Consider the following 41,833-nt stretch of genomic DNA (forward strand, 5'->3'; position numbering starts at 1 on the left):
GGTTTGGTTTTTCTTGATAAGTTGCGGTTCAAAGGTGCCGTCACGGTCACGAGGCGTCTCAATTTCTATCTCACCTTCATCACAAATGACGGTCTTAGATGTGTAACCGTTACGTGCATTTTTACCTTTTCTAGGCTGATGTTTTTCATAACCAAGATGGTCGGTCAGTTCACCATTTAACGCAGCCTCGACGGTGATTTTCTTGAGCATCCGTGAAAATTGATTGAGGTCTTCTGGTGTTTTTAGGTTTTTGGCAAATTCCGCTGCCAAGGCGTGAAGTTGTTTTTCGTTCATAATAAAATACCTGTGTCTGAATGTATTATCTCAGAAACAGGTATTTACACAAATTGTGGGAGAGGCTCAAACAAGCATTTTTTTTAACAATAGAAACTATTATTTGTCTTTGGTAGCAGTTGCACCAATAACTCCTTTCCAATTATTTTGAGGGGTATTTGGTCTTGAATCCTCATTTTTCGCTTCTCCTAATAAAATTTCGCCACTTTTGCCATATAAACCACCTTTAAATTCCCCTGCGGGTGTTCGTTTATCTTTCAAATATAAACGAGTGAAAATAGAACCATTTTCACTAACATTTGTTTGATTAGTAGTTAAATCGTTTCCATTCACACCATAAATACTAATTAAAATTGATTTATTCGTATGTCTATAGGTTGCTGTAACATCAGCCTCTTTAGCTTGTTCAGGAGCAGCGTTGAGAGCATAGTACATTTTTCCTTGATAAGATAAATCGTGAGTTGGACGAGTTTTGGCATCTTCTCTCGCGGTCACTTCTAGTAAAGCCATATATTTGCGTTCAACATCTTGCTCATCAGGCTTATATGGATTTGGTTTTGTTTTACTTAATGTCGCATAACCATAATATCCAACCAAATTTCCATCGGCATCTCGTAACGTATTCATTTTACTATTATTTGAATTGCTACCATTGACTGGAGCTAGCTTGATTTCTTTGCCTTCAAGGGTAATACTCACCCAATTGCTCGCATCGTAATAACCACCATTTTTCGAGAAGCCCTGCCAAATATCTCGATCACTCAAATTTTGAGAGGGAGGCTCTATTTTTTCCTTAGATTGCTTACCAACAATTGGCTCTTTTATTTGCTTATCCTCTTTTGCTTCGGGAGCTTTGCTAGCATTATTTTTATCCAAAGATTGGGGGTTATTTTCACTTACTTGTTGATTAGTAATAGGATTTTCTGTTTTATCTACAGCTTGCTGATGACCACCACTTGAACCACCACCACAAGCTACTAAGATGCAACTAGCAAGTAATGTAATACTAAGTTTTTTTATTTTGTTCATATTTGTCTCCTCATCGATTTTAGTTAGTCTGCAACATCAATATCAGGTGACATTCCACCTAAATTATACGCTTCTAATTTCACAGGGCTATTTGGCTCAAAATTAAAAATCGTTACAGTACCTTGTGTTGCAGGTAGTAAGTGATTTGCAGAAAGTGAAACGAAGCTATGGCAAGCGGCTCGAATAACACCACTATGTACAACTGCTAGAACATCTCCATTACTCTCTTTCACCCATTTTATCAGTGTTTCTGATGCTCTTTGACAAAATTGATGCCAATTTTCTCCGCCTTTAGGTGTGTAATCACCTCTTCTCCAAGCGTGGTACAGTTCAGGATTTTCGTCAATTAACTCTTGCTTTTTACGTCCAGACCATTCACCCATATTGAGTTCTCGTAATCCTTTATCTTTAATAGGATCTTGAAAACCAATGATTTCCGCTGTTTGTACTGCTCTACCTAAGTCTGAAGAAATCACCGTTTTCGGAGATAATTGTTGAATTAACGGTTTTATTGCATTTGCTTGAGATATTCCTCGTTTTGATAAAGGGGAATTATAATGTCCTTGCAAGCGTTTTTCAATATTCCATAACGTTTCGCCGTGGCGTAGTAAAATCAATCGCATATCAAACTCCTTATAACCCATAACCAAGCACTTGGAACCAAGTAAATACAGAAATTGAGATAACTACAGCACTAATAAAACAGGTTATCAGTCCGTATTTCATTTGATCTATTACGCTAAAATACCCCGTAGCAAAATAAATCGTGTTTACTTTTGAATGTGGTGGTAATGTCACGGTATAAGTTAAGGTAAATGATGCTGCAAGAGCCAATGTCACAGGATCCATTCCCAAAGTTTTTGCAAGTGCAATAATTGACGGAATTAAAATTGTCGTTCTTACAGTTTTACTGGTAAAAATTAAGTGTCTGTACATACAGACGAAGATGACTACAACATAAACCAATGAATGGTTCATCTTTTCTAATCCTAAACCTTCCACGACATTTCCCATAATCCATTGAGCCCCTTTAGTGCTTTCCAGAGTATTTCCTGCCGCATAAGCTCCAGCAGCAAAAAGCATTAAGTCCCATTTAATTTTTGCTTCATTCCAAGTCAATAAGTCAACTTTTGGTAGCAAGCAAAGTACTGCAGCAATTACCGCTGTCATATAAACACTGACTTCAAAACCAAACCAACCCTTTTGATAATCTTCCGTAGCCCATAGGAACACCGCAGTAAAGAAAATCGCCATTGCTTTTTTCTCATCAAGAGTGAGTTTGCCAAGTTTAGAATACTCTGTTTGTAAACGTCCTAAGGCTTCACTAAAATTACTCTCTTTTTTCATTGAAAATAATTTAAAACCAATCAGATAAGCCAAGAACATACTCAGCAGTGCAGTCGGAAAAGAAGCAATAAGCCAGTCAATATAACCAATATCTGCTCCTGTTTGATTATTAATAAAACCAACAGCAATAATATTTGCCGCAGTTCCTGTCATTACCCCTGATGTTGCAATAGCATCGGCTTGCACACCTTGTAACATCATCAACTTACCAAAATTACTTTCACCTGGGATTACTCGATAGATTTCAAGCAAAATCATACAGATCGGCACCATTAAGGTTGCTCGAGTAGTGGTTGATGGCACAAAGAAAACAAGCACAAAGTTGATTAAAATAAGTACGAACAATGCTTTTTTCGATGTTTGCCCAAAATGAGTAATCATCCATAACGCAAACCGTCTTGCGATATTGGATTTAATCATTGCTGACGTTAGGACAAATGCAGATACCATTAACCAAATTACATCGTACCCAAGAGTAGCAAAAACTGCTTTTTCTTTCGCTACGGTATGTGTTAAAGGTAATAAAATGATGACTATTAACGAAGTGAGATAAATAGGTAATGAACCACAAACCCATAAAACCAAAGCACTGCAGAAAATAGCAATCGCTTTTTGCCCTTCAATAGTTAGCCCTTCAGGGGTAGGCATAAACATCAATCCAAACAACACAATTAGAGCAAGAAGAATACCGATTTTTTTCAGAACTCCTTCTTTGTTTTTTGTATTAGAAGTATTCATAACTTTCTCCCAAATGAATGAATTTATTTTCGACACATTATAGGGATTTGAAACTATTTTAATAATTGTGTTATTATATAAAAATCATAAAAATTATTTATGGAGAAGCCTATGAACTTACAACAACTAAAAGCCTTCGTGGTGTTGTCTGAATGTTTGAGTGTCACTGAAACTGCAGAAAGACTATTTTGTACTCAACCCTCAGTGAGTATTAAGATAAAAAATCTTGAACAATCATTAGATACGGTTCTTTTTGAGCGGATCAATAACCGCCTTTTTTTAACCGAACAAGGCAAGATATTTCGCCAATATGCGTTGAAAATTCTTCAATTACTTGAAACTGCTCAAGAACATATTCATCAATATGATGATCCAAATTACGGTAAAATTACCTTTGGTGCTAGCCATTTTGTTGGAGCCTATTTGTTGCCAAAAGTCATTGCAAGATACAAGCAAATCGCTCCAAATGTCGAAATTCGAATGGATATTCTCCCTTCTCAACAGCTTATCCAACGTTTAGAAAACCACGAGTTAGAATTTGCAATTATGTCTGACCAAGTTTGCTTTGAGAATAAAGAAAAAGAGTATGTTAGTGAAAGTTTTTTCGATGACGAAATGGTATTAATTGCTTCATCAACACACCCATTTTCTCAGTACAATAACGTTGATTTTAATGCTATTTTAGAAGAAACCCTGATTATCAAACCAAGTCAATCAGAAACAAGTAAATTTTTACTGAAACATTTAGATGAAAGTGCAATAAAAAAATTAAAAACTTTAGAAATCAATAATTTAGAAGGAATTAAACATTGTGTTCTTAATCAGCTCGGCATTGCTATTATTTCAAAATTAGCTGTAGAGCAAGAGCTTAAAAGAGGAGAGCTGAAAGAGATCAAGCTCAGTAGCCATCAATTTATTCGAGGGATTAATTATATTCACCATAAATCTCGCATACTCTCGCCTGCGACACATAATTTTTTACAAACTTTATTTCAACTTAAATACTAAGAGTTCTCGATGAAAATATTGTTAGTAAAATATGGTAAAATGAAAAGCATTATATTTGAATAACTAGCGGTCGGTTCAGATAAAAAATTTGCAAATTTTTATGATCAAGTGACCGCTTATTTTCGCATAAGAGATCGCACTTCAATGCAACTTGCCACCCATTCCACCACAGAAACAGAGCTTCTCGCTAAAGCCCAATGGCTCGCAGGCTTTACCCTAGGGGAAATTGCCGAACAGTTGAATATGGTTGTACCGCCTGATTTACGTCGAGATAAAGGGTGGGTAGGTATGCTTATTGAAACGGCGTTAGGGGCAAAGGCTGGCAGCAAGCCTGAACAAGATTTTGCCCATTTAGGCATTGAGTTGAAAACCATTCCTGTCAATGAAAAAGGATTGCCGTTAGAAACTACCTTTGTCAGCCTTGCACCTTTAACGGACAATCACGGTATTGTATGGCAAACGTCACATGTTAAACATAAATTGCAACGGGTTTTGTGGATCCCAGTCGAAGGTAAGCGGTCAATTCCCCTTGAAAAAAGGCATATCGGACAGCCGATTTTATGGTCGCCGTCACCCCAACAAGAACAGCAGTTACAACAAGACTGGGAAGAGTTAATGGAACTGATTGTGCTTGGACGTTTAAATGAGATCAATGCTCGTTTAGGAGAAGTGCTTCATTTGCGTCCAAAAGGGCGAAATAATAAGGCGTTAGCAGGGGCCGTAAATCAATACGGTGAAAAAATTCAATCATTGCCACTAGGGTTTTACTTGCGTAAACAATTTACCGCAGAGATTTTACAAAATTTTTTGCATGCGCCCCTTTAATTTTGCCACAGCTCTCTATATGATGTGCAACTTTTAGTTCGGCAATTTTTGCCGATGTTATGTCTAATTTTATCAAGGATCTTTCTATGTTTGAGTGGATTGCCAGCCCAGAAGCGTGGGTTGCTCTCTTTACCTTAGCAGCGTTAGAAATCGTGCTAGGTATTGATAACATTATTTTAATCAGTATTTTAGTTTCTCGTTTACCTGAAAAACAACGCCAGTCAGCGCGTATTATCGGCTTGGGCTTAGCGATGGCAACTCGTATTCTTCTCTTGCTTTCATTAGCGTGGATGATGCGATTAGTCGATCCGCTCTTTACGATTATGGATAAGCCGATTTCAGGACGTGACCTGATTTTATTCTTCGGGGGCTTATTCCTAGTCGTTAAAAGTGCAATGGAACTGATTGAAGCGGTTAAGGGCGAAGCACACGATACTGAAGGCAATACAAGTAAGAAAGCGAATTACTTTATGATCCTTATCCAGATCGCTGTTTTAGATATCGTATTCTCGCTAGACTCCGTTATCACTGCAGTTGGTATGGCAGATGATATTCCTGTTATGGTGATTGCAATTATGATTGCTGTGGGCGTGATGATGTTTGCCGCAAAACCAATCGGGGATTTCGTTGATCATAACCCAACCATTAAGAATTTAGCACTTGCATTCTTAATCTTAATCGGTATCGCATTAATGGGTGAAGGCTTTAATATCCCTATTTCAAAATCAGCGATTTACACCGCAATGGGCTTCTCGGTGATTGTGGAATTTATCAACATTAAAATGCGTAAAAACCAAGAAAGATATCGGAAATAAATCATAAAAGCTCTCCAGATTAGGGGAGCTTTTGTATTATTAATATATGCACTTCCTATAAGTAGGTATACATTAATTGCAAGAAAATAAAAGAATTAAACTATGTTAATTAAATTATTACGCTTTATCATAGCAATTACAATACTATTTTTACTACTTTACTTGGGTAAGGTGCTCAGCCCATTAATACCGATTCGTATTCCTGAAAGCATTCTAGGAATGTTAATGTTATTTATTTTGTTTGGAACCAAAATAATCAAAGTGAGCAGTATCAATACCGAGATGTACAATGTTGAATACAATTAATGAGATACACACGTGATTTATATAAATGTTGAATTTGATTACCCTGAAATGCCAATGCAGTTTCAACTCAATGTAAAAAAAGGGGAACGCATTGCGGTGATTGGTGAAAGTGGTGCAGGCAAAAGCACTTTGCTTAATCTGATAGCAGGTTTTGAAAAAGCGGATCGTGGTGAGATTTTACTCAATGGGGAAAATCATTTTGCTACTGAACCAGCCCAACGCCCTGTGTCGATGTTATTTCAAGATAATAACCTTTTTCCACATTTAACGGTTGCTCAAAATATTGGTTTAGGGCTAGTTTCTCGTTTGCATTTTGATGCTACACAGATGCAACAGATTACACAAATTGCAAAGCAGATGGGCATTGCTGAACTCTTAGAACGCCGTTCGGATTTATTATCGGGCGGACAAAAACAGCGTGTGGCGTTGGCTAGAACCCTACTTAGGGATAAACCGATTTTGTTGTTAGATGAACCCTTTTCTGCCCTTGATCCGCAAAAGAGAATAGAAATGCAACAACTTGTGGTGGAATTATGCCAACAGAAACAGCTCACGTTACTAATGGTCACACATCAGCTGGAAGATGTAAGTAAGTTGTGTGATCAGGTGGTCGAAGTGAAACAAGGGCGTTTGATTTACTAGTCAAAATCTAATTTTTTCAGTAAGATTAAAGATTATTTTATATCGGATTTAAAAGAGGTTATTGTGCCAAATCGTGATTATGCTGTTCGCTCTAAAGCCAAAAAAGGTGGAAATACTGCACTGATCTTAGCAGTGATTATTTTATTATTGATGGGAAGTGGGTTTGTTCTCTGGTTTTTAAAAGAAAGCAACCCAACCACGCCTGTAATGCCGACACAAATGGCACCATCACAGCAACCTAAAAGTACATTGCCGACCCCACCGCAGGAGGTATATAGCTACATTCGAGATTTAGAAACCAGAGAAGTTCCTGTGGATAAAAATTCTAAATTAGCACAATTAACCAAAGAGCAAGAACTGGCAATTCAGAAACAAAAAGAAGAGCAGCAGTTAAGCCAAACAGCAACATCTGATCCAGTCGCAAATACCTCGATAGCAACAGAACAAAAACAAGAGCAACAACAAGAAGTTAGTGAAGCAAAACCAAAACAAGAAGCACTCCAAAAAACACAAGAACAGGCAAAAAATATTACAACGGCAAAGCCTGCTTTAGAGCAACCTAAGAATGTCGGAAAATTTGGTTTACAATGTGGTGCATTTAAAAATAAAGCTCAAGCAGAAAATATGCAGGCCCGTTTAGCTATGGCTGGTTACAATGCTCGTATTAATAGCAATGGTGAATGGAACCGCGTTGTTGTTGGTCCAGTTGGAGATAGAGCTAAAGCAGCGGCAGCATTATCTAATGCTCGCAGTGTAGCGGAATGTGTTATTATTGGTATGTAGTTAAAAAGGAAACAAAATGCAATTTAAAGATTATTTAGCGACATTCCCTAGCATTGAACATTTGTCAGGCTTATCTATATTGGATAGACAAGGGAATATCATTCACCATATTCCTGCTATTGAAGGTAAATTAGGTTCATTAAAACTGTATAATGCACTTGCAGAAAGATTTAGTCAGCAGCTGAATGTTAAATCTGCTCAGCAAGGAATTATTTGGTTTGCTGAGCATGTTGAAGATGCAACTCAACATCCAGGGAAACACCCGAATATTGACTTATTATTTAATATTGTTGAACAAAAATTAGAGTTGACATTAAAACCTATTACTAATGGATAAAAACTTATCATTTATGAGTTACTTAACTTTACAGCTCTTATTTTCATAAAGTCGTAGCAGGTATAGTAGACAAGCATTATTGCACAGAAAACTTCACCGGCACCGTTAGCGATGTAGGGAAACCTGCTGGAGGAGGCGAGTGCATTTTTGTGCTTTGAGCCGCTTTCATTGCTGCCGCATCCAAGTTGCTATTCCCTGACGAATTAATCACTTGAACATTGATCACTTGCCCTGATGACGATAACTGGAATGACAAGGTTACTGTCCCTGTTTTTCGCATCATTTTCTCTCTTTGAGGATAAGCATTGTTAGCTCTTTGCTGCAACGTCCGTTGTAATTGGGCTTTATAAGCGTTAATTTCCCCACCACTTGCTGAGCCACTATTTACAGTGCCACTACCTTTTGGTGAGCCAGTCACAATACCCTCTTGATTTTTTGCACCTTGCACCGCACTCGGAGTTGCTTTTGCTACAACACCTTGTTTAGCTTCAGCACCTTTTTCAATAGCTTTTACTGGAGGTTTCTCTTTCGGTTTTGGCTTTTCTTTTGGTTTTTCCTTTGGCTTTGGTGGCTCTGGAACAGGTTCAGGAATAGGCTCAGGCTCTATGACAGGCTCAGGTTTCTTAACTTCTTCCTCAACGGGTTCTTCCGCTGCCACAGCCACTTGTTCTTGCTCTAAACGTGCCGCCAACATTTCCATTGAGATACTGGAAACTTCCTCTGTTGCAGGTAATGGTTTTTGAGTATGGATAATCCCAAACACCGTCGCAAATAGCGTACCGTGTAAGGTGAGAGAACCGATTAATCCGATACGGGAGTGACGTTTTTTCATTACTTACTATTCTCTTTTTTCGTCACAATTGCTACATTTTTGATTTCATTTGCAGCCAGAAGGTCGGTTAGTTCAACAAATTTTTCAAAAGCAACGGTCGCATCTACTTTCAAGGTCACCTTTTGGCTTTTATCCCAAGTTGCTATTTCTGCGTTCAGTTCTTCTTTAGTGATCGGTTTATCATTGTAGAAAAATTCATTATTTTCAGTAATAGTGAGCAGTTTTGCCAATTCATCAGCCTTCATTGCTTGTGTAGTAGAGGCTTTCGGCACATTTACTTGAATTTTACCTTGCGAGATAAAAGAGGCAGTAACCAATACAATCGCCAATAACACCAACATAATGTCGATGAATGGGATAATGTTTATTTCGTCAAATTTTTTCATTATATCCTCGTCGCTTGTCAAATTTTGGCAGAAAGTGACCGCTTAGGCTTTAGCTTTGCGAGCTTCAAGGGCTTGCCATTTTAATTTGTTTTCTTCGACTTTACGTCCAAAGCCGTTATAAAACATCATTGCAGGAATGGCGACTAAGATACCGACAGCAGTTGCTTTGAGGGCTAAAGAGAGATGCACCATAATAGAGGCAGCATCAATATCCCCGCCAGAATGACCGAGTTCATAGAATGTTAATAAGATACCGACAACAGTACCAAGTAGTCCGATATAAGGGGCGTTTGAGCCGATAGTTGAGATAGTGGTGAGGTTAGCAGTGAGATCGATTTCTAACTCTTGCAATGTTTCGTAATCTTTGACTTCTACTTTCTTATAGAATAGAACTCGCTCAATGATTTTAGCGAACAAAATAACACTCATAATCGCTAATAAACCTAAGATAATATAGTCGATGTAGCTTTGTAAAAATTGAAATAGTTGATCCATTGAAAATTCCTATCATATAAAGAAAGAAAATGCGTATAGAAGCATACGCATTTGATAATAGTTCCTATTATATAAAAGTGAGTTGAAATTTCAACTGCTGTAATAGCTTATTGTTTATTTACAATTTTGTGTTTAATGCTATATTCTTCCGACTTTTTAATGAAGGAAAGAATATGGAAGAAACATTTACAGAAATTACCCCACAACAGGCGTGGGAAATGATGCAAAATGAAGACGCTGTTTTAGTGGATATTCGTGATATGGTAAGGTTTAGTCATAGTCGTCCTCAAGGTGCATTTCACTTAACAAATCATAGTTACGGCAAGTTTTTAGATGAATATGATTATGACGAACCTGTGATTGTGAGTTGCTATCACGGGGTGAGTAGTCGTAATACAGCTCAATACCTTGTCGAGCAAGGTTTTGAGCGTGTATATAGTGTCAAAGGTGGTTTTGAGGGCTGGGTTAGAGCTGAATTACCGATTGAATTAGGCTACTAGGCTAACAAGCGCTTGGATTAGATGGGAAGAATTAAACATATTTCATAAGAGAGAACAAATTATGTGGAAAGAAATCTTACTTAATTACGGTATCTTTTTGCTGGAGTTATTGACGGTCTTTGGCATTGTTGCCGTTGTGATAATGCTGATTTTAGAAAGTCGTAAACAGCCAGAATCAGGCTCAATTACGCTGACTAATTTAACTGAGAAATACCAAGAACAAGAAAAAGCACTTGCAAGTGCCTTTTTAAGTGAAGCTGAGTTAAAACATAAAGAAAAACAAGAGAAAAAAGCAGAAAAAGAGAAAGCGAAAGCAGAAAAGAAACGCTTAAAAGAGGGCGGAGAAAACCCTGAGGCAGAGAAATCCCGTTTGTTTGTCTTGAACTTTCAAGGGGATATTCAGGCGAGCGGTGTATCTGCTTTACGCAAAGAAGTTGATGCCGTACTTGCTTTGGCAAAACCAGAGAAAGATCAGGTTTTGTTAAAGCTAGAAAGTCCAGGAGGCGTGGTTCACGGTTATGGTTTAGCGGCTTCCCAATTACAACGTTTGAAAGATAAATCCATTCCTTTGACTGTGGCGGTAGATAAAGTGGCTGCAAGCGGTGGGTATATGATGGCGTGTGTCGCTAACAAGATTGTATCTGCCCCTTTTGCTGTAATTGGCTCTGTTGGCGTGGTAGCTCAAGTACCTAATATTCACCGTCTATTGAAAAAACACGATATTGATGTTGATGTGATGACAGCAGGTGAATACAAGCGAACAGTGACATTTGTGGGTGAAAATACCGAAAAAGGCAAACAGAAATTCCAGCAAGAATTGGAGGAAACTCACCGCTTGTTTAAACAATTTGTTGCTCAACATCGTCCTCAGTTAGACATAGAAAAAATTGCGACAGGTGAACATTGGTTTGGGCAACAAGCAGTTGAATTTAACCTTGTTGATGAACTCTCTACTAGTGATGATCTCATTTTAGATGCGGTAAAATCGCAAGACGTGATTGAAGTGAAATATCAACAAAAGAAAAAATTATCGCAACGTGTGGGAGAGCAAATTGAGTCGAGCATTGAGAATGTAGTGATGAAATGGGCGAATAAATCTCGTTCACCACTTTTATAGATAACAATTGTTTGATTAATTTTAAATTTTCATTAAATTGTCGAATAAATAGACTTCCCAAATGGCGAAAAAATGCGTATTATACGCGTCCCTGAGTTAGTAGGCGATAATGATGCTGAACACTGAATAAAGGTTGTGAAGTACGGTTTTACACCGTACTTTTTATTTGGATATCGTTTAGGTTAAATTTGTACTAAAAATAATCAATGGATAAGTCGATGCGAATTGGTCAATATGAAATAAAAAACCGTATTTTCCTCGCGCCGATGGCAGGGATTACAGATCAACCTTTTAGAAGACTGTGTAGCCAATTAGGTGCAGGTTTAACTTTCTCAGAAATGATGTCCACAAACCCTGATGTATGGCATACCGAAAAATCGAAATTGCGTTTATCGCATCATCACGAAATCGGTATTAATGCTGTACAGATTGCGGGATGTGATCCCACTGAAATGGCAGAAGCAGCAAAAATCAATGTCGCTTACGGAGCTGAAATTATTGACATCAATATGGGATGCCCAGCGAAAAAGGTGAACAAAAAAATGGCAGGCTCTGCCCTTTTACGCGAACCTGATTTAGTTGCCCGTATTTTAGATGCGGTCGTTAATGCTGTTGATGTGCCTGTAACGCTAAAAATTAGAACAGGTTGGGATCCTGAGAACCGAAATTGCCTAGAAATTGCCAATATAGCTGAACAAGCGGGTATCTCAGCTTTAACTATTCACGGACGCACTAGAAGTTGTCTATTTGAAGGTGAAGCAGAATACGACAGCATAAAGGCAGTTAAACAAGCGGTTTCGATTCCTATTATTGCCAATGGTGATATTACCTCTGCGGAAAAAGCAAAACAGGTTCTTGACTATACACAAGCTGATGCTGTGATGATCGGTCGAGGCAGTTTAGGTCGCCCTTGGTTATTTTCGGAAATCGGCAAGTTTTTCGAGAAAGGAGATCTCGTTTCGACATTATCACTTAATGATAAGTGCCAATTAATGTTACAGCATATTGAAAACCTACATCAGTTTTATGGTGAAGAAAAAGGTTATCGAATTGCGCGTAAACACGTTGGCTGGTATGTCGAACAGCTTAAACCAAATGCAAATTTTAGACGTACTTTTAATGCCCTTGATTCGACGAAAGAACAGTTAAAGGCGTTGGAAGATTTTGTAAAATCGATTCGTGAAGAATCTTAATAAGTTGGATAAAAGGACAATGTTAGAACAACAACCGACACAAAACCCATTAACAGTATCAATGTTAAATGCACAAGCTCAACAAGTAGATAGACCACTTCGTGAAAATGTAAAACAAGCGGTTCGTAACTACTTAAGAAATTTAGATGGTCAAGATCCAACTGAATTATATGAGTTAGTTTTATCTGAAATTGAACACCCAATGTTAGATATGGTTATGCAACATACTCGCGGTAACCAAACTCGTGCAGCCACAATGCTTGGTATTAACCGTGGTACATTGCGTAAAAAATTAAAAAAATACGGTATGGGTTAATTTTTTTGTAAACTAAATCATATCATTGAATCTGCACTTTAATCGTTAGGTTTAGTCTCTAACATAATAAAGTGCAGATTTTTTATTTATAGAGTGTGAGATTAAGTCGATATCCTTCTTTGCGCTATTTTTGCTTGATTTCATTAATAAAGTGAAATATATAGAATAATGTTATTACTACTAAGGCAGAAAAGGATTAACATTAATATACTGCGAAATGGTAAGTTCGTAATTTTTTAGCAAAAAATTAAGGAAATCTCACCGCTTTTTTGATATGGTACGCCTTAATTTTTTCTCATGAGAACGAAACAATGAACGACGCTCAACAATCTCAACAACCACAATCAGAAACCACCTATTTTGGATTTAAAACCGTTGCCAAAGAAGAAAAACAGCAGTTAGTCGCCAATGTGTTCCATAGCGTTGCAGGCAAATATGATTTAATGAATGATCTGCTCTCTTTTGGTATCCACCGCGTGTGGAAGCGTTTTACCATTGATTGCAGTGGCGTGCGAAAGGGACAGAAAGTGTTGGATTTAGCAGGGGGAACAGGGGATTTCACCGCTAAATTCTCTCGTATTGTTGGCGAAACAGGCGAAGTTGTCCTTGCTGATATTAACAGTTCAATGTTGGAAGTAGGGCGTGAGAAATTGCGGAATTTGGGCGTTGTCGGCAATGTGAATTATGTGCAAGCGAATGCAGAGTGCTTGCCGTTTGCGGATAACACCTTTGATTGCATTGTGATTAGCTTCGGTTTGCGTAATGTTACTGATAAAGATAAGGCGTTACGTTCGATGTTCCGTGTGTTGAAACCGGGCGGACGTTTGCTGGTGTTGGAATTTTCTAAGCCGATTATCGATCCGATTAGCCAAGTTTATAATTTCTATTCATTTAATATTTTGCCGAAAGTGGGCGAAGTGGTTGTCAATGATGCCGATAGCTATCGCTACCTTGCCGAATCTATTCGTATGCACCCGAAACAAGACGAGTTAAAGGGAATGATGGAAAATGCAGGGTTTGAAAATGTCGGTTATTACAATTTAAGTGCTGGGATTGTAGCATTACATCGTGGGTACAAATTTTAAAAATGAAAACGTTATTACAACAGTTGATGTTACCGCAATTTGCGTTAGGGGCATTGGAAACGGCGTTTAATCATTTGATTGAACGTTCACCCCAAACATCGCCTATGTTACGCAAACTTGCAGGGAAAATTCTTAAAATTCAGTTAAATCAACCGAATATTATACTTTTTGTAATTTTCAGTGAAAACCGTGCGGATTGGCTGGCGAATTATGAGGGTGAAGTGGATTGTGCCGTGAGCCTTGATGCGACAGCTCTTCCAAAACTGGCGGATAAAAGTAAACTGAGTGAGTTGATTAATAATAAAACACTGATTTTGACGGGTGATATTCAAGTATTACAGCATTTTTCACAGTTACTTGACGAGTTGGAAAAAGATCCTGCGGAATTGCTCTCACGTTTTATCGGTGATGTACCAGCTCAGGCTTCAACGGATTTCGCCAAGGGTATTTTTACCAAGGTGAAAAATCAGTTTGTGCAAGACAGTCAGCACCTTGTCGATAACTTGACGAACGAACGCCCTGTGTTTGTTCATCGTTTGCAAGTGGTTGATTTTTGCGATCAGGTAAAAGAGTTGGAACAGCAAGCGGTACGGTTAGAGCAAAAATTTGTAAAATTGGGAATATAATGAACATCAAAAACCTGCGTCGTCTTTATCACATTATCCACACCTTTCTTCGCTATGGTATTGATGAGGTTATTCCAGATATTCCGCTAACACGGGGGATCCGTTGTGGGCGGAAGTCGTTATTTTGGGTAAAAAATCAATATCCGAATGAGCCTTTCGGCGTGCGTTTACGCCTTGCGTTGCAAGAGCTTGGACCTGTATGGATTAAGCTGGGGCAGATGCTTTCGACTCGTCGAGATCTGTTTGAACCTGAGTTGGCAGATCAGCTTGCGTTGCTACAAGATTCTGTTGAAGCTTTTGACGGAAAACTGGCTCGTCGTTTAATTGAAGAGGCTCTAGCCGATAAGTTGGAAAAGTGGTTTGATGATTTCGATGAAACCGCTTTGGCTTCTGCGTCTATTGCTCAAGTGCATACGGCAAAATTTAATCAAAACCAACCGCTTGCAGGTAAAGAGGTGGTATTAAAAGTCCTTCGCCCAGAGATTGATTGTGTGATTAAGGACGATTTAGCCTTGATGTACCGCTTGGCGAGTTGGATTCCACGTTTAAATAAAGAAGGCAGACGTTTACGCCCTGTGGAAGTGGTGCGTGAGTATGAAAAAACGTTGTTGGACGAACTCGATCTTCGCAAAGAAATGGCGAATGCTATCCGCTTGAGTAATAATTTTGAAAACAGTGAAATGCTCTATGTACCTGAAATGTATCAAGATTTTTGCCATAAAAATGTGATTGTGATGGAACGGATTTATGGTATTCCTGTGGCAAATATTGATGAACTCAAAGCCAACGGCACAGATATGAAACTGCTTGCAGAACGTGGTGTGCAAGTGTTTTTTACGCAGGTTTTCCGTGATAGCTTTTTTCACGCCGATATGCACCCAGGTAACATTTTTGTGAACCCAAATCACCCTGAAAATCCACAATATATCGGGATTGATTGCGGTATTGTCGGCACTTTAAATCAGAACGATAAACGCTACCTTGCCGAAAGTTTTGTTGCTTTTTTCAATCGTGATTATCGCCGAGTTGCGTTGATGCACGTTGAGTCAGGTTGGACACCGTCGGATACCGATATTGATGCTTTTGAGGAAGCCTTTCGAGAAGTCTGTGAGCCGATTTTTGCTAAACCCCTTTCGGAAATTTCGTTTGGACACGTTTTATTGAATTTGTTTACTGTTGCTCGTAAATTCAATATGGAAGTACAGCCACAATTGGTGTTATTGCAAAAAACATTGCTTTATATTGAAGGATTAGGCAGACAGGTTTATCCGCAGTTAGATTTATGGCAAACCGCTAAGCCGTTTTTGCAAGATTGGTTGAATGAACAAGTGGGCTTTAAGGCTATGTGGCGAGATCTAAAACAGCGAGCTCCGCAATTTAGGGAGCATTTTGCCGAGTTCCCTGAAGCGATGTTTCAAGCCTTGCAACAACAAAAACAGATTAATTTCCGTTTAAATGAAATCAATCAAAGCCTGAAAGCACAGCGTAATAACACGGGCTTTTCCCGTTTGATGATTTTAGGCGTAGCGATTGCAGGTACCTTTTGGAAGTTTGAAACGTTGCCGTTGTGGGTGAGTGTGCCGTTGTTAGTTATTGAATTCCGTATATTAATATGGTGTATGAGTTTTAGTAATAACAGTTACTCATAATGTTTTCCTATAAATAAAGATATTAAGTTAGATAGAGAGCTTTTTAAAGATTTTGTTATGTTTTATGTTTGTCCTTGCCAATCAAAACTAGCATATGATGAATGCTGTAAACCATTTCATTTTGCTCAAAAACTGCCTATTACAGCCGAAGAATTGATGCGTTCTCGTTATTCTGCTTACACCAAAGTTAATATTGACTATATAGTTAGAACGACACTCCCTGCTCAGCAATCATTGCTTGACCTAAAAGCAATAAAAGATTGGAGCCAAAAGACTCAGTGGATAGGTCTTGATATTATTTCTAACCAAGAAAATGTGACTAAAATTCATAGTATTGTTGAATTTAGGGCTTACTTTAATACAGAAGATGGTGTGCAAATTCATCATGAATGTTCTCTTTTTGTAAATGTAGATGATCGTTGGTATTTTTTTGATCCAACAGTTCCTATGCCTGCTATGAAAAAATTGTGTATTTGTCGATCTGGGAAAAGATTCAAGGATTGTTGTGGCCGTTGGATATGATTCTTCGAGCAATCCTATTTTTGTAACTATTTTGTGAAGAATGACTAGATTTTTAAAATTGCTATTAATACTTGTTTATAAAAGATAATTGGCACACGTCCCCGTAACCACACGGGGATACGATTTTCCTGCCAAATCTTTTTCATCTCTTCTCGATAGGTTTTGCCGTAACACTGCACTTTGCTTGGATAGCGGTTGGTTAGGCGAAGTGGGGTTTGTTGTAACGCTTCTGGCAATAACAAGCGGTGAGATTTGCCTGATATTTTGTAAATAATCTCTGTGCCGTTGCGTTGAACAATGCCAATAGAGGTGGGCAGTTGAATTTCTTCACTTTGTGGTGGCAGTTCCAAGTCAAAATCATCTGTCTCTGCTTGAATAGGGGTAATGAAGATCTGCTGTTGGTAACGGCGAATAAGGTGTTGTTCAAGTTTGACCTGCGGATTTTTATCGGCTCTTGCCAAAATGAGATGTTGGATAATCTGTTCCAGTTGAGCCACGCTTGGCATTGCAAGGTGAGCCTGTGCCAGCCACAAACGGACAAGCTGTTGTTGCTTTAACAAAGAAAAATGCTCAAAGCCTGTGATGTCTAAACCGCCATTTTGTAGCCGACTAGCCAGTTCGGGGTGTAGCAATTCTTCAATCAGTTGTTGTTGCTCGGCACAATGCTGGCTTGAGCGTGCCACCATTTGATTAAACTGTTGCCAACGTTGATTGAGCAAAGGTAACGCCGTTTGACGTAGGAAATTGCGGTCAAAATCAGTGTTGAAGTTGCTTTCATCTTCAATCCATTCCAGTTGATGTTGTTCAGCATAAGCGAGAATGTCGGTTTTATTGAAGCTGAGAAGCGGTCGGAAAATCGCAATATTTTGCAAAAAACTGACCGCTTGCATTGCCCCTAGCCCTTGAATACCGCTTCCTCTTTTTAAGGCAAGGAAAAAGGTTTCAACTTGATCGTCAAGATGATGTGCGGTTGCCAACATTTCATTCCGTTGAATATGCTGTTGAATGACTTGATAGCGTGCTGTTCGAGCATTGGCTTCCAGCCCTTGCTTGCCTTGTACTTGAACCTTGCAGACAGTCAAAGGGATTGCCCACTGTTCACAAAGCTGTTCACAGAATGTTGCCCAGCTATCTGCATTTGGGCTTAAGCCGTGATGGATATGAATTGCCCTGAGTTTAAGGTTAAGGGCTTGTCGAGCCTGTGCGAACAGATGCAGTAAGACTGCCGAATCCACCCCACCGCTTAAACCGATGAAGAAAGCGGTCTGATTAGGGCAATGCTTTGCAAGTTGTTGCTGGAACTGTTGGTACATTGCCGTGCCTATACTTGTAGCCAAAAGGTGACAGGCCCATCGTTCTGTAAGCTGACCTGCATATCGGCGGCGAACCGTCCTGTTTGGATATGGATTTTGAGTGCCGCTTGCTGATGAAAATAGTCGTAAAGTGCTTGAGCAAGTACTGGGGTTGCCCCACGAGAGAAGCTAGGGCGTAGACCTTTTTGGGTATCGGCGGCAAGGGTAAATTGGGAAACGACTAATAAACTTCCCCCTGCTTGCTGAACGTTTAGGTTCATTTTGCCTTGTTCATCGGCAAAGATACGATAGTTCAAGACTTTTTCCAGTAAGCGATCTGCCTTAGCCTGATCGTCACCTTGCTCAACACCTAATAATACTAATAGTCCCGTTGAAATTTCGCCGACAGCCTGGTTATCTACTTCCACTTTCGCCCATTTTACTCGTTGAATTAATCCGATCATTCTCTGTCCTCCGTTAATGGATTTGCTAATTCGCCAGCCTTGATCATTTCCATATCTTTTAATACAGAAGCAAACTGCCCCCCTAGTAATACCACTCGCCAGCTTAGGTGGATCCAAACAATCATAATCGGAATCGTGGCTAACGCACCATAAATTGCCTGATATGATGGGAAAGTGGTGATATACCAGATGAAAATTTGTTTACCCAGCGTAAAGAAAACTCCAGCAAATAAAGCCCCCACCGCAGCGTGTCTAAACTTCACTTGGGTGTTAGGTACAATAAGATAAACCAAGGCAAACAGCAACCAAGTTAAGACAAAAGGAATAAATTTAAGCAGGTGGTGGCTAAAAGAAAACAGCCCGTCTTGGCTAAACATTTCCAACGAGAAAATATAAGAGCTGATGGCAATGCTCGCTCCAGCAAAAATCGGGGCAAAAATCAGCACAGCCAAATAGACAACGAAAGAGAGTATCACTGAACGTTTTTTCGTATTATGCCAAATTTCGTTAAGGGCATTATCAATGCTCGAAATCAACATCACCGCCACCACGACTAAACCGATGATACTGATGATCCCCATTTTCTTTGAGTTATCGACAAACATCTCGAGATATTGCTGAACCATATTCCCTGCACTTGGGGCAAAGTTATCGTACACCAGCTCTTTTAACTGTGCGGTGGCTTGTTCAAAAATCGGTAATAGCGTAAACACCGAAAACACCACCATAATCAGAGGTACGAGAGAAAGCAACGTGGTATAAGTCAGATACCCTGAATAGACCGCAATTTTGTTTTGTTGAAAGCGGTGGATAAAGAGTTTAAAAAAGAAGATAAGATTTTTCATATTATTTCCCCTTAAGATGGGGAAGTTTAGCATAGCTTAATGGCTTGTGGCATATTCTGTTGGGGTTTTGTTTGCTTGTATTAAGTTCTCTCTTAATCTGTGGTCAATTCGACATGCCTCTTTAGTAAAAACAAAAGATCAAACCCAAGCTAACATATGCCAATTACTTGGGACATAGTTAGTTAAGTTTGATCTTCTTAAATTACCCTATATTGATGTTAGAACGAGTATCTTACATTGGAATTAACAGATAAATCCGTATTATATTTTCCAAATGCAGAGCCTTCTAAACTCAAGCCTATACTTAACTTATCATTAGCTCTGATATTAAGCCCCAAGTCCATCAACATTCTGGCATCTTTTTTGCTATTGCTAGCACTTATACCATCTACCAAGATTTCATTGCGTTTTGCAATATCCCATTGATAGCCAATGCCAGCCCAAGCGGTCGCTTTGCTCTGTCCAATTTCAAAAGTTTTACCTGCATTCACACCCAAACGACCAACCAGTCCATTTGAGACTTTTATAGTTAATTTATGTCTGTTATCGGCTAAATTAGCTTGGCTATTTTTGACATAAATCACTTCCGCTTGTGGTTCAACATAACCTGAACCTAAGTTAAATCTATAGCCAACTTCACCACCCAAATAGAATGAATGGGTGTTATATCGTTGAGATTTAAAATCTAACTTCATTTCTTTAAATGCGTAGTCAAATTTATGGTTATTTTTGACATATTTAGCGATGGTATCAAGATAAAAGCCGTTATCAAATAACGCTGTCGCATAAACGCCTGCACCGATAGATTTTACATCGCCGTTCGTTGAGCCGATTTTTCCTTCAATGTCTGTTGAAGTATGCGTCACCGTTACCCCAGTAAATAACTCTGCATTTGAAAGGTGACTTTGTTTATCAAAACCTGTCTGAATATGGGTAAATTTATGCTTATAGCTATCGCTACTACCTTTACCACCTAATACTCTAGCCCATACGCCAGCATTGGCGTCAATACCACGTAACTCTCCCATTCTCTTATTGAGATTGTTCATTTCAACGTGGTTAAGATCAGTATGCAATGAAGTAAGTTCATTAGCTTCTTTGATCGCAGCTTGATTTGGTGATTTCGTGATATGGATATTTCCATTTTGGTCTTGTTTGAAATCATAGATTACTAATCCCTTATTACTAACTAACGACTGTTCAGTTTTTGGATTAATCAAAGCTATGTCAACACCATCTTTTTGCACAATATAAAATGTTACATCTCCCATATTCTTAGTGATAAAACTTAGTTCTGGGTACGAATTAATTTCCTTTGTTAAAGATTCTGTCGCTTTGCTTATGATAGGATCTTTTGCGTTGCTTTCTGAATTATCAACAATAATCTTTTTAGTTCCTTGATCGTTAGGTAGACTTGATGTATTTGGTGTATTAATTACACTAACCTCATTACTACTATTTTCAACATTTGCCGAAGATACTGTCGAATTATTACCTATATCTACCCCATTACTGTTTTCGATATTTTCCGGTGTATTTACCGAATCATTATTTTCGGATGCTGAACTTACAGTATCATCTGATGCCGATGCAGCATTAATGACTTGATTTGAATAGCCACTATTTTCAACTTTTGTTGGAAGATTTGTTGAGTTATTGTTAGTAGTAGATACATTCTCTACCTTTGTAGTATTAGTTGCTGTACTATTAATTGAACAAAAACTTCCTGACACACCAGGAGCCAAACTTAACCTACAATCCTCACGATTAGATGTATCTTTATAAGTACCATTATTTCTTGCCTCATCTATACTGAGGTAGGTAATACTATAAATATCATAAAGATCCGTTACATACATGCGACCACCGTCAACGGCATAACTGTAAAGAAAACGGAATATATCATTTCCTTTATTGTCTTTTGCGTAATTTCCTACCACCTCAACCATTTTAAGATTTCCAGCTTTATCCTTAACAGAATCACTAATCCATCCTTTTTTTATCTTACCATCCCCATCAACTTCAATTCCCCATAAGGTTACGGTATGGTGCTGAGAAGTGAGTGCTGCAACAACGTTTCCTGTCTTAAAATTATCAATTAAAGATTTAGTGACTAATTTGGCATCCGAGTCATAACGTTCCGTCCAGAATGGACCACCACTAATTTTTGTTGGACCTCTCTCACTTTCATAATACGTTTTTTTATTATGTTCTTCGTATAATTTTACTCCTGATGCAAAACGAGAGAAAAAATACTCCATACCTCGATATGGTTGTAATCCACCCTGTATATGCGGATAAGTTTTATATATCCATCCTGAAATGGCTTTGCTATCTTTAGGAGTATCCTCGTTAAATTCTACTTGCGCTTTTACTCTACTTTTCCACCATCCGAGAGTATTTCCTGCAACAGCACCCCAACACTGATTTGGATATTGTAAATCAGCAGTCCATCCACTATTTTGATTGACTCCACTTGCCCAATAAGTCTGAGCTTCAACTACCTGTACAGATGAAAAAAAAGTGTCGCTATTACGATCTTCGAAAGATAAGGTTTCATTATGTTCTCCTTTAAATCATTGGATGTGTTTTTAAATTGTATTGACGAATCATTGTAAATTTTTTTAGCGCTTAACACTTTGTACCAGCGCAAGATATATCTAAGATTCCCTATATTATGTAGTATAGCTTAAAAATATTGAATCTCTTTATATTTCATGGATGTTTTTTATATCTTTGAGACACTATTTTCTCGTCAAATAATCCCCTTCACACACCCATTTATAGGTCGTGAGTGCTTCTAGCCCCATCGGTCCACGGGCGTGCAGTTTTTGTGTACTTACCGCCACTTCTGCCCCTAAACCGAATTGTGCGCCATCGGTAAAACGAGTGCTGGCATTAATATATACCGCTGCCGCATCAACTTGTTGAACGAACTGGCGAGCAAGGGCGTAGTTACTGGTTAAAATCCCTTCGGAATGTTGGCTACCGTAGGTACGAATATGCTCAATCGCTTGCTGAATACCATCTACAACCACCACGCTTAAATCTAACGACAGCCACTCTTGATTTAATTTCGCTTGATCAAGCGGTTGAATTTGCGGATTATTTTGTAGATCTTCAGCAAAATCATCGCTATGCAATGTCACTTTCAATTGGCAAAGATGTTCCGCAAGTTTCGGTAAAAACTGATCTGCAATCGCCTTATCGACCAACAGGGTTTCTAGGGTGTTACAAGTACTTGGACGTTGGGTTTTCGCATTGGCAATCACATTCAGCGAATGCTCTAAATCCGCACTGGCTTCCACATACAGGTGACACACTCCGATACCGCCGACAATCACAGGGATAGTCGAGTTTTCTTTGCAGAACTGATGTAAACCTGCTCCACCTCGTGGAATAACCATATCAATATACTGATCCAACTTGAGCAATTCGAGCAATAAAGCACGGTCAGGATCGGTGATAGCTTGCACGGCTAACTTCGGCAAACCTGCTTGTGCTAAGGCTGTTTGTACAACTTCAACCAAAATTGCATTGGTAAATTTCGTTTCTTTACCGCCTCTTAAGATCACCGCATTGCCTGTTTTCAAACAGAGCGAAGCAACATCAATGGTCACATTCGGACGAGCTTCATAAATGGTTAAAATCACCCCTAATGGCACTCGCTGACGTTCGATTTTTAACCCACTGTCCAACACACCGCCGTCAATCACCTGCCCGACAGGATCGGCAAGGCTTGCCACGTTTCGCACATCATTTGCAATCCCACGAATACGCTCAGGTGTTAGCAACAAGCGGTCGATTATCGCCTCTGAAATCCCTTGCAACTTGGCATAATCAATATCCTTCGCATTGACCGCTAAAATCTCATCGGTACGTTGTTCCAACGCATCAGCAATGGCGAATAGGGCTTGGTTCTTTTGAACATTGCCAAACTGTACTAACTCAAAGCTCGCTTGTTTGGCTTGTTGTGCAATTTTAATCATTGTCATAGTTGATTCTCTGTAAAAAATAATAGGGGAGATTTTAGCATAGAATGTTGGATATATGATTATAGATAATATTAATGCTAATTCTCAATAAATAATGCTTCCTGTTCATCACTAAATCCTATACACTACGCAAACGTTTGCTTTTTTGCAGGCGGTCAGATCTTTAGCGATTTTTTACAGGGGAATTTCAATGAATATTTTGATTATTGGCAACGGTGGTCGTGAACACGCATTGGCGTGGAAAGTTCGTCAATCACCTTTAGCGGAAAAGGTTTTTGTAGCGCCTGGAAATGCAGGAACAGCGCTTGAAGCAGGGATTGAAAATGTGGCAATTTCTGCAACGGATCTGACCGCTTTAGTCAATTTTGCCAAAGAAAATGAGGTGGGGCTAACCATTGTCGGACCTGAAGCACCTTTAGTTATCGGCGTTGTTGATGCATTCCGTGCCGCTGGATTAAAAATTTTTGGTCCAACTCAAGCTGCAGCTCAATTAGAAGGGTCAAAAGCCTTTGCCAAAGACTTTTTAGCTCACCACAACATTCCAACAGCAGAATATCAAACCTTTACCGAAATTGAACCTGCCTTAGCCTATTTACACCAAAAAAATGCCCCGATTGTGATTAAAGCCGATGGTTTGGCGGCTGGTAAAGGAGTGATTGTTGCAATGACATTGGCGGAAGCTGAAGAAGCAGTGAAAGATATGCTTTCAGGAAATGCGTTTGGCGATGCTGGTAGCCGTGTTGTTATCGAAGAATTTTTAGCTGGCGAAGAAGCCAGTTTTATCGTGATGGTCGATGGTAAAAACGTCGAGCCAATGGCAACCAGTCAAGATCATAAACGAGTGGGTGAAGGCGATACAGGCTTAAATACAGGTGGAATGGGCGCTTATTCCCCTGCCCCTGTCGTCACTCCAGATGTTCATCAACGTGTGATGCAAGAAATTATTTATCCGACAGTGCGTGGTATGGCGAGTGAAAATAATGAATATACAGGTTTTCTCTATGCAGGCTTGATGATTATGCCAAATGGGCAACCTAAAGTGATTGAATTTAACTGCCGTTTTGGTGATCCTGAAACACAACCAATTATGATGCGATTGGAGTCGGATCTTGTTGAACTCTGTCTAAAAGCCTGTGACGGCAAGCTAAACGAGATACAATCAAAATGGTGTGAACAAGCAGCGTTAGGGATTGTGCTGGCTGCCGAAGGTTATCCTGCAGATTATCGTCAAAATGATGAAATCACGGGAATTCCGACAGATTGTTGTGCCGATAAAAAGGTCTTCCTCGCAGGTGTTAGCCAACAGAATGGGAAATTAGTCACAAAAGGGGGACGTGTACTGTGTGCCACCGCATTAGGTTCTACGGTATCTGACGCACAGCAAAAAGCCTTAAAACTTGCCGAACAGATCCAGTGGCAAGGGCGTTTTTACCGCCGAGATATTGGGTATCGTGCGATACAGAGAGAGCAATGTAAAGTAGCGTGATGAAATAGGCGGTAGGTAATATCGACATTTTCATAACCATATATTGAGCTTACTCAAAGTTTTATCTGATTAAAAAGTTTACAATCACCCATCGGTGAAATTTAACTGATGGGTTTTTGTGTTTCTCATCGTTAATCAATGAGCTATTATAAAAGTATTCAGATTTTTCCTACCAGTATAATTTCAGTATTCTTTCCATAAATTTAAAGGAGATCATAATGAAGCCTTATTTTTCGAAGGCCTTGATAACTGCTCTACTTTCATCCTCTGTTAATGTTTTGGCAGACGATGTCTACTGGGCAAGTGGAGTTGATAAGCAAAAAGGTTGGACTGCTGATTTTCAATATCCTAACCAATGCTGGGGAGCTGTTGCAGGAAATATGCTTGGTTGGTGGAAAAGAGAATTAAAAACCCCTGTTTTATTTAATCCCAATACACCAAACGATAATAAGGAGATTTCAAAATGGTTAAATAAGAAATATCCAAACATACAGGGAGGATTATACCCATTTCGTGGAATGGAATATTTCTTTGAGGATTTTGCTCCCACTGTTAAGTTATATGAAACTCATAATACGAAAACTTCTTATGAGGCACAGCGTGGGCCAACAAAAATCAGTGGTGGTCCATTTTGGACTGAGCGTTACGACTCTAATGCAGCTTTAGTTACAAAATCATTGGTTGAAAACTTCAAAACTGGAAACGTTGTTGCCGCGCTAACATCATGGACACATACTGTGACTTTATGGGGCATTGAGGTAGATGAAAAAACTGGCAAAATTAAAAAAGGTTATATCAGTGACTCTGTAGCAGATCAGGCAGGAAACCTTAAAATGGTTGAGGTGACAGGGGATTATGTACTTGATAATAAAGGTAATGAAATTTTTCGTTTTCTTTATAGTTACTATGTTCCAAATGGAAATAAATATGTCACCGATGTGTACGATATTTACAGCATTACTTATGTGAGTATTGATGAAACGCGAAATAATGGTACTTATAAAGACACCACTAACCGAGAGGATTGTAAATTAAGTTTAGCTCCGGGAGCTGATGCTAGTTATTGTGGTATTAGTAACAGTACAACAACGACTACTGCAACTGAAAATAATAGTTCAACCAATACAGAGACAGTAGCTGAGAATACTAACGAAGCGAGTACAGTCACGACAGAACCAGCTCCAGAAGAAACAGATGTAGATGCTCAATCATCAAATACAGAGACATCGGAAACAGAGACTGTAAGTGAAGTCCCTCCAACAGAAGAAGCTGTTGCAGAAAATAACGAGCAAATCGCTACATCAAACACTGAAACCACAGTGTCAGAAGAAAATAGCAGTGAAATCACTTCAACAGACAGCTCTGCGTCAAATGCAGAAACCGTAGTGCTAGAAACGGAAAATACACCAAGCACTCCAGCTAATGAAAATAGCGATGAGCCAAGTGTAGATAATACTGCTCAGCCAGCAGTAGAAACGCCAGTTGTTGCTACTGAAGATGCTAAGCCAACAGCAGAAGCAGTTGCAGAAACAAGCGAGCAACCGACCGCTGTGCCAACTCCTGAAGTTGCAGAGCCAGCACCTGAGCCTACTCCAAGCCTAGCTTCAACTGAAACAGCGACTGTAAGCGAGGTTAAACCAACAGAACCAGAAACCGCAGAACGTCTAGCGGTGAAATCATTAAAAGAAGCTATTGCTAATTATCAAGAGCTAAGTTTTGTAACCGCTCGTGTCGGTGATGTAACTCGTTACCTAATTCAAAGAGAAGGTATTGATATTGCTTTAATTGATCCAAATAGCAAGCAGATTTTGGTGAACAATACGGGCTTGGTGAACTATGATTTAGCTCAAGACCAAAATGGAAATATCCATATCACGAAATCACCAAATCAAGCTGCGATCAAAGAAGCTAATGAACTTACTTCATTGCATACTGATCTTAACCACGTTGAAATGAACAATCTCAATAAGAGAATGGGAGAGTTGCGTGGCATTGACGCCAATGCAGGCGTATGGGCTAGAGTATTAGGCGGTAAAGGCAGTAGCGATAGCTATAAGCATAAATTTACCCATATTCAGACAGGTTTTGATAAACAAAGCCACCTTTCAAATGCAGAGTTATTTACTGGGGTAACGGTGACGCATACTTCAACAGACATTGAAGGAAAAATCGGCTCAACGAACGGCGATGTAAAATCTATCGGTGCAGGCGTTTATGCGACAGCGTTATTTGATAACGGCTTTTATCTTGATACCATCGCTAAATATGTCAAAAATAACCATAAATTTGACTACGCATTTAAAGAAATGAAGTTAGATTTTAAATCTCAACGATATAACACCCATTCATTCTATTTGGGTGGTGAAGTTGGCTATAGATTTAACTTAGGTTCAGGTTATGTTGAACCACAAGCGGAAGTGATTTATGTCAAAAATAGCCAAGCTAATTTAGCTGATAACGGACATAAATTAACCATAAAAGTCTCAAATGGACTGGTTGGTCGTTTGGGTGTGAATGCAGGTAAAACTTTTGAAATTGGACAGAGCAAAGCGACCGCTTGGGCTGGCATTGGCTATCAATGGGATATTGCAAAACGCAATGAAATTTTGGTAGATGGTATAAGTGCTAGCAATAGCAAAAAAGATGCCAGAATGTTGATGGACTTGGGGCTTAATATCAGAGCTAATGATAAGTTAAGTATAGGCTTGAGTTTAGAAGGCTCTGCATTTGGAAAATATAATACGGATTTATCTGTTAATTCCAATGTAAGATACTCGTTCTAACATCAATATAGGGTAATTTAAGAAGATCAAACTTAACTAACTATGTCCCAAGTAATTGGCATATGTTAGCTTGGGTTTGATCTTTTGTTTTATCACAGGCAGAGTTTTGGTTTAATCAGATTTCTAATGAATGTAAAGGCAAAGCTATATTTTGCCCCTGATTTCAAGTAGAATACCCCCTAATTTTTGTCAGAAAAGGAATGTATATGTCCACGCAATTTGTTTACACTATGCACCGTGTCGGAAAAGTCGTTCCGCCGAAGCGTCATATTTTGAAAGACATCTCATTGAGCTTCTTTCCAGGGGGCTAAAATCGGGGTGTTAGGTTTAAATGGTGCAGGTAAATCCACCCTGTTACGCATTATGGCTGGGATCGATAAAGAGATCGAAGGTGAAGCTCGTCCACAACCAGGGATCAAAATCGGTTATCTTCCGCAAGAGCCGAAATTAGAGCCACAGCAAACCGTGCGTGAAGCCATTGAAGAAGCGGTTTCAGAAGTGAAAAATGCACTTACTCGTTTAGATGAAGTTTATGCAGCGTATGCCGATGAAAATGCGGATTTCGATAAACTTGCGGCTGAACAAGCACAATTAGAAGCGATTATTCAAGCTCACGATGGTCATAATTTAGATAACCAGTTAGAACGTGCAGCAGATGCGTTACGTTTGCCAGATTGGGACGCTAAAATCGAACATCTTTCAGGGGGCGAACGCCGCCGTGTGGCACTTTGCCGTTTGTTGCTCGAAAAACCGGATATGTTGTTATTAGACGAGCCGACCAACCACTTAGACGCGGAGTCGGTGGCGTGGTTAGAACGTTTCTTACACGACTACGAAGGTACTGTGGTGGCAATTACCCACGACCGTTACTTCTTAGATAACGTGGCAGGCTGGATCTTAGAGCTTGACCGTGGTGAAGGTATTCCTTGGGAAGGTAACTACTCATCTTGGTTAGAGCAAAAAGAGAAACGTTTAGAGCAAGAACAAGCGGCGGAAAATGCTCGTCAAAAATCCATTGCTAAAGAGTTGGAGTGGGTACGTCAAAATCCGAAAGGTCGTCAGGCGAAAAGCAAGGCGCGTATGGCACGCTTTGAAGAGCTTAACTCAGGCGAATATCAAAAACGTAACGAAACCAACGAACTCTTTATTCCACCTGGTCCACGTTTAGGGGATAAAGTGATTGAAGTGAGCAATCTAACCAAATCTTACGGCGACCGCACTTTAATTGATGATTTATCTTTCAGCATTCCGAAAGGGGCGATTGTGGGGATCATCGGGGCGAACGGTGCAGGTAAATCAACCTTATTCCGTATGCTTTCAGGTCAAGAACAGCCAGATAGCGGTTCAATCGTGATGGGAGAAACGGTGGTGCTTGCCTCTGTGGAACAGTTCCGTGATGCAATGGACGACAAAAAAACCGTATGGGAAGAAGTCTCAAACGGACAAGATATTTTAACCATCGGCAACTTTGAAATTCCAAGTCGTGCTTATGTTGGTCGCTTTAACTTCAAAGGCGTAGATCAACAAAAACGTGTCGGCGAATTATCAGGCGGTGAGCGTGGTCGTTTACACCTTGCGAAATTGTTACAAGCGGGCGGAAACGTCTTATTATTAGACGAACCAACCAACGACCTTGATGTGGAAACCTTACGTGCGTTAGAAAATGCGATCTTAGAATTCCCAGGCTGTGCAATGGTTATCTCGCACGACCGTTGGTTCTTAGACCGTATCGCAACTCACATTTTAGATTACGGTGATGAAGGTAAAGTCACTTTCTACGAAGGTAACTTCTCAGACTACGAAGAGTGGAAAAAGAAAACCTTTGGTGCAGAAGCTACACAGCCACATCGTATGAAATATAAGCGTATTGCGAAGTAATAGTCAAATCAGCCATATCTTTTATGGCTGGATGTGGCTATGTTTTTTTAATGTGTGTTATGGATATGAAATAAAGATAATTTTAAGGAGCCTTTTATGACCAAACATTACGACTATATCGCTATTGGCGGCGGTAGCGGCGGCATTGCTTCTATTAACCGAGCGGCAAGTTATGGTAAAAAATGTGCCATTATCGAAGCAAAACACCTAGGCGGAACTTGCGTAAACGTAGGCTGTGTGCCAAAAAAAGTGATGTTCTATGGTGCTCAAATTGCTGAAGCGATCAATTGCTATGCACCAGATTACGGCTTTGATGTGACGATCAATCGTTTTGATTACCGTAAATTAGTCGAAAACCGTCAAGCCTATATCGGACGTATTCATACCTCTTACAATAACGTTTTAGCTAGAAACAATGTCGATGTTATTCGTGGGTTTGCAAAATTCGTGAATAAGAATACCGTTGAAGTTGCCTTGGCAGACGGTGGCGTAGAGAAAATCACGGCAGATCATATTTTAATTGCAACGGGAGGTCGTCCAAGTCGCCCTGCGATTAAAGGGGCTGAATATGGCATTGATTCTGAAGGTGTTTTTGCCTTAGATGATGTACCAAAACGTGTGGCGGTTGTGGGGGCTGGTTACATTGCGGTGGAACTTGCAGGCGTATTAAACAGCTTAGGGGCAGAAACCCATTTATTCGTTCGCCAACACGCCCCTTTGCGTACTTTCGATCCACTTATTGTGGAAACTTTATTAGAAGTGATGAACCAAGATGGTATTCAACTTCATACTCACGCTATTCCACAAGAAGTCGTTAAAAATGCTGATGGCTCTTTAACGTTAAAATTGGAAAATGCTGAAGAACAAAGCGTAGATTGCTTGGTATGGGCGATTGGTCGTGAACCAGCAACAGACGTGATTAACCTTGACGCTGCAGGTGTAGCAACAAATGAACGTGGCTTTGTGAAGGTGGATAAATTCCAAAATACCAACGTCGAAGGCATCTATGCCGTAGGCGATATTATTGAAGGTGGAATTGAATTAACCCCTGTTGCCGTTGCCGCAGGTCGCCGTTTATCAGAGCGTTTATTCAACAATAGGCTAAATGAACATTTGGATTACAACCTTGTTCCAACGGTAGTTTTTAGCCATCCGCCGATTGGTACTATTGGTTTAACAGAGCCAAAAGCGGTTGAGCAATACGGTGCGGAAAATGTGAAAGTTTATAAATCTTCATTCACCCCAATGTACAGTGCCGTAACACAACACCGCCAACCTTGCCGAATGAAATTAGTTTGTGTCGGCAAGGAAGAAAAAATTGTTGGCTTACACGGCATTGGCTTTGGTGTTGATGAAATGATGCAAGGTTTTGCCGTTGCAATCAAAATGGGGGCAACCAAAGCTGATTTTGATAACACAGTCTCCATTCACCCAACAGGCTCGGAAGAGTTTGTGACAATGCGTTGATTTTTATTTAAGGATATTTTTTATGAATAAACTATTATTAATTTTTATTGCTATATTTTCTGTAACTGCCTGCTTTGAACAACCTAAGAAGGATATTATTCAAGAAAAGGGAGAAGATAAAGCTGATGTAGAAGGACTAAAAGCGGAAGATTCAAAAGTTGAGTCGCCAAAAGTTGAGGCATCAAAAGTTGAGTCACCAAAAGTTGAATCTCTAAAATCTGAGGTCTCAGAAGCGGGAGCTTCCCAAGTAAAAATTCCTGATTCTAAGAAGGATATAACGGAGACCTCCTCATCAGATGAAAAGGCTGAAGCTAGACAATCTATTTCAGTTCAAAATGAACAGGCTTCTGTTGTGGATAGCAATAATGAAAATTCATTATTGGCGCAAGATATCAATGAGTCAGAATCTCAGAAATCTAGTAAACCTAAATCGTTACAATATAGTATAAATAGACATCAAGAATCTTCGGGGCTATCCCCAGAAGAGGCTAGAGTAGGTTATCAAGACACTCTATCAGATGAGGGAATTCTCTATCTAAAAATGCAATGCCGTTATCCTCTTATGTCTGAGCAAGAGATTATTAATTTTGGTTGTGGGACAAAAGAAGTAAAAGTAGCAGAATAGTTTAATTGCAACAATTAAGCGTTTTCAGTATTACTCAATCCCAGCCATCTTATGCGTCTGAATACTTAACTGCCAACGGGGTTTGTTCGGACGCTGGTTAAGTTTTCCTAGTTGGGTGATGGTTTCTAACATATTCATCACCCCATTTTCTTCACAAGGGGAAAGGTAGTAACGCTCTGCTTTGATGGTGCTTTCTATCTGCTCACAAAACGCCAGTACATCACCGTCTACCACAATTCTCACTTCATTAGCAAAGGGAATGTGATGTTTCAAATAATTCTTCTGATATAACCGCTTGGGGCTAGTGGCGATATAGTCAATTTGTGGCGGAACAGGTTTTAAGCCATTAGTTTCTATCGCAATAAAATAACCTGCTGCTTTCAAGGTATCGAGCAGATACGCTAAATCGGGCTGAATTGTCGGTTCGCCCCCTGTAATAATGATGTTCTTTGCGGAAAAACCTTTGACCACTTGCATAATATCTGCAAGGGTTTTGGTTTCGTATTGGTTGTAATTGGTATCGCACCAAGGGCAAGCGAGATTGCATTTACCAAAGCGGATAAAAATACTCGGCATACCCGTGTTGAACCCTTCGCCTTGAAGGGTTTCAAAGATTTCGACAATTCGGTATTCTGGATTTTTCATTATCGGCAGTACTCACAATAAGACGTTGGGGTTTCCCATAGACGAATAAGACTAACAGGTAGTCCTTCCGTTGTGAGTGTGTCAAAAATGTATTTCGCCATCTGTTCCGCTGTGGTACGAGCAGGAATGCCAAAGGTTTTGGAATCGAGAGATTGAAGTAATGTGGCAACTTTGCACTCTTTTTCACTCGTAGAATCGTAGATAAAGGCGTGATCCATTTTGTCGAGAATATGCTGTTTTACGACCGCTTTGAGATCACTGTAATCCATCACCATACCCGATTTAGCACCGCCCGTATGTAATTCGCCAGCAATCTCTACTTGTAAAGTATAGGTGTGCCCGTGCAGATTTTTACATTTGCCATCGTGACCGTCCAACATATGAGCCATATCAAAACTAAATTCTTTGGCGATTTTAAACATTGCTTTTTTCCTCTAAATATTCGTTTAACCCTTTTTCTCTCAACAAACAGCTTGGGCAAGTATGGCAACCACCTTCTACGCCAAGATAACAAGTGTGAGTATGAGTTCGGATATAGTCCAATGCCCCAAGTTTATCCGCTAACGCCCAAGTTTCTTTTTTCGTGAGATACATCAACGGTGTACGGATATTGAAGTTGTAATCCATCGCTAAATTAAGCGTTACGTTCATTGATTTAATGAATACATCTCGGCAATCAGGATAACCACTAAAATCTGTTTCACATACGCCAGTATAAATGGTCTGGATCCCCTGACTTTTTGCATAAATGGCTGTGTAAAGTAGAAAAAGAGCATTACGCCCATCTACAAAGGTGTTAGGGGTGTTGCCTGTCTGCTTAATTTCAGCTTGATCGTCCATTAAGGCATTAGCCGTAATGGCTTTTATCACAGATGTATCAATTAAGGTCTGTTTAACGCCAAGATCTTGAGCAATCCAACGGGCTTTATCTAATTCGATGGCGTGGCGTTGTCCATATTGAAAGGTGACGGCTTCGACATTTTCTTTGCCAAATTCTTTGATAGCAAGGAATAAACAAGTTGTAGAATCTTGTCCGCCTGAAAAAATCACGGCAGCTTTAGGTGTAGGTTTCATTGTGTTCCTTAGTTTTTTTGCGTGGGAGGTTTGCGAACCACGATTGAATAAATAAGCGGTACGATGTTGCAATATTTTTGCATTATCGCACCGCTGTGAAAGGCGACATTATAATGATTTTATCTTTTTTTGCGATTTTTCTTTTTATTATTTACTTATATTAAATAGTTACTCAATAAAACCTATATTTATCAAATTTTAGATGAGATTATAATGTGCCCCATCAAGAGCGATGTGATAAATCACTCGCAACATTTAACTATAAACAAAGGATAACAAAATGAAAAAAGTTGCAAATGTTCATACTGCACCTGCAAAACACTGGGTAGGCAATGGGTTCCACGTTCAATCAATGTTTAGCTATAACGATACCGATAAAAATTTAGATCCGTTCTTATTGATGGATTACAACCCACCTCGCCATTTTGATGGTGGACGCAAATCGGATTTTAGTGGTGTTGGCGAGCATCCGCATCGTGGTTTTGAAACCGTTACAATTGCGTATCAAGGCGAAGTTGCTCACGCGGATTCTTATGGTGGTGGCGGTACTATTGGGACAGGTGATGTGCAATGGATGACGGCAGGTTCAGGTGTAATGCACGAAGAGTTTCACTCAGAACGTTTCTCAAGAGAAGGTGGAATGTTTGAGATGGTACAACTTTGGGTGAATTTGCCTAAAGCTCACAAAATGACAACACCAAAATATCAGGCGATTAAATCGGCAGATATTCCTGTCGTGCAACTTGGTGATAATGCTGGAATGGCTCGTATTATTGCGGGAGAGCTATCAAGTACTTCGGGAGTTGCTAGTACTTTTAGTCCGATTAATATGTGGGATGTGGTACTAAATGCAGGTAAAGTTCATACTTTTGCTGTACCAGAAAGCCATAATCTGATTATTTTGGTGTTAGATGGCACAGTACAAATTAATGGCGAGGACATTGCTCGTCGTGGTGAATTAGTGACCTTTGAACGTGGCGGCGCTGATGTTCTGATCGAGGCGAATAACGATGCTAAACTGTTAGTTCTTACGGGAGAGCCATTAAATGAACCTGTTGTAGGTTATGGTCCTTTTGTGATGAATAGCCGAGAAGAAATTATTCAAGCTATGCGTGATGTACAAAGTGGGAAGTTTGGGCGGATTGATAGGTAAAAGATAGATTAAACTCTTATAATCAAGGCTTAAGAGCTGCTCTTCTTTACTTTCGTTTTCATCCTTAGCTCTTGGTGATCGCTTAAGAGATCACCAAAATTAATTGATTCATTACTTGTTATTAGCTTTGAAGATACATTCCCAATTTTTGATTATTACATCATGTTAAAAAAATGAATAATATCTGTGATATGTGTTTATTTTTTCACAATGTATCTTAGAGTGAACTGAACGATAGACTTTTAGTAGGGGGTTTAGTAGGATTGGCAATAATACTTTATTGACAATATTCAAAGTTATATTGGATGAAGTGTAAAAGTATTTATATAGCTATATATCAAGGAGTCTTTATGAGTTCAATGCAAATCACGTTATCATTAACTGCCGCCCCTGAAGTTTGGGGAAAAAATGCAATTTTATCGGCAAACGATCAAGGTATGACAATTCATCTGGTAAAAGATGAATTAACCACCATTCAACAAGCAGCTCGCAAAATCAAAAATCAGAACATTTTAAATGTTGCCTTAACAGGCGAAGGCTGGGGATTAGAGCAGTGTTGGGCGTTCCATCAAGGATTTGTTAGCGTGAAAAATGCAGGCTCAGTCACCTATCCTGCGTTAAATGAACAACAAACCGAATTTGATGCTCGCCTTGCGTGTAGCAGCTTTACTCGTGACATTATTAACGAACCATCTGACCGCTTAACCCCCGAAGTGTTGGCTCACAAAGCAGCTGAATTTATTTTACACCAAGCCGATAAATATGTAGGCAAAGGTAAGGTTTCTTTTGAAATCGTTGCTCGTGAAGCATTAAATGAACGTGGTTATCACGGCATTTGGTCGGTTGGTAAAGGCTCTGCTCATTTACCTGCGATGTTACAACTTGACTATAACCCAACGGGCAACCCAGATGCACCAGTGTTAGCCTGTTTGGTCGGTAAAGGCATTACCTTTGACACGGGCGGTTATAGCTTAAAACCAAGTGACAGTATGTCTACAATGCGTACTGATATGGGCGGTGCAGCTTTAGTCACAGGGGCGTTAGGTTTTGCTATTGCACGTGGCTTAAAACAACGTGTGAAACTCTATCTTTGCTGTGCAGAAAATATGGTGAGTAGCCGAGCATTCAAATTAGGGGATATCATTACTTATCGCAATGGCGTAACCGCAGAAGTGTTAAATACCGATGCAGAAGGGCGTTTAGTGTTAGCCGACGGTTTAATTGAGGCCAGCAAACAGAAACCGCAGTTTATTGTCGATTGTGCGACCTTAACAGGTGCAGCTAAAGTAGCGGTGGGTAATGACTACCATTCAGTGCTATCAATGGACGATCAATTAGTTGCCCGTTTATTTGAGGCAGCCAAAGCCGAAAACGAACCTTTCTGGCGTTTACCGTTTGAAGAGTTCCACCGTGCTCAAATTTCATCTTCCTTTGCAGATATTGCCAATATCGGTTCTGTTCCTGTTGGTGCAGGCGCAAGTACCGCAACAGCCTTCTTATCCTATTTTGTGGAAAATTATCAGCAAAATTGGTTACACATTGACTGTTCTGCAACCTTCCGCAAAACTGCAAGTGATTTATGGGCAGCAGGTGCAACGGGGATTGGGGTGAAAACCTTGGGGAATTTATTACTCTCTTCTCATGAGTAATGGGAAAGATAAGTTGGGCATTAATGCCCAACTTTATCAAGTATGGAGGGAACTATGCACCTAAGTAAATTTACTGATTATGCTTTTCGTGTATTGATGTATCTTGCTCATCATCAAGATGAGCTTCACACCATTCCGCAGTTAGCAGAATCGCTTCAAGTGTCGCAGAACCATTTGGTGAAAGTGGTGCATTTTATGGCAAAACAAGGGTGGCTAATCACCGCAAGGGGAAAAGGTGGCGGTATTAGAATTTCCTCTCTCATTCTCTCTATGGCTGTGGGCGAAGTGATTAGAACCTTGCAAGGCAATCCCAGATTGATAGATTGCAATTCTCCTGCGTGTATTTTAAAACCGCATTGTCACCTGAAATCTGTCTTAGATCACGCCCTTGAACATTTCTATCAATATTTGAATCAATATTCGGTTTCGGAATGTATTGGCTCTCAAAAGGTGATTAAAGGTATTCTATGCGGGAATACTACAGCAGATGGCTATTGAGCAGAATATACATTATCTAAAATACATAGAGACACATTTTGTGCCTCTATAGTTATTTATTCAGATTGTGCTGTTGACTCTGTTTCATCATCTTTCGGCTGATAAAAACGAGCAACCAGTAGTCCTAGTTCAAATAACAGACACATCGGCACAGCTAGTAATGTTTGAGAGAACATATCTGGTGGGGTAAGTAACATTCCGATCACGAAAGCTGCCACAATAATGTAAGGACGCTTTTCTTTGAGATCTTCTGCTGTGGTTACGCCAGACCAACAAAGTAAAATGATCGCAACTGGCACTTCAAAACAGACACCAAAGGCTAAAAAGATAGTCAAAATGAAATCAAGATAGCTATTAATATCTGTTGCCATTACAACACCTTCAGGGGCTGTTTGGGTCAGGAAGCCAAAAATGAGCGGAAAGACTACATAATACGCAAATGCCACACCAATATAGAAAAGCAGAGAGCTTGAGATTAACAGTGGATAAACTAGCTTTTTTTCGTGTTTATATAATGCAGGTGCGATAAATGCCCAGACTTGATACAAAATATAAGGCACGGAAATAAATACTGCAACAATCGCCGTTAATTTTATCGGGGTGAAAAACGGTGTAACCACATTCGTGGCAATCATCGTTGCCCCTTCGGGTAAACGTTCAGTAAGTGGGCTAGAAAGTAATGTATAGATGTCATTTGCCCAATAAACAAGGATACAAAAAATAACTAAAATACAAATAACCGCTCTTAACAAGCGGTTACGAAGCTCAATTAAATGGCTAATAAGGGGTTGAGATTCTTCGACTGACATTATTTATCCTGTTTCGTTTTAGGCTCAACACTTGCAAGATCGTCATCTGGGGGATAATACGCCGTCAATTTATCCTCGTCTGCTTCAGCAAGTTCTGCAATGCGATCCGCTGAAAGCGTTTCGGTTTCAAACGGTGGGTTTTCGGTTTCTTTCTGCTGTTTAGCTTGTTGAGAAAGTTGCTGGCTCTCTTGCTCAATTTTATTTTGAATTTCATTAACTTGCTCTTGCGTCATGCTTTCAATTTGCCCTCTTGCTGAGTCTAAGTTAGCTTGCATTTTCTGTGCTGATTGTTTGAGTTCTTCTACGGTCTTGCTTAATTTGGGGGATAATTTACTTAAATTCAACTCTTCTGCTTTCTTAATGCTCTCTTGCAACTCTTGCAGTTTTAGCTCTTGAGAAAGCTCATTTTGAACGTTAGCTGCCAATCCTCGAATAGTACGAACCCAGCCCATCACTGTACGAATAGCAATAGGCAGGCGTTTCGGGCCTAGTACCACTAAGCCAACGATAAACACCAAAACTAATTCAGAAAAACCTATATCAAACACGGATTATGCCTGCTCTTTTTCTTTTGCTTTTTGTTCGGTAGATTCTGTGGCTTTTTGTTCTACTTTCTCAAATTCAGCGTCTTTAGCTTTGTCATCATTCATCGCTTTTTTAAAGCCTTTGATAGATTCGCCTAAGTCTGAGCCTAATCCGCGTAATTTTTTAGTGCCAAATAATAAGACAACTAATAAAACGATAATAACTAGATTCCAAATGCTAATACCACCCATTGTGTGTACCTCTTTGTAAGAATAAAAAAATAAAAACGTCGTAATTATACGAGTTTTCTTGCTAGATGACACTTATTTTGTCGGATTTCGTAAGAATAAAAAAGAAGTAATTCTTCAAAATGTGGCGTTCATCACATTATTTTGCTTCAATATTAGTAAGAAAATCCTAAGTTTGTTTGATTTGTGAGCATTTGTTTGCAAGAAGCCGTACTTTTTAGTAAATCTCTAAAAAAATCCAACCGCTATCTTGCAAAAGGCGTTGGATAGTTTGTTATCCTATATTAAAATGTATACTTTTCCATAGTGGGCTATTCCACTTCACTTTAACCACAGAGAACTTAAAATGAACTCAAACCGTAGTTTACTGATTATGGGTTTGTTGCTTGTTTCGTTCTTGATTTTTACGCAGTGGCAACAGGACTATAATCCTGAGATCCAAGCACAAAAACAAGCGATGGCTCAAGCTCAAACACAACAAGTTGCAAATCAATCGAGTGATGTCCCCGCTTCATCTAATGTGGCATCTATCAATGAGCAATCAACTAAAGGAAAAACCATTACTATTGAAACGGACGTATTACGTTTAACCGTAGATACTTTAGGTGGTGATGTGGTTGATTCTGATCTCTTAAAATATAACGCAGAATTAGACTCTAATACACCATTTGAATTGCTACAAGATAACGGCAAAGTGCTGTATGTGGCACAAAGTGGGTTAGTCGGTAAAAATGGGATTGATACCACAGCAGGTCGTGCTCAGTATCAAGCTACGGCAGAGAAATTTGCGTTAGCTGAAGGACAAAATGAGATTGATGTGCCATTAACATTTGAAAAAGATGATGTAGTTTATACCAAAACATTTACCTTAAAACGTGGTAGCTATAATGTAGCGGTGAATTATCACATCAAAAATGGTTCGGCAGAAACCCTTGAAGTTCAGCCTTATGGTCAACTTAAACATACTTTAGTTGAAAGTGCTGGCAATTTTGCAATGCCAACCTATACAGGTGGTGCTTATTCATCTTCTGAAGTGAACTATAAAAAATATAGTTTTGATGAAATGGCAAAAGCTAACTTATCTGTAGATACTAAAGCAGGTTGGGCAGCTGTTTTACAGCATTATTTCGTATCGGCGTGGATCCCAAATCAAGATGCGGAAAATAATCTTTATACTCGCACAGGAAATGGCGTAGGCACTATCGGTTACCGTGGGCCTGCAACACAAGTTGCCCCTAATGGTGAAGCGACTATTATAAGCCATTTATGGACTGGACCGAAAGATCAAGCTGCAATGGCACAAGTGGCAAATAACTTTGACTTAACCGTTGATTATGGCTGGGCGTGGTTCATTGCAAAACCATTATTCTGGCTATTAACATTCATTCAAAGTATTGTATCTAACTGGGGTTTAGCTATTATCGGTGTAACCATTGTGGTGAAAACCATTCTATACCCATTAACAAAAGCTCAATATACCTCAATGGCGAAAATGCGTATGTTACAACCTCGCATTCAAGAGATGCGTGAACGTTTCGGTGATGACCGTCAGCGTATGAGTCAAGAAATGATGAAACTTTACAAAGAAGAAAAAGTAAACCCAATGGGCGGTTGCTTACCAATTCTTCTTCAAATGCCAATTTTCATCGCATTATACTGGACATTTATGGAAGCGGTGGAATTACGCCACGCGCCATTCTTTGGTTGGATTCAAGATTTATCGGCACAAGATCCATACTACATTTTCCCTCTATTAATGGGGGGGTCAATGTACTTGTTACAAAAAATGTCGCCGACTCCAATTGCTGATCCTGTACAGCAAAAAGTGATGAACTTTATGCCTGTGATGTTTACTGTGTTTTTCCTATGGTTCCCATCAGGCTTAGTACTTTACTGGTTAACCTCTAACTTAATTACGATTGCACAGCAGTGGTTGATTTATCGTAATTTAGAGAAGAAGGGGTTACACACTCGTGTTAAAAAGTAATTTTATAACATGGGAACAAAGAATTGTTCCTATGTTGTATTTAAACCTCATGATATGAATATTCAATTAATTAATGAAAGTGATTTTACTGAGCGCTTTTATGATATTTGTGAAAAATGGAAATTGAAGCATAATCCTAGCTCTAATTTAGCATTAGTACAGACTAATGAACGCCTTGAATTAAGGAAACTTAATCAGCCTAAATTAGGTGCTGTAGCTGTAAATTTTGTTGATGGAAAAATGTCGTATCGTCGAAAGTTTGGCGGTGGTCGTAATGAGGCTATTGTGAAAGCTGTTGGTGTTAAAGGTTCGTATACTCCTACAATTATTGATGCGACAGCAGGTTTAGGGCAAGATGCTTTTGTTTTGGCATCAATAGGGTGCTATGTGAAACTTATTGAACGTAATCCAATTGTTGGCGCATTATTGGAAGATGGTTTACAAAGAGCTTATAAAGATTTAGAAATTGGTCATTTTATGAGAGAAAGAATGGTATTACTTCCTCATAGTTCTATTACTGGTTTAAATCCAGATCTTGACTCGGTGGATGTTGTTTATCTTGATCCTATGTATCCGTCTAAGACTAAAAGTGCATTAGTAAAAAAGGAGATGCAACTATTTCAACAATTGGTTGGCTGTGATTTAGATTCAGATGATTTACTTTTCCCTGCTCAGCAACTTGCTAGAAAGAGAGTGGTTGTAAAAAGACCTAACTACGCATTATTTTTAGCAAATAAGAAACCTGATTTTTGTAAGGAAACTAAAAAACATCGGTTTGATATATATCTATCTCATTAGAATAAAATAATATTTTCTACGCTAACTTAATAGGAGATTTATGATGAAAAGATTTATCGTAGTAGCTTTGTTATCAAGTTCTGCTTTAGCTGCGCCTGTAGGTGAAACTTTTACAGGTGGAGGAATTGGTATGGATGTTACAACTACAAAATATAAAAATGGTGATTTGCAAGGTAAGCAGGCAATAGGCATAAACTTTACTTTAGACTATGCAATAGATTATGGTAGGAATTTAATTGGAATAATTGATGGTAAAGCAAAATTAGGAAGTAGCAATATTTTTCATGATATCAAACAAAAATCCCAATATAGTATTGGATATGCTCAAGGATACCGTCTCCTACCAGATATATTACCATACGTTAAATTACATTATAGTATTAGTAAAATATCGGATTTTGGTAGTTTCAAAGAGATTGGATATGCGATTGGTGTAAAATATGCAATCTCTAATGATATTGAAGTAGGTTTAGAATACTCAAAAAATAATTTGAAACGAAATGGTACAAAATTAAAGGGAAATGCTATTGGAACCAATCTGTCCTATCGTTTCTAAATATTTAAGTTGTACAAGTAAGTTACCTGTGAATTGGTGATATGAAATTGATACCATAAGGATTAGATCTATTTGAGTGGGTCTAATCCTTTTTGTTATCTAATAGCATATTTGTATGATATTTTGTAAATATGTCTATGAAAATATAAACAACCTCTGTTTTTTAAATAAACATTATGAGCTTATTTTAAACAAGCGATCATTTTTTTCA

43 protein-coding genes, 1 pseudogene and 1 riboswitch are annotated in these 41,833 nt (G+C 39.2%); of the genes and pseudogenes, 26 read left to right on the plus strand and 18 right to left on the minus strand.

What is annotated here, in order from left to right; genetic code table 11:
- The 4 genes from B0183_RS04145 to B0183_RS04160 form a co-directional block, all read right to left on the minus strand.
- A partial coding sequence (locus B0183_RS04145) for a transposase (RefSeq protein WP_131826760.1) occupies positions 1-294 on the minus strand: 294 nt, incomplete at its 3' end.
- A gap of 99 nt (positions 295-393) precedes the next feature.
- Positions 394-1,323: a hypothetical protein gene (locus B0183_RS04150; protein WP_078208372.1), complete on the minus strand. Its 930-nt coding sequence runs from the start codon at positions 1,321-1,323 to the stop codon at positions 394-396.
- Between the two features lie 23 nt (positions 1,324-1,346).
- Positions 1,347-1,946, minus strand: coding sequence for a histidine phosphatase family protein (locus tag B0183_RS04155; RefSeq protein ID WP_078208373.1), 600 nt, complete (start codon positions 1,944-1,946; stop codon positions 1,347-1,349).
- Between the two features lie 10 nt (positions 1,947-1,956).
- The gene (locus B0183_RS04160) at positions 1,957-3,408 is read right to left on the minus strand and encodes an SLC13 family permease (protein WP_021119254.1); all 1,452 of its coding nucleotides are present in this window, start codon (positions 3,406-3,408) and stop codon (positions 1,957-1,959) included.
- 111 nt (positions 3,409-3,519) lie between these two features.
- Between B0183_RS04160 and B0183_RS04165 the strand changes: the two genes are divergently transcribed.
- The 7 genes from B0183_RS04165 to B0183_RS04195 all read left to right on the plus strand — a co-directional run bounded on the left by B0183_RS04165 (position 3,520) and on the right by B0183_RS04195 (position 8,124).
- Positions 3,520-4,416 carry a LysR family transcriptional regulator gene (locus tag B0183_RS04165; protein WP_021118535.1) on the plus strand — a complete coding sequence of 299 codons (897 nt, stop codon included), beginning with the start codon at positions 3,520-3,522 and terminating at the stop codon, positions 4,414-4,416.
- A 144-nt stretch (positions 4,417-4,560) separates the two neighbouring features.
- Positions 4,561-5,241: a DNA mismatch repair endonuclease MutH gene (gene mutH / locus B0183_RS04170; RefSeq protein WP_021111309.1), complete on the plus strand. Its 681-nt coding sequence runs from the start codon at positions 4,561-4,563 to the stop codon at positions 5,239-5,241.
- 86 nt (positions 5,242-5,327) lie between these two features.
- Positions 5,328-6,056, plus strand: a complete 729-nt coding sequence (locus B0183_RS04175; RefSeq protein WP_021111310.1) for a TerC family protein — start codon at positions 5,328-5,330, stop codon at positions 6,054-6,056.
- A 102-nt stretch (positions 6,057-6,158) separates the two neighbouring features.
- Complete coding sequence (locus B0183_RS13095) at positions 6,159-6,362, plus strand: CidA/LrgA family protein (protein ID WP_016528366.1); 204 nt, start codon at positions 6,159-6,161, stop codon at positions 6,360-6,362.
- A 12-nt stretch (positions 6,363-6,374) separates the two neighbouring features.
- On the plus strand, positions 6,375-7,004 hold the full coding sequence (thiQ, locus tag B0183_RS04185) for a thiamine ABC transporter ATP-binding protein (protein WP_021114284.1): 630 nt from the start codon (positions 6,375-6,377) through the stop codon (positions 7,002-7,004).
- Positions 7,005-7,067: 63 nt separating this feature from the next.
- Positions 7,068-7,787 (plus strand): SPOR domain-containing protein, encoded by a 720-nt coding sequence (locus B0183_RS04190; RefSeq protein ID WP_021111312.1) that lies wholly within the window; start codon positions 7,068-7,070, stop codon positions 7,785-7,787.
- Between the two features lie 16 nt (positions 7,788-7,803).
- Positions 7,804-8,124, plus strand: coding sequence for a DUF2322 family protein (locus B0183_RS04195; protein ID WP_005713919.1), 321 nt, complete (start codon positions 7,804-7,806; stop codon positions 8,122-8,124).
- A 76-nt stretch (positions 8,125-8,200) separates the two neighbouring features.
- Here B0183_RS04195 and tolA read toward each other — a convergent pair whose 3' ends face one another.
- From tolA to exbB, 3 genes are read right to left on the minus strand one after another with little or no spacing between them, the layout of a single operon-like run.
- On the minus strand, positions 8,201-8,956 hold the full coding sequence (gene tolA, locus B0183_RS04200; RefSeq protein WP_021111313.1) for a cell envelope integrity protein TolA: 756 nt from the start codon (positions 8,954-8,956) through the stop codon (positions 8,201-8,203).
- Positions 8,956-9,342, minus strand: a complete 387-nt coding sequence (gene exbD / locus B0183_RS04205) for a TonB system transport protein ExbD (RefSeq protein WP_010787138.1) — start codon at positions 9,340-9,342, stop codon at positions 8,956-8,958. The genes tolA and exbD overlap by 1 nt, the downstream gene beginning before the upstream one ends.
- 42 nt (positions 9,343-9,384) lie before the next feature.
- Positions 9,385-9,837 carry a TonB-system energizer ExbB gene (exbB, locus tag B0183_RS04210; RefSeq protein WP_021111314.1) on the minus strand — a complete coding sequence of 151 codons (453 nt, stop codon included), beginning with the start codon at positions 9,835-9,837 and terminating at the stop codon, positions 9,385-9,387.
- A gap of 173 nt (positions 9,838-10,010) precedes the next feature.
- Between exbB and glpE the strand changes: the two genes are divergently transcribed.
- The 8 genes from glpE (at position 10,011) to B0183_RS04250 (ending at position 16,845) form a co-directional block, all read left to right on the plus strand.
- On the plus strand, positions 10,011-10,337 hold the full coding sequence (glpE, locus tag B0183_RS04215; protein WP_021111315.1) for a thiosulfate sulfurtransferase GlpE: 327 nt from the start codon (positions 10,011-10,013) through the stop codon (positions 10,335-10,337).
- 61 nt (positions 10,338-10,398) lie between these two features.
- Positions 10,399-11,454: a protease SohB gene (sohB, locus tag B0183_RS04220; RefSeq protein ID WP_021117818.1), complete on the plus strand. Its 1,056-nt coding sequence runs from the start codon at positions 10,399-10,401 to the stop codon at positions 11,452-11,454.
- Between the two features lie 218 nt (positions 11,455-11,672).
- Positions 11,673-12,647 carry a tRNA dihydrouridine synthase DusB gene (gene dusB / locus B0183_RS04225; protein ID WP_078208374.1) on the plus strand — a complete coding sequence of 325 codons (975 nt, stop codon included), beginning with the start codon at positions 11,673-11,675 and terminating at the stop codon, positions 12,645-12,647.
- A 19-nt stretch (positions 12,648-12,666) separates the two neighbouring features.
- Positions 12,667-12,963, plus strand: coding sequence for a DNA-binding transcriptional regulator Fis (gene fis / locus B0183_RS04230; RefSeq protein WP_005713908.1), 297 nt, complete (start codon positions 12,667-12,669; stop codon positions 12,961-12,963).
- Positions 12,964-13,274: 311 nt separating this feature from the next.
- The gene (gene ubiE / locus B0183_RS04235) at positions 13,275-14,048 is read left to right on the plus strand and encodes a bifunctional demethylmenaquinone methyltransferase/2-methoxy-6-polyprenyl-1,4-benzoquinol methylase UbiE (RefSeq protein ID WP_021111318.1); all 774 of its coding nucleotides are present in this window, start codon (positions 13,275-13,277) and stop codon (positions 14,046-14,048) included.
- Positions 14,049-14,050: 2 nt separating this feature from the next.
- On the plus strand, positions 14,051-14,674 hold the full coding sequence (locus tag B0183_RS04240; RefSeq protein WP_035523990.1) for a ubiquinone biosynthesis accessory factor UbiJ: 624 nt from the start codon (positions 14,051-14,053) through the stop codon (positions 14,672-14,674).
- Positions 14,674-16,323 carry a ubiquinone biosynthesis regulatory protein kinase UbiB gene (ubiB, locus tag B0183_RS04245; RefSeq protein WP_078208375.1) on the plus strand — a complete coding sequence of 550 codons (1,650 nt, stop codon included), beginning with the start codon at positions 14,674-14,676 and terminating at the stop codon, positions 16,321-16,323. Before B0183_RS04240 ends, ubiB begins: the two co-directional genes overlap by 1 nt.
- A gap of 57 nt (positions 16,324-16,380) precedes the next feature.
- A complete protein-coding gene (locus B0183_RS04250) occupies positions 16,381-16,845 on the plus strand; it encodes a YchJ family protein (protein ID WP_035493624.1) in 465 nt (154 codons plus the stop codon).
- A 44-nt stretch (positions 16,846-16,889) separates the two neighbouring features.
- Here B0183_RS04250 and tilS read toward each other — a convergent pair whose 3' ends face one another.
- From tilS to proA, 5 genes are all read right to left on the minus strand, one after another.
- Entirely contained in the window at positions 16,890-18,158 is a 1,269-nt protein-coding gene (gene tilS, locus B0183_RS04255; protein ID WP_078208376.1) for a tRNA lysidine(34) synthetase TilS, read from the minus strand.
- Positions 18,159-18,166: 8 nt separating this feature from the next.
- Positions 18,167-18,601: a D-aminoacyl-tRNA deacylase gene (gene dtd / locus B0183_RS04260; protein WP_035519232.1), complete on the minus strand. Its 435-nt coding sequence runs from the start codon at positions 18,599-18,601 to the stop codon at positions 18,167-18,169.
- On the minus strand, positions 18,598-19,446 hold the full coding sequence (locus B0183_RS04265) for a virulence factor BrkB family protein (RefSeq protein WP_021114288.1): 849 nt from the start codon (positions 19,444-19,446) through the stop codon (positions 18,598-18,600). The genes dtd and B0183_RS04265 overlap by 4 nt, the downstream gene beginning before the upstream one ends.
- A gap of 218 nt (positions 19,447-19,664) precedes the next feature.
- Positions 19,665-21,707, minus strand: a complete 2,043-nt coding sequence (locus B0183_RS04270) for an autotransporter outer membrane beta-barrel domain-containing protein (RefSeq protein WP_234802026.1) — start codon at positions 21,705-21,707, stop codon at positions 19,665-19,667.
- 483 nt (positions 21,708-22,190) lie between these two features.
- Positions 22,191-23,441, minus strand: a complete 1,251-nt coding sequence (proA, locus tag B0183_RS04275; RefSeq protein WP_078208377.1) for a glutamate-5-semialdehyde dehydrogenase — start codon at positions 23,439-23,441, stop codon at positions 22,191-22,193.
- A gap of 190 nt (positions 23,442-23,631) precedes the next feature.
- On the opposite strand from proA, the gene purD reads away from it, so the two are divergent.
- From purD to B0183_RS04300, 5 genes and pseudogenes are all read left to right on the plus strand, one after another.
- Positions 23,632-24,927, plus strand: a complete 1,296-nt coding sequence (gene purD, locus B0183_RS04280; protein WP_078208378.1) for a phosphoribosylamine--glycine ligase — start codon at positions 23,632-23,634, stop codon at positions 24,925-24,927.
- 218 nt (positions 24,928-25,145) lie between these two features.
- Positions 25,146-27,710 carry an autotransporter outer membrane beta-barrel domain-containing protein gene (locus B0183_RS04285; protein WP_078208379.1) on the plus strand — a complete coding sequence of 855 codons (2,565 nt, stop codon included), beginning with the start codon at positions 25,146-25,148 and terminating at the stop codon, positions 27,708-27,710.
- A gap of 206 nt (positions 27,711-27,916) precedes the next feature.
- A pseudogene (gene ettA / locus B0183_RS04290) lies at positions 27,917-29,588 on the plus strand (energy-dependent translational throttle protein EttA).
- Between the two features lie 96 nt (positions 29,589-29,684).
- On the plus strand, positions 29,685-31,055 hold the full coding sequence (gorA, locus tag B0183_RS04295; RefSeq protein WP_078208380.1) for a glutathione-disulfide reductase: 1,371 nt from the start codon (positions 29,685-29,687) through the stop codon (positions 31,053-31,055).
- 22 nt (positions 31,056-31,077) lie between these two features.
- Positions 31,078-31,680: a hypothetical protein gene (locus B0183_RS04300; RefSeq protein ID WP_078208381.1), complete on the plus strand. Its 603-nt coding sequence runs from the start codon at positions 31,078-31,080 to the stop codon at positions 31,678-31,680.
- Between the two features lie 30 nt (positions 31,681-31,710).
- Here B0183_RS04300 and B0183_RS04305 read toward each other — a convergent pair whose 3' ends face one another.
- From B0183_RS04305 to queC, 3 genes are read right to left on the minus strand one after another with little or no spacing between them, the layout of a single operon-like run.
- On the minus strand, positions 31,711-32,325 hold the full coding sequence (locus B0183_RS04305) for a 7-carboxy-7-deazaguanine synthase QueE (protein ID WP_062923977.1): 615 nt from the start codon (positions 32,323-32,325) through the stop codon (positions 31,711-31,713).
- Entirely contained in the window at positions 32,325-32,747 is a 423-nt protein-coding gene (queD, locus tag B0183_RS04310; RefSeq protein WP_078208382.1) for a 6-carboxytetrahydropterin synthase QueD, read from the minus strand. The genes B0183_RS04305 and queD overlap by 1 nt, the downstream gene beginning before the upstream one ends.
- Positions 32,740-33,399 (minus strand): 7-cyano-7-deazaguanine synthase QueC, encoded by a 660-nt coding sequence (queC, locus tag B0183_RS04315; protein WP_078208383.1) that lies wholly within the window; start codon positions 33,397-33,399, stop codon positions 32,740-32,742. Before queC ends, queD begins: the two co-directional genes overlap by 8 nt.
- A gap of 2 nt (positions 33,400-33,401) precedes the next feature.
- Positions 33,402-33,446, minus strand: a riboswitch (PreQ1 riboswitch).
- A gap of 233 nt (positions 33,447-33,679) precedes the next feature.
- Here queC and B0183_RS04320 point away from each other — a divergent pair.
- From B0183_RS04320 to B0183_RS04330, 3 genes are all read left to right on the plus strand, one after another.
- Positions 33,680-34,552 carry a pirin family protein gene (locus B0183_RS04320; RefSeq protein WP_078208384.1) on the plus strand — a complete coding sequence of 291 codons (873 nt, stop codon included), beginning with the start codon at positions 33,680-33,682 and terminating at the stop codon, positions 34,550-34,552.
- 359 nt (positions 34,553-34,911) lie between these two features.
- Positions 34,912-36,201 (plus strand): aminopeptidase PepB, encoded by a 1,290-nt coding sequence (gene pepB, locus B0183_RS04325; protein ID WP_010787118.1) that lies wholly within the window; start codon positions 34,912-34,914, stop codon positions 36,199-36,201.
- A gap of 54 nt (positions 36,202-36,255) precedes the next feature.
- Positions 36,256-36,699 carry an RrF2 family transcriptional regulator gene (locus B0183_RS04330; protein WP_021111336.1) on the plus strand — a complete coding sequence of 148 codons (444 nt, stop codon included), beginning with the start codon at positions 36,256-36,258 and terminating at the stop codon, positions 36,697-36,699.
- Positions 36,700-36,755: 56 nt separating this feature from the next.
- On the opposite strand, the gene tatC is transcribed toward B0183_RS04330, so the two are convergent.
- The 3 genes from tatC to tatA are packed head-to-tail and all read right to left on the minus strand — an operon-like array spanning position 36,756 to position 38,284.
- On the minus strand, positions 36,756-37,508 hold the full coding sequence (gene tatC / locus B0183_RS04335) for a twin-arginine translocase subunit TatC (RefSeq protein WP_021112852.1): 753 nt from the start codon (positions 37,506-37,508) through the stop codon (positions 36,756-36,758).
- Entirely contained in the window at positions 37,508-38,056 is a 549-nt protein-coding gene (tatB, locus tag B0183_RS04340) for a Sec-independent protein translocase protein TatB (RefSeq protein WP_071610563.1), read from the minus strand. The genes tatC and tatB overlap by 1 nt, the downstream gene beginning before the upstream one ends.
- A 3-nt stretch (positions 38,057-38,059) precedes the next feature.
- Positions 38,060-38,284 (minus strand): Sec-independent protein translocase subunit TatA, encoded by a 225-nt coding sequence (gene tatA / locus B0183_RS04345; RefSeq protein WP_005714073.1) that lies wholly within the window; start codon positions 38,282-38,284, stop codon positions 38,060-38,062.
- Positions 38,285-38,627: 343 nt separating this feature from the next.
- Between tatA and yidC the strand changes: the two genes are divergently transcribed.
- Genes yidC through B0183_RS04360 form a run of 3 tightly spaced genes read left to right on the plus strand, consistent with a single transcriptional unit; the run spans position 38,628 to position 41,622 of the window.
- Positions 38,628-40,268, plus strand: coding sequence for a membrane protein insertase YidC (gene yidC, locus B0183_RS04350; protein WP_078208385.1), 1,641 nt, complete (start codon positions 38,628-38,630; stop codon positions 40,266-40,268).
- 54 nt (positions 40,269-40,322) lie between these two features.
- The gene (locus B0183_RS04355) at positions 40,323-41,066 is read left to right on the plus strand and encodes a class I SAM-dependent methyltransferase (RefSeq protein WP_016528343.1); all 744 of its coding nucleotides are present in this window, start codon (positions 40,323-40,325) and stop codon (positions 41,064-41,066) included.
- A gap of 43 nt (positions 41,067-41,109) precedes the next feature.
- Positions 41,110-41,622, plus strand: coding sequence for a porin family protein (locus B0183_RS04360; RefSeq protein WP_078208386.1), 513 nt, complete (start codon positions 41,110-41,112; stop codon positions 41,620-41,622).
- The last annotated feature ends 211 nt before the right edge of the window (positions 41,623-41,833 follow it).

It is taken from the genome of Glaesserella parasuis, assembly GCF_002015085.1.
GTDB lineage: Bacteria > Pseudomonadota > Gammaproteobacteria > Enterobacterales > Pasteurellaceae > Glaesserella > Glaesserella parasuis.

Excerpts from the sequence above, each read along its gene's own strand:
- B0183_RS04150 (WP_078208372.1), bottom strand. The coding sequence starts at position 1,323 with ATGAACAAAATAAAAAAACTTAGTATTACATTACTTGCTAGTTGCATC.
- B0183_RS04155 (WP_078208373.1), bottom strand. The coding sequence starts at position 1,946 with ATGCGATTGATTTTACTACGCCACGGCGAAACGTTATGGAATATTGAA.
- B0183_RS04160 (WP_021119254.1), bottom strand. The coding sequence starts at position 3,408 with ATGAATACTTCTAATACAAAAAACAAAGAAGGAGTTCTGAAAAAAATC.
- B0183_RS04165 (WP_021118535.1), top strand. The coding sequence starts at position 3,520 with ATGAACTTACAACAACTAAAAGCCTTCGTGGTGTTGTCTGAATGTTTG.
- mutH (WP_021111309.1), top strand. The coding sequence starts at position 4,561 with ATGCAACTTGCCACCCATTCCACCACAGAAACAGAGCTTCTCGCTAAA.
- B0183_RS04175 (WP_021111310.1), top strand. The coding sequence starts at position 5,328 with ATGTTTGAGTGGATTGCCAGCCCAGAAGCGTGGGTTGCTCTCTTTACC.
- B0183_RS13095 (WP_016528366.1), top strand. The coding sequence starts at position 6,159 with ATGTTAATTAAATTATTACGCTTTATCATAGCAATTACAATACTATTT.
- B0183_RS04195 (WP_005713919.1), top strand. The coding sequence starts at position 7,804 with ATGCAATTTAAAGATTATTTAGCGACATTCCCTAGCATTGAACATTTG.
- tolA (WP_021111313.1), bottom strand. The coding sequence starts at position 8,956 with ATGAAAAAACGTCACTCCCGTATCGGATTAATCGGTTCTCTCACCTTA.
- exbD (WP_010787138.1), bottom strand. The coding sequence starts at position 9,342 with ATGAAAAAATTTGACGAAATAAACATTATCCCATTCATCGACATTATG.
- exbB (WP_021111314.1), bottom strand. The coding sequence starts at position 9,837 with ATGGATCAACTATTTCAATTTTTACAAAGCTACATCGACTATATTATC.
- glpE (WP_021111315.1), top strand. The coding sequence starts at position 10,011 with ATGGAAGAAACATTTACAGAAATTACCCCACAACAGGCGTGGGAAATG.
- sohB (WP_021117818.1), top strand. The coding sequence starts at position 10,399 with ATGTGGAAAGAAATCTTACTTAATTACGGTATCTTTTTGCTGGAGTTA.
- dusB (WP_078208374.1), top strand. The coding sequence starts at position 11,673 with ATGCGAATTGGTCAATATGAAATAAAAAACCGTATTTTCCTCGCGCCG.
- fis (WP_005713908.1), top strand. The coding sequence starts at position 12,667 with ATGTTAGAACAACAACCGACACAAAACCCATTAACAGTATCAATGTTA.
- ubiE (WP_021111318.1), top strand. The coding sequence starts at position 13,275 with ATGAACGACGCTCAACAATCTCAACAACCACAATCAGAAACCACCTAT.
- B0183_RS04240 (WP_035523990.1), top strand. The coding sequence starts at position 14,051 with ATGAAAACGTTATTACAACAGTTGATGTTACCGCAATTTGCGTTAGGG.
- ubiB (WP_078208375.1), top strand. The coding sequence starts at position 14,674 with ATGAACATCAAAAACCTGCGTCGTCTTTATCACATTATCCACACCTTT.
- B0183_RS04250 (WP_035493624.1), top strand. The coding sequence starts at position 16,381 with ATGTTTTATGTTTGTCCTTGCCAATCAAAACTAGCATATGATGAATGC.
- tilS (WP_078208376.1), bottom strand. The coding sequence starts at position 18,158 with ATGTACCAACAGTTCCAGCAACAACTTGCAAAGCATTGCCCTAATCAG.
- dtd (WP_035519232.1), bottom strand. The coding sequence starts at position 18,601 with ATGATCGGATTAATTCAACGAGTAAAATGGGCGAAAGTGGAAGTAGAT.
- B0183_RS04265 (WP_021114288.1), bottom strand. The coding sequence starts at position 19,446 with ATGAAAAATCTTATCTTCTTTTTTAAACTCTTTATCCACCGCTTTCAA.
- B0183_RS04270 (WP_234802026.1), bottom strand. The coding sequence starts at position 21,707 with ATGGAGTATTTTTTCTCTCGTTTTGCATCAGGAGTAAAATTATACGAA.
- proA (WP_078208377.1), bottom strand. The coding sequence starts at position 23,441 with ATGACAATGATTAAAATTGCACAACAAGCCAAACAAGCGAGCTTTGAG.
- purD (WP_078208378.1), top strand. The coding sequence starts at position 23,632 with ATGAATATTTTGATTATTGGCAACGGTGGTCGTGAACACGCATTGGCG.
- B0183_RS04285 (WP_078208379.1), top strand. The coding sequence starts at position 25,146 with ATGAAGCCTTATTTTTCGAAGGCCTTGATAACTGCTCTACTTTCATCC.
- gorA (WP_078208380.1), top strand. The coding sequence starts at position 29,685 with ATGACCAAACATTACGACTATATCGCTATTGGCGGCGGTAGCGGCGGC.
- B0183_RS04300 (WP_078208381.1), top strand. The coding sequence starts at position 31,078 with ATGAATAAACTATTATTAATTTTTATTGCTATATTTTCTGTAACTGCC.
- B0183_RS04305 (WP_062923977.1), bottom strand. The coding sequence starts at position 32,325 with ATGAAAAATCCAGAATACCGAATTGTCGAAATCTTTGAAACCCTTCAA.
- queD (WP_078208382.1), bottom strand. The coding sequence starts at position 32,747 with ATGTTTAAAATCGCCAAAGAATTTAGTTTTGATATGGCTCATATGTTG.
- queC (WP_078208383.1), bottom strand. The coding sequence starts at position 33,399 with ATGAAACCTACACCTAAAGCTGCCGTGATTTTTTCAGGCGGACAAGAT.
- B0183_RS04320 (WP_078208384.1), top strand. The coding sequence starts at position 33,680 with ATGAAAAAAGTTGCAAATGTTCATACTGCACCTGCAAAACACTGGGTA.
- pepB (WP_010787118.1), top strand. The coding sequence starts at position 34,912 with ATGCAAATCACGTTATCATTAACTGCCGCCCCTGAAGTTTGGGGAAAA.
- B0183_RS04330 (WP_021111336.1), top strand. The coding sequence starts at position 36,256 with ATGCACCTAAGTAAATTTACTGATTATGCTTTTCGTGTATTGATGTAT.
- tatC (WP_021112852.1), bottom strand. The coding sequence starts at position 37,508 with ATGTCAGTCGAAGAATCTCAACCCCTTATTAGCCATTTAATTGAGCTT.
- tatA (WP_005714073.1), bottom strand. The coding sequence starts at position 38,284 with ATGGGTGGTATTAGCATTTGGAATCTAGTTATTATCGTTTTATTAGTT.
- yidC (WP_078208385.1), top strand. The coding sequence starts at position 38,628 with ATGAACTCAAACCGTAGTTTACTGATTATGGGTTTGTTGCTTGTTTCG.
- B0183_RS04355 (WP_016528343.1), top strand. The coding sequence starts at position 40,323 with ATGAATATTCAATTAATTAATGAAAGTGATTTTACTGAGCGCTTTTAT.
- B0183_RS04360 (WP_078208386.1), top strand. The coding sequence starts at position 41,110 with ATGAAAAGATTTATCGTAGTAGCTTTGTTATCAAGTTCTGCTTTAGCT.